Origin of the sequence: Maribacter antarcticus DSM 21422 (assembly GCF_000621125.1) — a bacterium.
Classification (GTDB): Bacteria; Bacteroidota; Bacteroidia; order Flavobacteriales; family Flavobacteriaceae; genus Maribacter; species Maribacter antarcticus.
This window is the reverse complement of the sequence record NZ_JHZC01000012.1, coordinates 1-57,671: the sequence shown is the minus strand read 5'-3', so window position 1 is coordinate 57,671 and position 57,671 is coordinate 1. Positions and strand designations below refer to the sequence as shown.

Annotated in this window: 45 protein-coding genes and 1 riboswitch (1 of these 46 running past the window's edge); of the genes, 38 read left to right on the top strand and 7 right to left on the bottom strand. The window is 38.5% G+C overall.

The genetic code is table 11. The features are described 5' to 3' along the window. Nucleotides 1-1,128 carry the end of a bifunctional aspartate kinase/homoserine dehydrogenase I gene (gene thrA, locus Q360_RS0112270; RefSeq protein ID WP_027077377.1) on the top strand. 2,259 nt of this gene lie to the left of the window's left edge, so the window shows 1,128 of its 3,387 coding nt (coding positions 2,260-3,387); its start codon lies beyond the left edge, outside the window; its stop codon occupies nucleotides 1,126-1,128. Nucleotides 1,129-1,174: 46 nt separating this feature from the next. Beyond that, nucleotides 1,175-2,338, top strand: coding sequence for a trans-sulfuration enzyme family protein (locus Q360_RS0112265; RefSeq protein ID WP_027077376.1), 1,164 nt, complete (start codon nucleotides 1,175-1,177; stop codon nucleotides 2,336-2,338). A 91-nt stretch (nucleotides 2,339-2,429) separates the two neighbouring features. Here the strand turns inward: Q360_RS0112265 and Q360_RS0112260 are convergent, their stop codons facing one another. Next, nucleotides 2,430-3,161 (bottom strand): carbonic anhydrase family protein, encoded by a 732-nt coding sequence (locus tag Q360_RS0112260; RefSeq protein ID WP_027077375.1) that lies wholly within the window; start codon nucleotides 3,159-3,161, stop codon nucleotides 2,430-2,432. 375 nt (nucleotides 3,162-3,536) lie between these two features. On the opposite strand from Q360_RS0112260, the gene Q360_RS0112255 reads away from it, so the two are divergent. Then, nucleotides 3,537-5,045 (top strand): sulfatase family protein, encoded by a 1,509-nt coding sequence (locus tag Q360_RS0112255; protein ID WP_245603248.1) that lies wholly within the window; start codon nucleotides 3,537-3,539, stop codon nucleotides 5,043-5,045. Nucleotides 5,046-5,078: 33 nt separating this feature from the next. Continuing rightward, the gene (locus tag Q360_RS0112250) at nucleotides 5,079-7,175 is read left to right on the top strand and encodes an alpha-L-fucosidase (RefSeq protein ID WP_051554689.1); all 2,097 of its coding nucleotides are present in this window, start codon (nucleotides 5,079-5,081) and stop codon (nucleotides 7,173-7,175) included. Between the two features lie 173 nt (nucleotides 7,176-7,348). Here the strand turns inward: Q360_RS0112250 and Q360_RS0112245 are convergent, their stop codons facing one another. Both Q360_RS0112245 and Q360_RS0112240 read right to left on the bottom strand, forming a co-directional pair. Further along, nucleotides 7,349-7,567 (bottom strand): hypothetical protein, encoded by a 219-nt coding sequence (locus Q360_RS0112245; protein WP_027077372.1) that lies wholly within the window; start codon nucleotides 7,565-7,567, stop codon nucleotides 7,349-7,351. Nucleotides 7,568-8,353: 786 nt separating this feature from the next. Then, nucleotides 8,354-9,355 carry an aromatic ring-hydroxylating oxygenase subunit alpha gene (locus Q360_RS0112240; RefSeq protein WP_027077371.1) on the bottom strand — a complete coding sequence of 334 codons (1,002 nt, stop codon included), beginning with the start codon at nucleotides 9,353-9,355 and terminating at the stop codon, nucleotides 8,354-8,356. A 74-nt stretch (nucleotides 9,356-9,429) separates the two neighbouring features. Here Q360_RS0112240 and Q360_RS0112235 point away from each other — a divergent pair, with 74 nt between their 5' ends. From Q360_RS0112235 to Q360_RS0112160, 16 genes are all read left to right on the top strand, one after another. Next, nucleotides 9,430-10,008: a TetR/AcrR family transcriptional regulator gene (locus tag Q360_RS0112235; protein WP_027077370.1), complete on the top strand. Its 579-nt coding sequence runs from the start codon at nucleotides 9,430-9,432 to the stop codon at nucleotides 10,006-10,008. Between the two features lie 54 nt (nucleotides 10,009-10,062). Next, complete coding sequence (locus Q360_RS0112230; RefSeq protein WP_027077369.1) at nucleotides 10,063-10,473, top strand: RrF2 family transcriptional regulator; 411 nt, start codon at nucleotides 10,063-10,065, stop codon at nucleotides 10,471-10,473. Between the two features lie 336 nt (nucleotides 10,474-10,809). Then, nucleotides 10,810-10,941 (top strand): DUF2061 domain-containing protein, encoded by a 132-nt coding sequence (locus tag Q360_RS27190; RefSeq protein ID WP_316931519.1) that lies wholly within the window; start codon nucleotides 10,810-10,812, stop codon nucleotides 10,939-10,941. Between the two features lie 8 nt (nucleotides 10,942-10,949). Then, nucleotides 10,950-11,573, top strand: coding sequence for a phosphoadenosine phosphosulfate reductase domain-containing protein (locus Q360_RS0112220; RefSeq protein WP_027077367.1), 624 nt, complete (start codon nucleotides 10,950-10,952; stop codon nucleotides 11,571-11,573). 22 nt (nucleotides 11,574-11,595) lie between these two features. Beyond that, the gene (gene cysD, locus Q360_RS0112215; RefSeq protein ID WP_051554688.1) at nucleotides 11,596-12,549 is read left to right on the top strand and encodes a sulfate adenylyltransferase subunit CysD; all 954 of its coding nucleotides are present in this window, start codon (nucleotides 11,596-11,598) and stop codon (nucleotides 12,547-12,549) included. A gap of 66 nt (nucleotides 12,550-12,615) precedes the next feature. Continuing rightward, nucleotides 12,616-13,863, top strand: coding sequence for a sulfate adenylyltransferase subunit 1 (locus Q360_RS0112210; protein WP_027077365.1), 1,248 nt, complete (start codon nucleotides 12,616-12,618; stop codon nucleotides 13,861-13,863). Between the two features lie 147 nt (nucleotides 13,864-14,010). Further along, nucleotides 14,011-16,101 (top strand): HEPN domain-containing protein, encoded by a 2,091-nt coding sequence (locus Q360_RS0112205; protein ID WP_027077364.1) that lies wholly within the window; start codon nucleotides 14,011-14,013, stop codon nucleotides 16,099-16,101. After that, nucleotides 16,094-16,864: a uroporphyrinogen-III C-methyltransferase gene (gene cobA, locus Q360_RS0112200; RefSeq protein ID WP_027077363.1), complete on the top strand. Its 771-nt coding sequence runs from the start codon at nucleotides 16,094-16,096 to the stop codon at nucleotides 16,862-16,864. The genes Q360_RS0112205 and cobA overlap by 8 nt, the downstream gene beginning before the upstream one ends. Before the next feature lie 36 nt (nucleotides 16,865-16,900). Next, nucleotides 16,901-17,479, top strand: a complete 579-nt coding sequence (locus Q360_RS0112195) for a precorrin-2 dehydrogenase/sirohydrochlorin ferrochelatase family protein (protein WP_027077362.1) — start codon at nucleotides 16,901-16,903, stop codon at nucleotides 17,477-17,479. Nucleotides 17,480-17,518: 39 nt separating this feature from the next. Continuing rightward, nucleotides 17,519-18,580, top strand: coding sequence for an NAD(P)/FAD-dependent oxidoreductase (locus tag Q360_RS0112190; RefSeq protein ID WP_027077361.1), 1,062 nt, complete (start codon nucleotides 17,519-17,521; stop codon nucleotides 18,578-18,580). A 154-nt stretch (nucleotides 18,581-18,734) separates the two neighbouring features. Next, nucleotides 18,735-18,854, top strand: a riboswitch (SAM riboswitch). Between the two features lie 84 nt (nucleotides 18,855-18,938). Then, a complete protein-coding gene (locus Q360_RS0112185) occupies nucleotides 18,939-19,940 on the top strand; it encodes a homocysteine S-methyltransferase family protein (protein WP_027077360.1) in 1,002 nt (333 codons plus the stop codon). Further along, nucleotides 19,937-22,666, top strand: coding sequence for a methionine synthase (gene metH, locus Q360_RS0112180; RefSeq protein WP_027077359.1), 2,730 nt, complete (start codon nucleotides 19,937-19,939; stop codon nucleotides 22,664-22,666). The genes Q360_RS0112185 and metH overlap by 4 nt, the downstream gene beginning before the upstream one ends. A 211-nt stretch (nucleotides 22,667-22,877) precedes the next feature. After that, nucleotides 22,878-23,831 carry a methylenetetrahydrofolate reductase [NAD(P)H] gene (gene metF / locus Q360_RS0112175; RefSeq protein ID WP_027077358.1) on the top strand — a complete coding sequence of 318 codons (954 nt, stop codon included), beginning with the start codon at nucleotides 22,878-22,880 and terminating at the stop codon, nucleotides 23,829-23,831. 530 nt (nucleotides 23,832-24,361) lie between these two features. Continuing rightward, on the top strand, nucleotides 24,362-25,462 hold the full coding sequence (locus Q360_RS0112170; RefSeq protein WP_027077357.1) for an acyloxyacyl hydrolase: 1,101 nt from the start codon (nucleotides 24,362-24,364) through the stop codon (nucleotides 25,460-25,462). 28 nt (nucleotides 25,463-25,490) lie between these two features. Beyond that, nucleotides 25,491-26,291 (top strand): head GIN domain-containing protein, encoded by an 801-nt coding sequence (locus tag Q360_RS0112165; RefSeq protein ID WP_084273427.1) that lies wholly within the window; start codon nucleotides 25,491-25,493, stop codon nucleotides 26,289-26,291. A gap of 18 nt (nucleotides 26,292-26,309) precedes the next feature. Continuing rightward, nucleotides 26,310-27,434 carry a serine hydrolase domain-containing protein gene (locus Q360_RS0112160; protein ID WP_036195824.1) on the top strand — a complete coding sequence of 375 codons (1,125 nt, stop codon included), beginning with the start codon at nucleotides 26,310-26,312 and terminating at the stop codon, nucleotides 27,432-27,434. Here the strand turns inward: Q360_RS0112160 and Q360_RS0112155 are convergent. After that, nucleotides 27,431-28,390, bottom strand: a complete 960-nt coding sequence (locus tag Q360_RS0112155) for a lipid A deacylase LpxR family protein (RefSeq protein ID WP_027077354.1) — start codon at nucleotides 28,388-28,390, stop codon at nucleotides 27,431-27,433. The two genes, Q360_RS0112160 and Q360_RS0112155, sit on opposite strands and share 4 nt — an antisense overlap. Before the next feature lie 148 nt (nucleotides 28,391-28,538). On the opposite strand from Q360_RS0112155, the gene Q360_RS0112150 reads away from it, so the two are divergent. The 5 genes from Q360_RS0112150 to Q360_RS0112125 all read left to right on the top strand — a co-directional run bounded on the left by Q360_RS0112150 (nucleotide 28,539) and on the right by Q360_RS0112125 (nucleotide 34,791). Then, entirely contained in the window at nucleotides 28,539-30,059 is a 1,521-nt protein-coding gene (locus Q360_RS0112150) for a M20/M25/M40 family metallo-hydrolase (protein ID WP_027077353.1), read from the top strand. Nucleotides 30,060-30,693: 634 nt separating this feature from the next. After that, on the top strand, nucleotides 30,694-31,521 hold the full coding sequence (locus Q360_RS0112140; RefSeq protein ID WP_027077352.1) for a prephenate dehydratase: 828 nt from the start codon (nucleotides 30,694-30,696) through the stop codon (nucleotides 31,519-31,521). Then, on the top strand, nucleotides 31,518-32,666 hold the full coding sequence (locus tag Q360_RS0112135; RefSeq protein WP_027077351.1) for a pyridoxal phosphate-dependent aminotransferase: 1,149 nt from the start codon (nucleotides 31,518-31,520) through the stop codon (nucleotides 32,664-32,666). The genes Q360_RS0112140 and Q360_RS0112135 overlap by 4 nt, the downstream gene beginning before the upstream one ends. A gap of 58 nt (nucleotides 32,667-32,724) precedes the next feature. Beyond that, nucleotides 32,725-33,588 (top strand): prephenate dehydrogenase, encoded by an 864-nt coding sequence (locus Q360_RS0112130; RefSeq protein WP_027077350.1) that lies wholly within the window; start codon nucleotides 32,725-32,727, stop codon nucleotides 33,586-33,588. A 120-nt stretch (nucleotides 33,589-33,708) separates the two neighbouring features. Next, on the top strand, nucleotides 33,709-34,791 hold the full coding sequence (locus Q360_RS0112125) for a bifunctional 3-deoxy-7-phosphoheptulonate synthase/chorismate mutase type II (RefSeq protein WP_027077349.1): 1,083 nt from the start codon (nucleotides 33,709-33,711) through the stop codon (nucleotides 34,789-34,791). A gap of 115 nt (nucleotides 34,792-34,906) precedes the next feature. Here the strand turns inward: Q360_RS0112125 and Q360_RS0112120 are convergent, their stop codons facing one another. Further along, nucleotides 34,907-35,347, bottom strand: a complete 441-nt coding sequence (locus tag Q360_RS0112120) for a hypothetical protein (protein WP_027077348.1) — start codon at nucleotides 35,345-35,347, stop codon at nucleotides 34,907-34,909. A 324-nt stretch (nucleotides 35,348-35,671) separates the two neighbouring features. Here Q360_RS0112120 and rsgA point away from each other — a divergent pair, with 324 nt between their 5' ends. The 12 genes from rsgA (at nucleotide 35,672) to Q360_RS0112060 (ending at nucleotide 49,171) form a co-directional block, all read left to right on the top strand. Beyond that, on the top strand, nucleotides 35,672-36,625 hold the full coding sequence (gene rsgA / locus Q360_RS0112115; protein WP_027077347.1) for a ribosome small subunit-dependent GTPase A: 954 nt from the start codon (nucleotides 35,672-35,674) through the stop codon (nucleotides 36,623-36,625). Beyond that, nucleotides 36,622-37,074, top strand: coding sequence for a D-aminoacyl-tRNA deacylase (gene dtd, locus Q360_RS0112110; RefSeq protein WP_027077346.1), 453 nt, complete (start codon nucleotides 36,622-36,624; stop codon nucleotides 37,072-37,074). Before rsgA ends, dtd begins: the two co-directional genes overlap by 4 nt. Before the next feature lie 78 nt (nucleotides 37,075-37,152). Then, on the top strand, nucleotides 37,153-39,060 hold the full coding sequence (locus Q360_RS0112105; RefSeq protein ID WP_027077345.1) for a DUF3857 domain-containing protein: 1,908 nt from the start codon (nucleotides 37,153-37,155) through the stop codon (nucleotides 39,058-39,060). 21 nt (nucleotides 39,061-39,081) lie between these two features. Further along, entirely contained in the window at nucleotides 39,082-41,091 is a 2,010-nt protein-coding gene (locus Q360_RS0112100) for a DUF3857 domain-containing protein (protein ID WP_051554687.1), read from the top strand. A 59-nt stretch (nucleotides 41,092-41,150) separates the two neighbouring features. Then, entirely contained in the window at nucleotides 41,151-41,477 is a 327-nt protein-coding gene (locus Q360_RS0112095; RefSeq protein ID WP_027077343.1) for a nucleotide pyrophosphohydrolase, read from the top strand. Between the two features lie 36 nt (nucleotides 41,478-41,513). Continuing rightward, a complete protein-coding gene (locus tag Q360_RS0112090) occupies nucleotides 41,514-42,743 on the top strand; it encodes a 3-phosphoshikimate 1-carboxyvinyltransferase (protein WP_027077342.1) in 1,230 nt (409 codons plus the stop codon). Nucleotides 42,744-42,907: 164 nt separating this feature from the next. After that, entirely contained in the window at nucleotides 42,908-43,957 is a 1,050-nt protein-coding gene (queA, locus tag Q360_RS0112085) for a tRNA preQ1(34) S-adenosylmethionine ribosyltransferase-isomerase QueA (protein WP_027077341.1), read from the top strand. Nucleotides 43,958-44,061: 104 nt separating this feature from the next. Continuing rightward, nucleotides 44,062-45,102 carry a 23S rRNA (adenine(2503)-C(2))-methyltransferase RlmN gene (gene rlmN, locus Q360_RS0112080; protein ID WP_027077340.1) on the top strand — a complete coding sequence of 347 codons (1,041 nt, stop codon included), beginning with the start codon at nucleotides 44,062-44,064 and terminating at the stop codon, nucleotides 45,100-45,102. 369 nt (nucleotides 45,103-45,471) lie between these two features. Continuing rightward, nucleotides 45,472-46,449 carry a polyprenyl synthetase family protein gene (locus Q360_RS0112075; protein ID WP_027077339.1) on the top strand — a complete coding sequence of 326 codons (978 nt, stop codon included), beginning with the start codon at nucleotides 45,472-45,474 and terminating at the stop codon, nucleotides 46,447-46,449. 242 nt (nucleotides 46,450-46,691) lie between these two features. Then, nucleotides 46,692-47,255, top strand: coding sequence for an RNA polymerase sigma factor (locus tag Q360_RS0112070; RefSeq protein ID WP_027077338.1), 564 nt, complete (start codon nucleotides 46,692-46,694; stop codon nucleotides 47,253-47,255). Continuing rightward, nucleotides 47,242-48,000: a hypothetical protein gene (locus Q360_RS0112065; RefSeq protein ID WP_027077337.1), complete on the top strand. Its 759-nt coding sequence runs from the start codon at nucleotides 47,242-47,244 to the stop codon at nucleotides 47,998-48,000. The genes Q360_RS0112070 and Q360_RS0112065 overlap by 14 nt, the downstream gene beginning before the upstream one ends. Before the next feature lie 91 nt (nucleotides 48,001-48,091). Next, the gene (locus Q360_RS0112060) at nucleotides 48,092-49,171 is read left to right on the top strand and encodes a porin family protein (RefSeq protein WP_027077336.1); all 1,080 of its coding nucleotides are present in this window, start codon (nucleotides 48,092-48,094) and stop codon (nucleotides 49,169-49,171) included. Between the two features lie 93 nt (nucleotides 49,172-49,264). On the opposite strand, the gene Q360_RS26675 is transcribed toward Q360_RS0112060, so the two are convergent. Then, the gene (locus Q360_RS26675; RefSeq protein ID WP_245603249.1) at nucleotides 49,265-49,402 is read right to left on the bottom strand and encodes an SRPBCC family protein; all 138 of its coding nucleotides are present in this window, start codon (nucleotides 49,400-49,402) and stop codon (nucleotides 49,265-49,267) included. 115 nt (nucleotides 49,403-49,517) lie between these two features. After that, nucleotides 49,518-49,721 carry a hypothetical protein gene (locus Q360_RS26670; protein WP_027077335.1) on the bottom strand — a complete coding sequence of 68 codons (204 nt, stop codon included), beginning with the start codon at nucleotides 49,719-49,721 and terminating at the stop codon, nucleotides 49,518-49,520. Nucleotides 49,722-50,745: 1,024 nt separating this feature from the next. Between Q360_RS26670 and Q360_RS23085 the strand changes: the two genes are divergently transcribed. After that, on the top strand, nucleotides 50,746-57,671 hold a 6,926-nt coding region (locus Q360_RS23085), incomplete at its 3' end, for a malectin domain-containing carbohydrate-binding protein (protein WP_169734646.1).

The following is a 57,671-nucleotide window of genomic DNA, read 5'->3' as shown; positions in this document are numbered from 1 at the left end:
GATTTAATAAAAGCTTTGAACGTCATGCACGGACAAATCTTTGGATTTAGTAAAAAAGTAAATCTCGCTATTTTTGGCCACGGTAATGTGGGTGGCACGCTGATAGACCAAATTTTAAAATCGACAAAAACCATAGCCAAAAGAAAGCATATAGACCTACGGGTCTTTGCTATTGCTAATTCCAAAGAGGTGGTCTTGAATGCCGATGGCGTTTCTAAGAATTGGAAGTCGGAGCTTAAAAAAAAAGGAGAGCCTTATGGTCAACAGGATATTTTTGATTTTGCCAAAACACATCATTTAGAAAACCTGATTGCCATTGATAATACAGCAAGTGAAGATTTTGTGGCCTGTTATTTCGATTTTATAGAGAACGGTTTTGATATGGTGTCTTCCAATAAGATTGCCAACACGTTGGGCTTTGATTACTATCAACTGTTACGGGAAGAATTAGCCAAACACCAAAAGCTATACCTGTACGAAACAAATGTGGGCGCAGGACTCCCCCTAATAGATACGATAAAATTACTGCATTTATCTGGAGAGAATATTACCCGAATTAATGGAGTATTTTCTGGTTCTTTGAGTTATATTTTTAATACGTTTTCTGAGGTCGATGCGCCTTTTTCCTCCATTCTTAAAGATGCCATGCAACGCGGCTACACGGAACCTGACCCAAGGGAAGATTTATCTGGGAACGATGTAGGTCGCAAACTATTGATTTTGGCTCGTGAGCTCGACTTGAGTAATGAGTTTTCTGAAATTAACATCGATAATCTGATACCTGAAAGTTTGCAAACGGTGGAGACCGATTTCTTTATGAATAACTTGGCCATTTTGGACGAGAAATTCAATCAAATCAAAAATAATCAGAAACCGAATCATGTACTGCGTTATGTGGGTGATTTACATGGAAATTTGCAAAAAGAAAAAGGAGTGCTAGATGTAAAATTGGTTTCCGTACCAAAGACAAGCGCACTGGGCCAAGTAAAAGGTTCCGATTCCATCATCGAAATATACACGGAATCCTATGGCAAAAACCCACTGGTAATTCAAGGTGCCGGTGCCGGTGCCGCAGTTACGGCAAGGGGTGTTTTTGGAGATATCTTGAGGATTGCGGAGAAAATGTAGTTGGAAGTTTGAAATAGGAACTTAGAACTATGAAGTTTGAAAAAATATGAAAAAACGATTCGAAACCAACGCCATACGCACTCAGTTAAAACGAACAGAGCATTTGGAACATTCCGTGCCTTTGTATCTTACTTCAAGCTTTGTATTTGAGGATGCAGAGGATATGCGCGCTTCCTTTGCAGAGGAAAAGGAGCGGAATATTTATTCACGCTACTCCAATCCCAATTCGTCCGAATTTATAGAAAAGGTCTGTCAAATGGAGGGTGCTGAGGCTGGTTTTGCTTTTGCAAGTGGTATGGCAGCTGTATTTTCTACGTTGGCGTCCTTATTAGATAGTGGCGATCACATGATTTCCGCTCGTAATATTTTTGGGTCAACACACTCACTTTTAAATAATTTTTTCCCCAAGTGGAACATTAACCATAGCTGTTTTAAAATTGAGGATTTAGATACCATAGAAGCATTGATTACGCCCAAGACAAAACTCATTTATGCAGAAACGCCTACGAATCCTGGTGTAGATGTACTCGATTTGGAGGCCTTGGGGAAAATTACCAAAAAACACAAACTCATTTTGGTTATTGATAATTGTTTTGCATCTCCCTATTTGCAGCAACCCATAAAATTTGGAGCCGATTTGGTTATTCATTCCGGAACAAAATTGATGGATGGGCAGGGTAGAGTGCTGGCTGGAATTACAGTTGGTACTACAGAATTGATTGATAAAGTATATCGATTTTCCCGTATTACGGGTCCGGCATTATCGCCTTTTAATGCTTGGGTGCTTTCCAAAAGTTTGGAGACCTTGGCCATTCGTGTAGATCGCCATTGTGAAAATGCCTTGAAGTTGGCAAACTATTTAGAGCGCCATAAGGAGGTGAATTGGGTCAAATATCCTTTCCTTAAATCACATCCAAAATATGAAGTGGCCAAAAAGCAGATGAAGGCTGGCGGTTGCGTAGTGGCTTTCGAAGTTAAGGGCGGATTGCAGGCTGGTCAGAAATTCTTTGATGCTATAAAACTGTTATCCCTATCTGCAAATCTTGGCGATAGTAGGAGTATTGTAACCCATCCTGCATCTACTACGCATAGCAAGTTATCTAAAGAAGAACGAGTGGAAACAGGTATCACCGATGGTATGGTTCGGGTTTCTGTGGGTTTGGAGCATATTGATGATATTATTGAAGATGTTGGGCAGGCTTTAAAATAAAATATAAAGTTTGAATTTTTTAAAACTACTACGATTACAATAGCCCCTTCAGTAATATACTGAAAGGGCTAGCTACTTAATTATCCAAATATTATAAAAAATTTACTACACCTGTATCCATATCATAAACTGCACCTTTAATGCTTATTTCGCCATTTTGAAGCATAGTTTTTAAAATAGAACTGTCTTTGGTTATTTTTTCTATAGCCAATCGTACATTGTTCTCACTCACTTCATGAACTAATAACCTATTTTTTGAAGTTCTTGGCCCTTCGGATAGTGTTGATATTTTTACCGCAGGTTGTATGTTTTTTAGCATTTTGGTAATATGTCCAAGCTTTGCACCATCTATAGCTGCATGTATGGCTCCACAATTTTCATGTCCTAATACCAGTATAAGTTTAGCGCCAGCAACTTTTGTTGCAAATTCCATACTTCCCAGAATATCATCGTTTATGAAGTTTCCTGCAACACGAGCTACAAAAATGTCACCAATACCTTTATCAAAAACATCCTCAACGGGCACTCTACTGTCTATGCATGAAAGAACTATTGCTTTTGGATATTGAGATGCGGCACTTTCCCTTATTTGCATAGAATGGTCCCGAGCGGTAATATCGTTACTTACGAATCTTTCGTTTCCTGCAGCCAGGGTGTTGAAAACATCAAGTGGCGTCAAAGCCTCTTGTTCTTCAGCTGATAATATGGATTCAATTAGGATTCTACTCCTCTCAATTTCAATGGTACCTTCTCTTGAGGCTTGTGAATTTATGGCATTCGAAAACAGCATTAATCCAACTACTATCATAATATTTTCTCTCATGGTGCTTAATTTTAACTTCTAGGCAAAAATAGCTTCTAAATCTTATTATGAAATCATTACTATTCATAAACAATAGTTAATGTATTATAATATAATAGTATTACACCTTTTTTGGTGTAACGATAATTAGTTTTTATTTTTAGCATATTGATAATAGAATAAGTTGTGTGCAGCAGACTTTGAGACACTGGTTGTAGAATTTAGTACAAATACTTTTTGAATTTTACAGTCCAAAGGACTGAATGGACCTAATTGCTTATTTTAGCTAATGACTATATAATCGATGTTATTATGCCAAAAAATTCTCATTTTCTAGTTATACTCATTCTTTTCCTTTGCACATTAAGTTCCTGTAGGAAGGAAAAAGTCTCTGCGATGTTGCAGGAAAAAGCACCCAATATTATTTATATCTTGGCAGATGATTTAGGCTATGGCGATATATCAAGTTATAATCCATCGGGAAAAATCAATACCCCTCATATCGATAAACTAGCTGCTCAAGGTATGCGGTTTACGGATGCCCATAGTCCGTCCTCGGTATGCACGCCTACGCGCTACGGAATTCTTACAGGGCGCTACAGTTGGCGAAGTCCTTTGAAAAGTGGGGTGCTAACAGGAAAATCAAAAGCATTGATTCCGGAAAGTAGGACTACGGTAGCTTCTCTGCTCAAAAAATCGGGCTATCATACCGCATTTATAGGGAAATGGCATCTGGGTTGGAACTGGGCCGAAAAGGACACGGCTAATTTTGGTGGCGAAGGATGGAATTATGAAGATTTTGACAACCTCGATTTCACTCAAAATATCAGCCATTCCCCCAACGATTTAGGTTTTGACTATACCTATGGACATTCAGGCTCCTTGGATATGGCACCTTATGTTTATGTGGAAAACGGACGTATTACTGCTAATGTAGATAAGGTAACCGAAGACACCGGAAAATATACCTGGTGGCGCAAGGGCCCAACAGCTTCCGATTTTGTGCACGAAGACGTTACACCCAACTTTTTCAGAAGGTCGATAGCACATATTAAGGAGCGGTCGGAGCAAGATGCCCCTTTCTTTTTGTATTTGGCCTTGCCATCGCCGCATACGCCAATTCAGCCGACACCGCAATGGCAAGGGAAAAGTGGTATAAATCCTTATGCGGATTTTATGATGCAGATAGATGATTACGTAGGGCAAGTGATGGATACCGTAAGAGCACAGGGAATTGAAGAAAACACTATTATTGTTTTTACTAGTGATAATGGCTGTTCCCCACAGGCTGATTTTGAAATTTTAGCGGAATATGGTCACCACCCTGGGGCAGGATTTCGGGGTCATAAGGCAGATATTTATGAAGGCGGGCACCGTGTTCCTTTTATTATAAAATGGCCTTTGAAAATTGCAGCTAGTAGCGTCTCTAACACCACTATTTCGCTGACAGACCTTATGGCTACTTGTGCCGATTTGCTCAATGTTCCATTAAAGGACAACGAAGCCGAGGATAGCTTTTCTTTAGTACCGTTGTTTGATGCTAATGAAACTACCTCCTATTTGCGCGAAGCTACGATTCATCATTCCATAAACGGGAGTTTTGCCATCAGAAAAGGCAATTACAAACTCATTTTTGCTCCAGATTCTGGCGGATGGAGCTACCCTATACCGGGGAAGGATGATGTGAGGGGTTTGCCTAAATACCAATTGTATAATTTAGTTGCTGACCCATCAGAAAGTGAAAATATAGTAGCACTTTATCCGGATATCGTAATCGAATTAAGTAAGCAGATGGTTTCGTATATTGAAAACGGAAGAAGCAATCCAGGTCTTCTGCAACAAAATTCACCGCTGCAATTAAACGGGAAGGAATGGCATCAAGTGGAAAATCTGATGGCTCAATAACCGTATTTTAAAATTAAACGCTCACATATCTATATGAAATCTTATTTCAAATTCTTATTAGTTTTGGTCTTACCATTTCTCAGTATATCTTGTTCTCAAGTAGCTATACCAGAAGCTGTGGGGCCAGTACCTTCAGAACGTCAATTGGCATGGCAAGAATTGGGGTATTACGCCTTTATTCACTATAACATGAACACCTTTACCAACATGGAATGGGGTACGGGTGGGGAACGCCCGGAGCAGTTTAACCCTTCCGAAATGGATGTGCGCCAGTGGGCAAAAGTCATCAAAAATGCAGGTATGAAGGGCGTCATCATTACCGCCAAACATCATGACGGATTTTGTTTGTGGCCAACGAAAACGACATCGCACTCGGTCAAAAATTCTCCATGGAAAAATGGGAATGGTGATGTGCTTAAAGAGTTGTCTGAAGCCTGTAAGGAGCTCGGCTTAAAATTCGGGGTGTATCTTTCACCTTGGGATCGGAATGCGGCTAATTACGGAACACCGGAATATGTTGCCGATTTTCATGAACAACTACGGGAACTGTTGACCAATTACGGGGAGGTGTTTGAAGTTTGGTTTGATGGTGCCAATGGCGGTTCCGGCTACTATGGCGGTGCCAACGAAACTAGAAAAATTGATAGTAAAAGCTATTACGAATGGGATACTGTCACGGAAATTGTTCGTCAACTGCAGCCCAATGCCGTTATTTTTAGTGATGGCGGACCAGATATTCGCTGGGTAGGGACGGAAGAAGGATTCGCCAATGAGACCAATTGGAGTAGCATGAGACGTGACGAAATCTACCCTGGATGGCCTAGGTATGTAGAGTTACGCTCCGGACATGAAGATGGAACTCATTGGCTACCGGCTGAGGTAAACACATCCATAAGGCCTGGTTGGTACTATCATCCGGGCGAAGATCATCAGGTGAAATCCTTGACACGTTTGGTCGATACGTATTACGAATCTGTAGGTAGAAACGGTAATTTCTTATTGAACCTGCCTGTTGATTCCAGAGGTTTAGTACATGAAACCGATGCCCGCCAATTGATGCTGTTGAAAGAACAAATAGATGCTGATTTTGCCCAAGAACTCGCTATTGGAGTCAAGACTTCGGCGACCAATGTTCGGGGAAATAATGATACCTATGCTGCTAAAAATGCAACGGATGGGAACAACACAAGCTATTGGACTACAGATGATGGTGTTACTAGTGGTTCGCTAACCATAGATTTTTACGAACCTACGGAAATCAATCGGATGGTATTGCAGGAACATATTCCCCTTGGGCAAAGGGTCAAAGAGTTTTCCATAGCTGCAAAAATAGGGGAGGAGTGGATTCAAATCGACACCCAAACCACTATCGGATACAAACGGATACTTCGTTTTAATACGGTTAAAGCAACAGCCTTTCGTTTGGATATTGCCGATGCCAAAGCATCGCCTCTTATTTCCAATCTAGCATTGTATCGTGCGCCTAATTTGTTAGTACCACCGACTATACAAAGAAACAGGGAAGGGATGGTAAGTCTTTTGGTTCCAGAAGCTACGGTTTCGGTTTATTATACGCTGGATGGCAGCGAACCTACCAAGGAATCCCAAAAATATGAACGACCTTTTATGGTAGCAACACCAAGGATGTTAAAAGTAATCGCCTTTGATACTGAAACGGGTATGGTTACAGCATCTGTAAGTAAGCATATAGATATTCCTAAGGCAGTTTGGAAAGTGGTTTCGGTGTCTTCTGGAACACCTGAAAATATTCAAAATATAATGGACGAAAACCCTGAAACGGTATGGGCAACGGACAATATGACGGTAAGTCCACAGGAAATTGTAATCGATTTGGGAGCCTCGTATTCGGTAAACGGATTTACCTATGTACCCAGTCAAGAGCGTTATCCTTTCGGTATTATGACCGAGTATGCGGTTTATCTAAGCAGGGACGGACAGAAATGGAATTTGGCAGCAGCCGGAGAATTTTCCAATGTAGTTAATAGTAGATTGAAACAAGAAGTACGGTTTACGCTAAAAAAGGCGCGCTACATGAAGTTAAAGGCTATAAAAACTGACGGTGAAGACCCAAGGGCTTCTTTTGCGGAAATCGGGGTGTTGACGGAGTAGTACTCTAGCTTTACAAGTTCATGGGTTATTTTCCATTTTAAACCGTCAAAACAACTAGTTTTAATCAATCATAATTAAATCTAATTTTGACACAGCCATTCTAAATAGCCTACTACTCAGCGATAAGGTTTTTACAGATAACCCCAATTTTATATAATTAGTTTCAGTGTTTTTTATGGCTGGGCTATTACCTCTATATTTTCCAACGGATTGCCTTCGTAAAGCAGTAGATCTGCGTAGGTCCCTTCGACTATGACTCCAAGTTTACCTTCTGTGTAGGGATTTATTTTTTCTAATAGGGAGAGTAATTGAGCATTGCTTGATGTAGCCTGTTTTAAGATTTCCAAAAGGGCTGTACTATGTGGTACGTGAAGTAAATTCCAATAAGGCATAGGACTCGTATCCCAGTGCCCCTATGCATTGGAACCAAAGCCCACATTGATACCGTGTTTTTTAGCTAGTTTAAAAACATTGTCCGTACCCTCTAAAACGGGTTTTACTTTTTGTTAAGGGCTTCTGCAATCGTATCCTTACCGGGTACCCAAAAACTGGCTTGGAATTTGGCTAAAAGGACTGTGGAACTAGCCACGTATCTTTTTCTTTTATAAGCGTTATGGTTTGCTAGTTAATACGATGACCATGTTCCAAGCATTTTACACCTGTATGTAGGACACGTATGGCACCTTTGGATTCATAAATATGTACGGCTATATAGATACCCCAATCTGCAGCTGCTTGCACAGCGGTCTCAAGTTATGCAGGAGTGGACTGAACTGAATGAATAGGGTCGAAGTTTGAAGCTATTCCACCTTCGGCCATTACTTTAAGTTTGAACACTAAATTGAAGCACTATAAATATTAACAAGGAGAGTGATTTTTCATAAACTAGATTATGGATTGGTCTATACCCATTTGGAAGATATAAAATTTATTAGAAGCGGTTTTAACTACACCTTGGCTTTAACTTCAATTAAGTTTTGGACCCTATTGTTTTCTTAAAATACTATTTTTTATTCTGAGCCTAGTTAAATATAATAGCTATCTAGTTCTTTTACAATATTATACATGCAAACTGATTTTAGTTTTTCATAAAACGTTTACTATTTTAAGTACCTATGAATAAGACAAGATATCCTTTCGTACGTAGCTTTGTAAATAATTACGCTTCCGTTGGTATTTTAATAATCCAACAGCTGTTTTTTCATAGCCCTACGGTAATTCATGGCTACCGCATCAAACTTTAGGTGAAGCTCCTCAGTAAAGTCAAAAGGAACCTGCTCGGGACGTTGCGATTCTACAACGCGCTTATCCTGATTAAAAATAATCTTTTCAAAATCCTGTAAAACGGAGTCTGGTTCTTCTAAATTATAATTACGGCCAATGATACAATAGCCGCGACATTTATTATGTGATATAGGCTGAGAAACGAAAAAATAGACCATTCCTTTCTCACCGCCCCAACCCAATCGCAGAACTATAGTGTAGGGAAGGTGAAGTTCATAACGGCTGTGACGCTCAGGCTTCACTACCTTGTCATTCGCGAAAATGGGGAAATCATCGGTATTGGCCGCTTCCGGTCGCACTACAGAATAGTGTAAAACGGAGTCTTTTACTGTTACTTTGCATTCAGGTACCTTGGGTCTTTCGGGATCGCCCAAAAGACCAGGATGCACCCAGGGAAAATGACCGAAATCCGTAAAATTTTCTACCTGTCTAGAGCTATCGCTCTTCCAATCAAAAGGTCCTGTTTTTACTAATTTCCAGGCGGTGTTTTCATACTCGGGAACAGTCGGTAGGTCATAGACGGGATTTTCTAACGCAACCCAAACCAAACCAAATTTTTCTTGACAGTGGTAGGTAGGTGTTTTGGCTTTGCTAGGAATTTCAGCTTCAGGGGCTTGCGGAATAAGCACACAATCCCCTTTTTTGTCAAATTGCCAAGCGTGGTACGGACAAACTAAACAATCGTCTTTTATCCAGCCAAGGGAAAGAGCCGTTCCTCGGTGTATGCAAATATCCCGCATGGCGTGTACGTTGCCATCAGCGGTTCTCCAGACTACCACTGGCTCATCTAGCAGAAAAGTACCGTAAGGTTTAGATGACTTAATTTCATAGCTGTAGCCTACTGGATGCCAACATCCAAAGAGTTTTTTAGGAAATATTTTGTGCTTTTTTATCATCTGATTAAAAGTTTACATGAACAAGTGTTCATGTAAATATATACATTTGTTGAGCAACGATTATATTTAAACCTATGACAAATAATACCAAGAGAGATAGATTTTTTAATTTGACCTTAGTACTCATTCACGAGAAGGGATTTAAAGCTACAACCATGCGCGCTATAGCGCAAAATTTACAATTTGAAGTGGCCAATGTTTACAATTATATAGCGTCAAAAGAGTCGTTCTTGGAGGAATCACTTTTTGGAATACAACAGGAATTCCTTTTGGCTATGGATACTATTGAGCATTCAGAATATGATGCCAGAAAAAAATTGGAGCTTGTTATAGGTTCATACATCCAAATTACATCTGAGAGACCTTACGAACAAGCGCTGCTTGTGAACGAATGGCGTAATCTAAAAACACCTAAATTAGAGGAATTTGTGAAACGCCGAAGAGAATACGAAAGGCAATTGGAAACTATAATACAGCAAGGGATTGAAATGGGGCAGTTAAGGGATATGGATTCAGAATTAGCCACCAAAATGATTCTATCTACCTTACGATGGTCTTATCAGAAATTTCTAAGTAATAAAGCTCAAAGTAATCCCTTGATTCTAGAGAAACAATTGATTGATTTTATATTTCACGGCATCCTAATGAAGTGAAGCTGGGTTTCTGGTTTCACAAAATATTCTACCCCTTTTTCCTATCTTAGCCGCATGCTTTCCAAAAAAACGAAATACGGTCTTAAGGCATTGGCTTATCTTGGTGTACAGAATGATAAAAAGCCGATACAAATAGCAGAAATAGCAGAGCAGGAGAACATCTCCCAGAAATTTCTGGAAAGCATTTTACTCTCCCTAAGGAAATCCGGTTTTTTGGGTTCCAAAAAGGGAAAGGGTGGGGGGTACTATCTGCTTAAAACTCCAACGGAAATCTTAATGACCGATGTCATGCGGGTGCTGGAAGGTCCTATTTCTATGGTGCCCTGCGTAAGTCTTAATTTTTATGAGAAATGTGATGACTGTCCGGACGAGGCAGCTTGCTCTGTCCATAAATTGATGCTGATGGTACGAGATGCCAATTTATCAGTCTATCGCAATACTACATTGGCCGATATCATACAGTAGAATGTCAATTTTCAAACACTCTAGAACCAAGTAGTTTCCAAAGTTTTAGAATCCATAATTATCAAAATTCACTGCGATTAATTATTAATCTAGTAAATCTATGGGGTAATTATAAAATAATAATATTATATGCCTGTAAAGTCAATATAAATTCTACTTTTGTTATCCTACTAAACAAGTAGGGTATTAATAATTGTATAACATATGATTGTAAATCAGTTTATTCTTGATAAGAAATCCTCAGAAAGTAAGTATGATGCTGATAAAAAATCTGAACGGCCTATTCGGAGTATTGCTAAAGCTATAAGCTGGCGGGTGATTGGAACCTTAGACACGTTGTTAATTTCCTTTCTATTAACTGGAAAAGTTGCTTTAGCAGCTTCAATAGCATCTATAGATTTCATAACAAAAATGTTTTTATACTTTTTTCATGAGCGCATATGGAATAATATTAATTGGGGTAAATAAAAGGTGCTATGAGATTTAAACAAGATGAAATCAATCGATTAAATGTTCAATTTAAAGGAATACCTCCAGAAGAAATAATTTCTTGGGCGGTGGAGTATTCCTTAAAGGCATTGGTAACAACCAACTTCCGACCATACGAAGTTGCGATTTTACACGCAGTCTCTCAAGTGAAAAGCGATATACCTGTAGTTTGGTGTGATACAGGATATAATACACCTAATACCTATAAACACGCGGAAGAGCTTATTGAACGATTGGACTTGAATATAGACCTATACGTACCTAAACAAACAACAGCACATAGGGATGCGGTTATGGGAATACCGCCAATTGATGATGCTAAGCATATCTTGTTTACAGAACAAGTAAAATTGGAGCCTTTTAGAAGGGCAATGACTACTCATCAACCAGATGTTTGGTTTACGAACCTGAGAAAAGGGCAGACTGCTCACAGAGACAGTTTGAATATTCTGAGTTTAAGTATAGATGGGGTGCTCAAAGTAAGTCCTTTTTATCATTGGAACGAAACGCATTTGGATGCCTATCTGAAAGAACGAAATTTACCAAACGAACATACTTATTTTGACCCAACAAAGGTCTTAGAGAATAGAGAATGTGGTTTACATACTTAAATAGAATTTAGAAATAGTATATATGGAAATTAGCAGTATAGAATTAGAGTTGTCTCAGGTAACTGAGGTAGCGCTGTTAAATGACACTTCGCAAATTAATACGCTCGAGAATGAAGCTATTTATATTTTTCGTGAAGTTGCAGCACAGTTTGAAAAGCCAGTGTTATTGTTTTCTGGAGGTAAAGATTCGATTACCCTAGTGCGATTGGCTCAAAAGGCATTTTGGCCGGCAAAAATACCATTTCCTTTGATGCATATTGATACGGGACACAATTTTCCAGAGACTATAGTATTTCGCGATAAGTTGGTTGCCGAATTAGGGCTGGAATTAATCGTTAGAAATGTTCAGGACTCTATAGACCAAGGAAAGGTAAAAGAGGAGTCGGGTAAATATGCTAGCAGAAATTCTTTGCAAACCACAACACTATTGGATGCGATAGCTGAGTTTAAATTCGATGCCTGTATTGGTGGTGCGCGTAGAGATGAAGAAAAAGCACGAGCTAAAGAACGTATTTTTTCTGTTCGGGATGATTTTGGGCAGTGGGATGAACGTAATCAGCGTCCGGAGTTGTTTGACATGCTGAACGGACAGATAGAACTGGGACAGAACGTGCGCGTATTTCCTATTTCTAATTGGACAGAATTAGATGTTTGGTCCTATATAAAGGAAGAGGCGATGGAAATTCCATCTATCTATTTTGCACATAAAAGAAAGATATTCTTACGTGACGGATTAATATGGTCACATTCAGATTACGTCTATCAGGAAGAAGATGAGGAAGTATTGGAGAAAATGGTGCGGTTTAGAACGGTTGGTGATATGAGCTGCACAGCTGCTGAATATTCAGAAGCATTTGATATTGATGCTGTTGTACAGGAAATTAGGAATTCAACTATTTCTGAAAGAGGCGCACGTATAGATGATAAGCGTTCAGATGCGGCCATGGAAAAAAGAAAACAACAAGGATATTTCTAGAAAACAAAGGGTAGATACAATACGAGTCGTAACTCTTACTAATTACTTTTCACTTATTATTAAAATATGGAAGTACTAAAAATAGCAACAGCAGGAAGTGTAGACGATGGTAAAAGTACCTTAATCGGTCGGTTATTATACGATACTAACTCCCTAACAACAGATAAGCTGGAGGCCATAGAAAAAACAAGCAAGCAAAAGGGGTATGATTACCTTGATTTTTCTTTAGCTACCGATGGTTTAGTAGCAGAAAGAGAACAGGGAATTACGATTGATGTCGCCCATATCTATTTTTCAACTCAGAAAAAAAGCTATATCATAGCAGATACACCAGGGCATGTGGAATATACACGTAATATGGTAACTGGGGCTTCTACGTCTCAAGCTGCTATTATTTTGATTGATGCTAGAAAAGGAGTGATAGCGCAAACGAACCGTCACTTTTTCATCAATAATTTACTTAGAGTCAAGGAAGTAGTTGTAGCCATCAATAAGATGGATCTCGTGGATTTTTCTGAAGAGCGATACAATGAGATAAAATCAGATTTTGAAGAATTGATGCGTAAACGCGATTATGAGGACCAGCGTATTACTTTTATTCCCGTAAGTGCCCTTAAAGGGGACAACGTAGTGAACAAATCTAAAAATACTGCTTGGTACAAAGGAGATACGCTATTGGAGCATTTGGAAGGGCTGGATTTAGTAGCGGTGTCCAATACGGGAACACCAAGGTTTCCTGTTCAGTACGTTATAAGACCTAAAACTGATGAATTTCACGATTTTAGAGGATTTGCAGGAAAGGTGTACGGTGGAGAATTAAGTGTGGGAGATGCTGTAGTGGCTTTGCCTTCCCAAACTACATCTAAAATCAAGGCCATTTATTTTCACGATAAGCAGTATAAAACAGCTTCAAGAAGATCATCGGTTACGATTACTTTAGAAGATGAAATTAATGTAAGTAGGGGAGATATGTTGGTTAAGACTAATGATTTACCAACCATAGACAAGCAATTTACGGCAACCCTGTCATGGATGGATTCTCAAAAACTCACCGCAGGTAATAAATATATCGTACAACACGGGGTCAATAAAGTGTTAGCGAAGGTAGCCACTGTGGAGCACAAAATAGCACCCGATTACTCAGGTATAGACACAGAAACGGAGTCGTTAGGAATGAATGATATTGCCCAGGTAAGTTTTAGATTGAACAAGCCTATTTTTTACGATAAATTCAAAAATCATAGAACCAATGGGTCGTTTATTTTAATTGATACCCAAACAAATAGTACGGTAGGAGCTGGGTTCATCAGTTAAGGTGGATTAAAGATATCCTCGGGCAGATTTAAACATTAAAAGAAATACGTTTTAAATGTCTATTTAATCTATAGGACAAATAGATAAAATAAAATCTGATGAGATAACTCATTAATTAAAAACGTACTACACATTACAAGTAGCCATATGCAAAGCTTTAGAACAGAAATAGAAAATTCGGTTGTTGAAAAAGATATCTTGGAACTGGAACGAAAGATTCATGAGTTTCATGATGGAAAACTTGATGAGGAAAAATTCAGAAGTCTTCGTTTAGCTCGTGGGGTGTATGGTCAGCGACAGCAGGGTGTTCAGATGATACGTATAAAACTGCCCTATGGGAAAGTTTCGTCAAAGCAGTTAAAGCGTATATGTGATGTTTCCGATGAGTATTCAACGGGACGTTTGCATATTACTACCCGTCAGGATATTCAAATTCATTATGTAGATTTAAATCGTACTCCTGCCTTATGGGCAGCATTAGAAAAGGACGAGATAACATTGAGAGAAGCTTGTGGTAATACTGTTCGTAATGTTACCGCCAGTGAAACTGCGGGTATAGATATAGATGAACCATTTGATGTTTCTCCTTATGCAGATGCTTTATTCAGCTATTTTTTAAGAAACCCAATTAGCCAGGAAATGGGACGAAAGTTCAAGGTTTCCTTCTCTTCTAGTGATGCGGATACAGGTCTGTCTTATATGCATGATTTAGGCTTTATAGCTAAAATAAAAGATGAGGCCAAAGGTTTTAAAGTAATGCTTGGCGGGGGATTAGGTTCACAACCGAGACATGCCGACGTACTTTTTAATTTTTTACCTGCGGACAAGATTATTCCATTAATGGATGGCGTTATCCGTGTTTTTGATAGATATGGTGAACGGAAAAGTAGGGCCAAGGCTAGACTAAAATTTTTATTGAAGGATGTAGGACTAGACGGATTTAAAAAACTATTAGAAGAAGAACAAAAAGCCGTTCCCATCAGCACATTTCATATTGACGCGCTTGCCTTTCCTAAGATAGTTTTAGCTCAGGTAAGCGTTCCAAACGTAAGGATAGAGAATAGCAACGCTTTTGAAAAATGGAAGTCGACCAATATTGTTCCTCAAAAGCAGCACGGTTTTGTTGCCATTGGTATTAAGGTGCTTCTTGGAGATTTTTATACGGATAAGGCACGTTTATTGGCAGACTTAGTTCAGAATTATGCGGCTGGGGAATTCCGATTATCACTTCGGCAAAATATTTTAATTCCGTATGTGAAGGAAGAACATGTTCCGTTTTTCTATACCGAATTAGAAAAGTTAGGCTTTGTAGAAAGTGGTTATAATAAAGCGTTGGATATAACAGCTTGCCCCGGCACGGATACCTGTAATTTAGGCATTGCAAGTAGCACTGGAATTGCGGTGGAGTTAGAACGAATTATAAAGGAGGAATACCCACAGTATAGTAGTAATTCAGATATCGTGATTAAAATAAGTGGTTGTATGAATGCGTGCGGCCAGCATAATATGGCCAATATAGGGTTTCAAGGAATGTCCGTGAGAACAAAAGGTAAATTGGTAGCCCCAGCCTTACAAGTATTATTAGGTGGCGGAAATATAGGGAATGGCGAAGGACGTTTTGCAGATAAGGTCGTAAAAGTGCCTAGTAAAAGAGGCCCAGATGCATTGCGCCTTATTTTAGACGATTTTGATACTAATGGAACTGACTTGTCCTATGCGGATTATTATCTAAAAAAAGGTCAGATGTATTTTTATGATTTTCTTAAACCCTTAACGAATATAGAAAATCTTACGCAACAAGATTTTATCGATTGGGGAAATTCAGATCGATATGAGAAAGCAATTGGAATAGGAGAATGTGCAGGTGTTGTTATTGATTTAATAGCCACATTACTTTTTGAAAGCGAGGAAAAAATTCAAAAGGCAGAAGAAACTTTTGAAGAAGGGAAATGGGCGGCAAGTATTTATCATGGCTATTCCAGTATGGTAAATTCTGCTAAAGCATTACTTACTGCAGAAAAAACCAAAGTAAATACCCACAACAGTATCATTGCTGATTTTGACGAAAAGTTCGTGGCAACAGGCAGGTTTACTATAGAAGGAGGTTTTGAGGCTTTGGTACTTCAATTAAATAAAAACGAACCATCAGAAGGCTTTGCTAAAAGGTATTTAGCGGATGCAAAATCATTTTTAAATCAAGTTGAAAAATTTAGAAAATTAGAATTGACAAATGCTTAGGAAAGGAAAATTAACCGTTGTAGGCGCTGGTCCAGGAGATGCAGAACTAATAACATTGAAAGCAATAAAAACCTTGCAAGGGGCAGCTGTTGTTTTGTATGATGCTTTGGTAAATATTGATCTTTTAGAGTATGCCCCAAATGCAGAACAAATTTTTGTGGGTAAACGAAAAGGATGCTATGCCTATCAGCAAGAACAGATAAATGATTTAATAGTGAGCAGGGCTAAATCTCATGGTCATGTTGTTAGACTGAAAGGTGGTGACCCTTTTGTTTTTGGTAGAGGAGCTGAAGAAATGGAATTTGCTGCCCAACAAGGTATCGATGTTGCAATTGTACCAGGTATTTCTTCTTCCTTATCAGTGCCTGCAAATCAAAATATACCCGTAACCAAAAGAGGCTTGTCCGAGAGTTTTTGGGTAATAACAGGAACTACAAAAGAGCATGAATTGTCTAAGGATATAGCCCTCGCGGCAAAGTCGAGTGCTACGGTCATTATTCTTATGGGAATGTCAAAATTAAAAGAGGTCATAGCTTTGTTTATGGCAGAGGGAAAATCAGAAATTGCAGTAGCTATTATTCAAGATGGTACAACGAAACGAGAGAAAATTGGAATAGGCACTGTAAGCACAATAGAGGCTAAAGTACTGGAGCTACAATTGACGAACCCCGCCATTATCATCATAGGTGAAGTGGTAAGACATAGAGAGAAAATTAATGAATTGATTGTTCAGTCTCATGAGTTGGAGACCTTAGAAATTTAATTTCTCTTTTACGTATTTAAAAGTAAAAGCATACTGATGGAAAGAAATAATCTGTATCCTGTTTTTTTAAAGACCTCCAATCTCCATGTACTTATAATTGGTGGAGGTAATGTAGCTGAGGAAAAACTTACCTTTTTAACGAAGTCCAGTCCAGATGCGACAGTTACTATGGTTTCGCCCATGTTTAGAGAAGCAACGGTAGCTCTGGCCGCTACGTATCAAGTGGAGTTGATAACGGATGTCTATAATGAAACCTATTTAAAAGGAAAACATATCGTAATTGCTACTACAGATATGCCAGAAGTCAATGTACAGGTATATGAGGATTGCAGAAGACTCGATAAGTTAGTTAATGTTGCCGATAACCCACCGTATTGCGATTTTTATATGGGTGGCATCGTAACTAAAGGGAATGTGAAAATAGCTATTTCTACGAATGGTAAATCGCCTACTACGGCAAAACGTTTGCGTCAATTTTTTGAAGAAGTCATCCCAGAAGATATTAGTAAAATGGTTCAAAACCTTAATGATTATCGGAAAACTATAAAGGGCGATTTTGAAGTAAAAGTGGATAAGATGAATGAAATAACTCAAAAGCTGGTTGAAAAAATATAAAAACAGTAAAAAACTTGAATACTCAATATGCTTAACATTATGATAAAAACGGATATACTCATTATCGGAGCTGGACCAACAGGATTGTTTACCGTCTTTGAAGCAGGCTTATTAAAATTAAAATGCCATTTAATAGATGCCTTACCACAACCTGGAGGACAATGCTCAGAAATCTATCCTAAAAAACCCATTTATGATATCCCTGCATTTCCAGAGATTTTAGCTGGAGATCTGGTGGACAATCTAATGGAGCAAATAAAACCATTTGAACCGGGGTTTACATTTGGAGAGCGAGCAGAAACTTTAGAGAAACAAGAAGATGGTTCCTACATAGTAACTACCAACAAGGGAACCGAACATCATGCACCGGTAGTGGTTATAGCTGGTGGTTTGGGTTCTTTTGAGCCACGCAAACCTCCAATAGAAAATATTGCTGATTTTGAAGAGAAGGGCGTAGCTTATATAGTGAAAGACCCAGAGGTGTACCGCAATAAAAAAGTAGTTATTGCTGGGGGTGGAGATTCGGCATTGGATTGGGCTATCTTCTTAGCTGATGTTGCCTCAGAAGTTTCTTTAGTACATCGCCGAAACGAATTTCGTGGCGCTTTAGATTCGGTAGAAAAAGCATCAGAATTGGCCAAGTTGGGTAAAATTAAATTATTTGCAGAAGCCCAAGTCAAAAAATTATATGGTGACACCCACTTAGAAGCAGTTGTTATTAAACACAATGATGACAAAAAGGGCGAAACGTATCTGGAAGTAGATAATTTTATTCCATTATTCGGACTTTCACCAAAACTAGGTCCGATTGGTAACTGGGGCTTAGAGATACATAAAAATGCGATTAAAGTAAATAATGCAAAAGATTATCAAACGAATATTCCTGGCGTTTTTGCCATTGGAGATGTGAACACCTATGAAGGGAAACTAAAGTTGATTCTTTCTGGTTTTCACGAAGCTGCGGTAATGTGTCAATATGCATATCAGCTCATCAATCCCGGAAAACGATATATCATGAAATATACAACTGTTGGAGGTGTAGAAGGTTTCGATGGTACTAAAAAAGAAGGAAAGAAAGAGGTGATTCAAAGTATTTCTTAAAACATTGCCTCTATTTGTGTTAGCTATTAACCCGCTAATCTTAAAGCATAACAGAGGGTTTTTGAGCTAAAACTACGGTAAGAAATAGCTGTTTTAATTTGGTTAAGAGGCAACTGTGGTGTTTCTTTGTTATGAGTTCATTAATAAACTGAAATTGTTATCAAGAAAGGCAGAGGGATTAGACCCATTGAAGCCTTAGCAACCCTTTTGCTAAATTAATTTAGATAAAGAAGGTGCTACATTCTACCCCTGCTAAAACGGGAATAGATAACCAGCTAAAAGAGGATACTTCGTCCTACCTTTTCCTTACTTGATACATACGATTTTATGAATACGCCAAAGGCGTAAAAATTGGTATATGATAAAGGATTTGCTACAAACAAGAATATTAGTGCTAGACGGTGCTATGGGCACGATGCTGCAGCGCCATAAGTTTACCGAGGAAGATTTTAGAGGGGAACGTTTTAAGGATTGGGAACATCCCTTACAAGGGAATAATGATTTATTATCAGTAACCCAACCAGAAGCCATTGCAGAAGTCCATCGGAAGTATTTTGCTGCTGGAGCCGATATTGTCGAGACCAATACTTTTTCAGGCACTTCCATTGCTATGGCAGATTATCACATGGAAAAACTGGTGTATGAGCTTAACTTTGAATCAGCCCGTATCGCCAAGGAGGTAGCCCAGGAATTCACGTTAAAAGAACCTCATAAACCACGCTTTGTAGCAGGTAGCATAGGCCCTACCAACAAAACAGCGAGCATGTCCCCAGACGTAAATGATCCTGGCTTTAGGGCAATCTCTTTTGATGAGCTTCGTATTGCTTACAAACAACAAGTAGAAGCTTTGTTGGATGGTGGTGCCGATTTGCTTTTAGTTGAAACTATTTTTGACACCTTAAATGCCAAGGCTGCCTTATTTGCCATTGAAGAAATAAAGGAGGAGCGGAATATTGATGTTCCCATTATGGTAAGTGGCACCATTACAGATGCCTCTGGAAGAACCCTTTCCGGACAAACAGCTGAAGCTTTCCTTATATCCATTTCCCACATTCCTATTTTAACCGTAGGATTTAACTGCGCCTTGGGTGCCAGTCAACTTGTACCACATTTAGAAGTATTAGCGAGCAGAACCTCTTTTGGAGTTTCTGCACACCCTAATGCTGGTCTGCCCAATGCATTTGGAGCGTATGATGAAACACCGGAACAGATGGCGGAACAAATAAAGGAATATGTTGAAAAAGGTTTGGTGAATATTGTTGGTGGATGTTGTGGAACTACGCCGGAACATATTGCTGCAATTACCAAGTTAGTTGAGAAATATGAGCCTAGAAATTTTAAGGCTGAAAAGGTATCATGATAGCATCAAAACCAAAATACTTAAAGTTAAGTGGTCTTGAACCACTTGTGGTAACCCCAGAAACAAATTTTGTTAATGTTGGGGAACGTACCAATGTGGCGGGTTCTAAAAAGTTTTTAAGGCTTATTAAGGAAGAAAAATTTGAGGAGGCTTTAACTGTCGCTAGAGATCAAGTAGAAGGAGGGGCACAAATCATCGATATTAATATGGATGACGGTCTTATTGATGGTAAAGAGGCCATGGTCAAATTTTTAAACCTTGTCATTGCAGAGCCAGATATTTCGCGAGTTCCTATCATGATTGATAGCTCTAAATGGGAAATAATAGAAGCTGGTTTACAGGTAGTACAAGGTAAATGCGTGGTCAACTCCATTAGTTTAAAAGAAGGGGAAACCGAGTTTATACATCATGCAAAATTAGTTAAGCGCTACGGTGCAGCGGTTATTGTGATGGCTTTTGACGAAGTAGGACAGGCAGATAATTACGACAGACGAACAGAAATAGCCAAGCGTTCCTATGACGTGCTGGTACAAAAAGTAGGCTTTGCTCCAGAGGATATTATTTTTGACCTTAATATTTTTCCTGTTGCTACAGGTATGGATGAACACAAGTTAAATGCGCTCGATTTTATACGTGCCACCAAATGGGTGCGGAATAATCTTCCCTATTGTAGTGTAAGTGGTGGCGTGAGTAATGTTTCCTTTTCGTTTCGAGGCAATAACCCCGTACGCGAGGCAATGCATTCTGTCTTTTTGTATCATGCTATTAAAGCTGGTATGAATATGGGTATCGTGAATCCGACTATGTTGGAGATTTATGATGATATACCCAAAGATTTGTTAGATCATGTAGAAGATGTAATGCTCAATCGCCGTGATGATGCTACTGAAAGACTACTGGATTTTGCAGAATCTGTTATTGGTAAAACTAAAGAAAATAAGAAAGACCTATCCTGGAGGGAAGAACCGCTTCAAAGCAGGATTACAAGGGCCTTAGTTAAAGGAATAGACCAGTATATTGTTGAAGATGTAGAGGAAGCAAGACAAGCCGCAAAGAAGCCCATTGAGGTTATTGAAGTGAATTTGATGACAGGAATGAATGTAGTGGGAGATCTTTTTGGAAGTGGAAAAATGTTTTTACCGCAAGTGGTGAAATCTGCTCGCGTGATGAAAAAGGCGGTTGCATATCTGTTGCCTTATATCGAAGAAGAGAAATTACGTAATCCTCAAGAAGGAGATGCCGACGGTGCCGGAAAAATTTTGATGGCTACTGTAAAGGGTGATGTGCACGATATAGGAAAAAATATTGTGAGTGTGGTCTTAGCTTGTAATAACTATGAGATAGTGGACTTAGGCGTTATGGTACCACCAGAAAAAATCATAGATGCCGCTATAAAACATAACGTTGATATCATTGGGTTAAGTGGTTTGATTACACCTTCCTTGGACGAAATGGTGCATTTAGCAAAGGAGATGGAACGTAAAAATTTCAAGGTACCATTGTTAATAGGTGGAGCAACCACAAGTAAAGCGCATACTGCTGTGAAAATAGACCCACAATATAGTCAGGCTGTAGTGCATGTCAATGATGCTTCTCGAGCGGTTACCGTCGTTGGTGACTTACTCAAAAAAGAGACTTCCGATGGATATAAAAAAGCCATAAAGGAGGATTATGATATTTTTCGAGATAAATTTTTGAAACGTTCTGTCAAGAGAGTATATAAATCCATTGATAAAGCTAGGGAAAACAAGTTTAAAGTAGATTGGGATACTTCAGAAATAGCAAAACCAAATAAGCTTGGAATCCAAGTCATAGAAGATATGGATTTAGAAAAATTGGTCCCATTTATAGACTGGACACCCTTTTTTCGAAGCTGGGAACTCCATGGTAAATATCCCGATATTTTAACGGATAATGTGGTTGGGGAACAGGCAACAGATTTGTTTGCGGATGCCCAGAAAATGTTAATGGAAATAATAACTGAGAAAAAATTGAATGCGAAAGCTGTTTTTGGACTGTTCCCTGCGAATACAATTGATTCTGATGATATTACACTCAGCATATCCGAGAATTCCGAAGAAAGAGGTACTGCTAAAAAAGGTGAATTTAAAACCTACACCTTCCGAACCCTCCGTCAACAATTACAAAGGCGTGAAGGTGTTCCCGACTACGCCTTGGCAGATTTTATTGCCCCTAAGGAAAGCGGTAAACAAGATTACATGGGATGTTTTTGTGTATCCACCGGTTTCGGAACTGCAGAAGCAGCAGCGCAATACGAGAAGGATTTGGATGATTATAATTCTATAATGATTAAAGCCTTGGCTGACCGTTTGGCAGAAGCTTTCGCGGAGTATTTACACAAAGAAGTGCGAACCAAACATTGGGGTTATGCTTGCAACGAAGAATTAGCTAACGAAGAATTAATTAACGAAAAGTATAAAGGTATTCGCCCCGCACCCGGTTATCCTGCTTGTCCGGACCATTTGGAGAAATTAACCATTTGGGAAATATTAGAAGTAGAAGAAAATATTGGCGTAACCCTTACGGAAAGTTTGGCGATGTGGCCAGCGGCATCTGTTAGTGGATATTATTTTGGAAACCCTGAGGCCAAATATTTTGGTCTGGGTAAGATTAAGGGTGATCAAGTAGAAGATTTTGCTAATAGAAAGGAAATAGAATTGGAGAAAGCGAAAAAATGGCTAGCACCTAATATTGCAGAGGAATAAGGATTCTTTGTTTTAAAAGCAATAGTGCTGGAAGTGTGGAAAAGGTGAATAGAAATTAACCCGTACTAACCTATTCAATCCCTAACGCCATTAGGCGGAAACGCCCAATCAAAGTGAGTAATCAAGTATTAATTAAAAGGGCCCGAGAAAGAGTTGCCGCTATCAAAAAGAGGTCGGTAGTAAATAGGATCTTGAAACAAGTTCAGCATAAATGAAAGTAACAGACCACATTAAAGAAGCGAAAGGGAAAACATTATTTTCGTTCGAAATTATTCCACCGGTAAAAGGACGTAATATTCAAGAGTTATATGGCAATATTGACCCGTTAATGGAGTTTAAGCCACCCTTTATTGATGTGACGACTTCTCGTGAGGAATTCATCTACATTGACAGGGACGGACTTTTGGATAAGAAACTCACGCGCATGCGTCCGGGTACTGTAGGGATATGCGCATCCATCAAGCATAAGTATGATGTAGATACTGTGCCACATGTGCTTTGTGGTGGATTTACCAAGGAGGAAACGGAGTACTTATTGGTAGATTGTCATTACTTGGGTATAGATAATGTAATGGCGCTCCGTGGCGATGCTATGCGAGAGGAAAAGTATTTTGAGGCAACAAAAGGGGGACACCCTTACGCTACAGGTTTGGTAAAACAGATTCAGGATTTGAACTATGGAAAGTACCTACACGAGGTTATTGAAACGGATGACTGTGCGGATTTTTGCATTGGTGTTGCCGGGTATCCCGAAAAGCATTTGGAAGCTCCTTCTTTAACATCAGATTTAAAACGTTTAAAAGAAAAGGTGGAAGCCGGTGCCAATTATGTGGTTACCCAAATGTTTTTTGATAATCAAAAGTATTTTGAGTTTGTAGAAGCTGCCAAAGCCATGGGAATAAATGTACCTATTGTTCCTGGGATTAAACCGATTGCCGTAAAACGACATTTGCAATTATTGCCACAGGTGTTTCGAATAGATTTACCACAAGATTTGATTGAGGCGGTGGATGATTGTAAAAACAATAAGGAAGTTAGACAAGTAGGGATTGAATGGGCTATTCAACAATCCATGGAACTCAAAGAAGCTGGCGTCCCAGTTTTACATTACTACTCGATGGGAAAATCGGATAATATTAAATCAATTGCGAAGGCTATTTTTTAGAAGGTCTTCGTTGGCAGTTTGTAGACGGTTGACGCTAATTGTTATCAAAGTAAAAGTGAATAATGAAATAGTGATAAAATATACGAGTTTTTACTAGGAGCTAATGGAAGGTTGAATGGGTAAACGATAGTTGACAAAAGGTAGTAATCTGTTGAATAAGGAGGCCATTTTTATAGTTTTATTGTCTTAGGTTTTATTAGTTGGTGTTTAGTAGAGGGAACCAAATTTTGTTATTTTATATGGGTAGCATCTAATTTTATAAAACGTATAACGGTATTTGATTATGATTTTTTAACATAGGTTAGTTTGCTTTTTAAGCAGAAGTATAGGCCTACATATCGTATTTTGAGCTTCGCGCGCATAGCATGCGGTTATCCCATAACTTGTATTTGAGTTTGAGCTTATATTTGTCTTTGAAACATCGTGCATACAGCGAATATTTTTCCCATTTAAAATTTCCCGCCTTGTAGGTCCAACTTCGTACTTCCCATTTCCCACTTGCATTACAGAACTCCTTACCTTTGCGCCCCATGAGGCAGATTTTTCTTTTTTGTGCTTTATTATCCTTATCTATTTGTGTAGCTCAACATGGCGAGGAAATAAAAAAATATACCATAGATGTAAGTCAGTTTTATGGTTCCGTGTTGCTGCATAATCCGGATATATCGCATTTGGTTTCCAATCATCCTGCTGGTTTTATTCTAAGCTATAACAGAAAAACCTATGGTTCACGCGAATGGGAAGCCCTGTACAAGTATCCTGATTATGGCGCATCGTTCATCTATCAAAACATGAATAATGAGACATTAGGGAATAATTTTGGGGTGTACGCCCACTATAATTTTTATTTTTTTAAGCGAAACATACAGTTTAGAATAGGGCAAGGACTTGCCTATAATACCAATCCATACGACAAGAACACCAATTTTAGGAACAATGCCTATGGCTCGGATTTTATGAGTTCTACCTATTTAATGCTTAACTATCATAAAGAGAACATCTTTAAAGGTTTGGGGTTTAAAGCAGGTGTGTCGGTGATACATTACTCTAATGCTAATGTTCGCGCACCAAATACCTCTACCAATACCTTTGCGTTCAATGCTGGATTGGTCTATGACCTGGACGGCGGAACTGAGGTGGCTTATATTCCTGCGGGGCCTAAAGAAAAAGTCACCGAGCCGGTACGTTACAATTTAGCCTTGCGGAGTGGTATTAATGAGAGTGACATTATAGGTTCAGGACAGTATGGCTTTGTTGTTTTATCAGGATATGCGGACAAACGCTTGGGTAGAAAAAGTGCCATTCAGCTAGGGGCTGACGTGTTTTTCTCAAATTTTTTAAAGGAATTGATACGTTTTCAAGGCACCTCTTTTCCTGAAATGGATGTAAATATTGATGATGATTACAGAAGGGTAGGTCTTTTTGTGGGTCATGAATTGTTCATTAATAGAACGAGTATTGTAACGCAGTTAGGCTATTATGTGTATTATCCTTTTGATTTTGAAGGTAGAGTGTATAATCGTGTAGGAATGAAACGCTATTTTGGCGATACGGTTTTTGGTGCTGTAACCCTTAAATCGCATGGAGCTGCGGCCGAAGGGGTTGAGTTTGGAATAGGAATTAGATTTTAAAAAATAGAGTTTAGATATAAGAATTTAGATGTTAGACCTTGGAGTAATAATACAGAGAAAATTATTTAGTTTTGGGATGCAGTGGTATACTGTAGGGCTTCTCATTAGCTGCTTCTTATTTTCCTGTAATTCTGAAAATGCTCCAGATTGTCTTCAGAATGAGGGTGAACTGGTGAGACAGGAAGTTGCGTTACCTAGTTTTGATAAGATTACCGTTTTTGAGAAAGTAGCTCTTGTTCTAAAAGAGGGGCCTGTTCAAAAAGTAGAAATTGAGACTGGAGAATTTTTAATGAACGAAGTAACTGCAACTATAGATGGAGATAAATTGATAGTAAGAAATGAGAACGGCTGTAATCTTTTTAGGGACTACGGGCTTACCACGGTTTATGTTACTTCGCCAAATATAACCACCATTCGCAGTAGTACGGGCTTGTTGATTAGTAGTGATGGTGTATTGACTTATCCAAATCTCAGTTTGATATCTGAAAGTTTTATTAATCCGGAGACAGAAACTACCGATGGTTCATTTGACCTAACTTTGGCTACCGATACCGTATCTATAGTAGGAAACGGTATTGCTTATTTTAAGTTGTCGGGAACCACTACGGATTTTAATGTGACCATTGCAGCAGGCGATTCTAGAATTGAAGCTAAAAATTTAATGGCCCAGAATGTGGTGCTGAACCATAGGGGAACCAACGATATTTTAATAAATCCACAAGAATCGGTACGGGGTGTTATTCGAGGCACTGGGGATGTGATTTCTTTCAATCGCCCACCAACCGTTGAGGTCGAGGAAATATTTAATGGCCGCCTTTTGTTTAATTAATTTTCTGATGTATTCTTGATGGCGAACCCTATCCTAAAATATCTAAAAAATATAGTTACTTCTAAAAGGATTTTAGGGAATGACAACAACTTGAATGCTTTAGTAAAGGCAGATAGTTTATTGCAAGGCTTGGTGAATGAAAAGCGTGTACCAGGACTTTCTACAACGGTGCTAAAAGACGGAAGCCCTATACTACAAAAAGGATATGGATATGCTGATTTGGAGGAAAAACGTAGGGTTAATCCCCAAAAAACCATCTTCCGTACCGCTAGTGTCTCTAAACCTATTGCTGCCACAGCCTTAGCCTATGCGGTTGCTAAAGGGGATATTACTTTGGATACATCATTCCATTACTATGTCCCTTACTTCCCTAAAAAGAAATGGGATTTTACGATTCGGCAATTGGCTAGCCATACTGCTGGAATCCGAAGCTATAGGGGGAAGGAATTCGCATTAAATGAACCATATTCCATCAAAGAAAGTATTGATATGTTCAAGGAAGATGCCTTACTTTTTGAACCGGGGAATGGATATGAATACAATAGTTTTGACTGGGTATTGATTTCCTTGGCCATACAGGAGGCCACCGGTATACCATTCCAGGATTATGTAACCGAACAGGTGTTGATACCTTTGGGATTGCAACAAACCATAGCGCCACAACAGTTTCCAAGAGATGGGCCATTAGTTGGTGCTATTTCACCTAGTGTGGAAAGTACATTGGAATACGCGACATGGTATACCAAAACTAGATTAGGTTTTCGTGAAGCGATTCCGGTAAATAATTTTTATAAATTGGCTGGTGGTGGTTTTTTGAGCACATCGGACGATATTGCCAAATTTGGTCAGGCCTACTTGGATAGGATAATTTTAAATAAGAACATTGTTTCCGAGTTTTTAACTTCTGTTTCTATTAATGGTAAGCCAACCTACTATGGATTGGGTTGGCAAGTAAGTGAAGATAAAAAGGGTAGACCCTATTTTGGGCATGTTGGGAGCAGCGTTGGGGCCTATTCCAATCTTTTTGTGTATCCGGAGGAGCGAATGGTATTTTCAATTTTAATTAATAGTACAGATTCTAAGGTGCAAGAAGAGTTGGACGAAGTAATTAATTTACTGATCGATAATTTCGAAATTTCCTAAAAAGTAAACCCCACTTTTATCCCGCCCCAATTCGCACTATTTCCAGATTCAAACTCCCGTGTAATTGTAGTTTTAGCATATTCAAAATATAGTATGCTTGTCTTAAGAATAAGTCCATAGTTAAATTCGGCGGTAAAACGCTCTACTTTTGATGCTTCTATGGTATAAGGACTATCCTTTTTGAAAAAGCCGCCTTGCAATGTTGCATCATACCCTATAAGGGATACAACTGGTTGCGAATACAAGTATAACTGAAATTTACGCTTATTTTTTTTGAGTGAAAAAGACGATTTTAACAGCCCTAATGAAACATTTACGCCTGCCGAAATATTTGTGAACAAGGTGCCAACTTGCGCGGTAGCTTGGCTATTTATAGCGAAAATAGAATTATACCGATAAAGTAGTTTTTCAAAATCGATGCGGTAGTTGAATACAATATCATTTTTAATCTGATTGTCCCACCCACCAGGAATTTTATTGCCTGTTGCCTCATGGATTTTTACTTGCATCTCTTTCCCAAAAGAACCTGGCCCAATGAGTCCAAGACTTAAGGATTGTGATATTCTGTTTGATTTGGAAGTATCAGTTGCAACGGTAAAACTTTTTAGCATAATGGCCGATGCGAAAGGACGGTCACCAAATTGAATAGCTGGACTCACAAAATCACTAGGTGTAAATCCTATATGTTCTATGGAAATACCATATCGAGTATTGTAATTTTTAGTTTTTAAAAAAAGACGATTTATAGGATTTTTTTTTAAGCTTGGATGTGCTAATTCTAAGTTGTAGCCTTGGGTGTAATTTTTGTCGGTAGCTGAGAAAAAATCGTTCTCATAATTAAATCTGAGATAAGACGCGCTTTCAATATCCCTAAAGGAAACCAAATTATTAATTTTTTGACTATAAACGTGATAGCCAAGAAAGAGTAGAAATAATAGAATGTAGGTTGTCTTCATTTGTTTATCTACGACACTTTAAACGTGATAGTTTCATCCACTACCCTTTCTTTAATAAATAGGTAATAATGTTAAGGTTTAAACTAAATAGTTCCATGTCAAAGATTATGTCCACATATGTGTTATTTTTAGTTTTAAATCTTTTTTCATGAGAAAACCAATCCGTACTTTATTTATTCTTTTCCTTCTTTCTTTGATTTCTTTTTACTGTCCGGCCCAGAGAGACGGGGATTTTGATGCGTTAGCGAAGACCTATGCCGATGCTAGTTTGCCTTTGTTAAAGGAGCTTTTGAGTATTCCCAATGATGCTTTTTACCCAGAGGATATTGAGCAAAACGTATTGTGGTGCGAAAAAGAGTTCGGTAGTCGGGGCTTTTCTACACAACGCATTAACACAACCCATGCGCCACTATTGTTAGCTGAAAGAAAACATCCTAAAGCTAAGAAGACGGTTTTGATTTACCTTCAATTAGACGGTCAGCCTGTAGATAGCACCCAGTGGTTTCAGGAGAGTCCCTATAAACCGGTTGTAAAAAGGAAAAATAAAAATAATGAATGGGAGGAAGCAATTTGGGATTCAGCCAGCAGTATGAATGATGAATGGCGTATTTTTGCCAGGTCAGCAAGTGATGCGAAAGGTCCTGTGGTTATGTTTTTGGCAGCCCTGGACGCCGCAGCCTCAAAAAATATAGTCCCTAATTATAATATCAAGGTCGTAATGGATTTTGAAGAGGAATTAGGCTCACCAAGACTGCCAGATGCAGTTACACAAAACGCTCAATTGTTAAGCGCGGATATGTTGATTATTTTTGATGGTCCACGTCATATAAGTAATAAACCAACCTTGACTTTTGGGGCGAGAGGTATCGCCACCGTCACTTTGACGACCTATGGTCCTGTTGTTTCCCAACATAGCGGTCATTTTGGAAATTATGCGCCTAACCCTGCTTTACGCCTCTCCAAACTTTTGGCCTCCATGAAAGATGATGATAGCCGTGTAACAATATCAGGGTTTTATGATGGTATAAACATCGACACTGAAACAGCACAAATTTTAAGAAATGTCCCTGATAATGAGGAAGAAATTAAAAAGCGACTTCAAATTGTAACGCCTGATAAGGTGGGTGATTCTTATCAAGAAGCCATTCAGTATCCGTCTTTGAATATTCGGGGAATGCAGTCGGGTTGGATAAACGAAAAAGTACGCACGATTATACCAGGTTGGGCTAGAGCCGAGCTTGATGTTCGGTTGGTCTTAGAATCAAATCCGGAACGATTAATTCAGTTAATTAAAGGCCACATAGTAGACCAAGGCTATTACGTAACAGCTTTGGAACCGACGGAAGAAGAGCGACTAACCCATGATAAGATTGCGACTTTCACTTCAGAAATTTCGTATCAATCCTTTCGAACAGATTTCGATTCCGAAGTTGGTAAGTGGCTTACGAGTGCCTTAAAAAATGGGTTTGGGGAAGATCCTATACGGATACGTATGAGTGGTGGTTCTATTCCTATATCCCCTTTTGTGTCCACTTTGGGTATTCCGGCCGTTACGGTACCCACGGTCAATAGGGACAATAATCAGCACAGTCCTAATGAAAATTTAAGAATAGGAAATTATAGGGATGGGGTAAAGACAATGATTGCAATTTTGAAGGAGAAGTTGTGACTATATGTTTTATCAATTCAAGAATTAACTTAGCTGCAGTGAAGTAACTACAATCTGTAAAAGCGTATCAATTACAACACCATGCTTTTTTCTGTCGTTCTATTATTCTTTTTTATTGTAATTACACAAGAGATAACTTCCTCTCTGGGATTTTGGAAAACGGGATAGTATAAAGATGATAAACAGATAGCTTAATATTTTAACGGAGAAGAACGTGGATATAAACAAACACTAGGAAAAGTCTAAACGAAAAGAAGCGTTAGCTGGAGGTGCTTTATTGGCGAAGTTAGGACTCGCTTTATATTTTTAACTAATTCACATTAAACACGTCATTTTTAAATCATATTCTTCATAAAATTATTCTAAAACTCGAAATTCAAAAAAAAATTAGTATAAATTATAGGTATTAAATATAATTAGTACATTAGCAACAGTTAAGAAAAAAATGACAAAGCAATATTTTTGGAACAGTTTCTACTTCTACTTCTTTTTTAAAAGAGGAACGGGACTGTTGTAGTATATTTTAAACATATGAACAATAGAAGTCCCGTTACCAACGGGGCTTTTTTTTTGTTTAAAACTTTTAATTTTGGAATAACCTGAAGGTGTTTTAGTTTTTACATTAAATTTAAAAATGGGTTTAAAGATAGCCATACAGGGAATTAAGGGGTCTAATCATCATCAAGTGGCATTGGATTACTTTGGTGAAGAAATAGATTTGGCAGAGTGCCTTTCATTTGATGCCTTGGTTCAAAATCTCTTGGAGAAAGATGCCGATAAAGGGGTTATGGCGATTGAAAACTCCATTGCTGGATCTATTATCCCGAATTACGCTTTGTTATTTCACAACGACTTACACATAATAGGGGAGTACTACCTAAACATTCATCACCATTTAATGGTGATGGAAGGGCAACAACTTTCCGATATTACTGAGGTTAGTTCGCATCCCATGGCTTTGCTACAATGCAAGGAGTTTTTTAAAGGTTTCCCTCATATACGTTTGGTGGAAGATGTGGATACTGCGGAAACAGCTAAACGTATCCAAGCGCAAAATTTAAAGCATGTGGCAGCGATTGCACCTAAAGTAGCAGCCCAATTATATGGGTTGGACATCGTAGCGGACAATATACAGACCATTAAGAATAACTCCACACGATTTATCATTGTAAAGACAAGAAATAAAGAGCTTCCCGAGATTGAAATAAATAAGGCTTCTGTAAGGTTCATTGCTAACCACAAACGCGGTAGTTTGGCGGCTGTGCTTAATGTGATGAGCGATTGCAGAATGAACCTAACTAAAATACAGTCGCTCCCTGTGATAGAGACACCTTGGAAATATGCCTTCTTTGTGGATATTACGTTTAACGATTATGAAGATTTTAGTAAGTTAAAAGCCTTATTGGATATCATGACAGAAGAATTTAAAGTTTTAGGAGAATATAAAAAAGCCATGGTATGATACAAACGGCAAAACGTTTAGAAACGATACAAGAATACTACTTTTCCAAAAAGTTACGAGAGGTTCGGGTACTCATGGGAGAAGGTAAAGACATTATTAATATGGGTATCGGTAGTCCAGACTTGGCACCATCAATGGAAGTCATTGCTAGTATGCAACAGGCTATTTTGGAGCCTGGTGCACATCAATATCAAAGCTATCAAGGTTTGCCAGAACTCAGGTCTGCCTTTGCCTCTTTTTATAAAAAAAAGTTTAATGTGTTGTTAGAAGCACAATCTGAGATTTTGCCCTTAATGGGCTCAAAGGAAGGCATAATGCATATAAGCATGGCCTTTTTGAATGCTGGCGATCAGGTACTCATTCCAAATCCTGGTTATCCTACCTATACATCGGTAACCAATTTGGTAGGGGCAGAACCGGTCATGTATGATCTTACCGAGGAAAACAACTGGTTGCCAGATATGGATAAGTTGGGCCAAATGAATCTCAGTAAGGTGAAATTAATGTGGATTAGTTATCCTAATATGCCTACAGGAGCGCGTATTACCATTGAAAAAATGGATGAGCTCGTCACTTTTGCAAAAAGGCATCAAATATTATTGGTAAATGATAATCCCTACAGTTTTGTGTTGAACGATACCCCTACCAGTATTTTGCAGGTACCTGGTGCCAAAGAGGTTGCACTTGAATTAAATTCCTTGAGTAAGACGTTTAATATGGCTGGTTGGCGCGTTGGGATGGTCTCTGGGAATGCCGAGCATATTACCGCTGTACTAAAGATAAAGAGCAATATGGACTCCGGTATGTTTTACGGCGTGCAGAAGGGAGCAATTACCGCTTTGAAAAGTGGGGATGGATGGTTCCAAGAGTTGAACCGTACATACAGTAAAAGAAGGGCACTTATGTTCCAATTGGTAGATTCAATTGGCGCCACATATGACCTTAATGCAGCAGGTATGTTCATCTGGGCTAAGCTACCCATAGCATCAAAGTCCTCAGAGGAATTTATAGATGAGTTATTATATGAAAAGGATATTTTTATTGCACCAGGTACTATTTTTGGAAGTAATGGAGAAGGGTTTATTAGGTTTTCACTCTGTGTTACCGAAGAAAAAATAAAGGAAGCGATAAAGAGATTTGAGTAGTGAGATAAAATAATTACGTCTAAAATCTCAATTCTAGATTTAATATCTAAAAGTACATATGAACGTTTTTGTAGTAGGTGTAGGTTTAATTGGAGGCTCTTTTGTAAAGGACCTTAAGGCAAAAATGCCGAAGGCTACCGTATACGGAATAGATGCAAACGCTAAGCATCTAGAAGAAGCACTTTCTTTGGGTTTGATTGACGTAATTGCAACCTACGACGAGTTACCCTTAGCAGATTTTGTCATGGTAAGTATCCCGGTAGATGTAATCGTGCAAGAGCTACCTAAAATCTTGGATAGAGTACATGAGGGTTGTGTGGTTTGCGACGCGGGTTCTACTAAAGAACTGCTATGTAAGGTGCTGGAGAGCCACCCTAAAAGACGTAATTTTTTAGCATGCCATCCTATCGCAGGAACCGAATTTTCCGGACCCTCGTCAGCTATAAACGGACTCTATGACGGGAAGACAAATATTATTTGCGAAGTAGAGAAAACCGCCTTTACGTTGCAAGAGAAAGCCTTGGAGATTTTTAAATTGCTAGGAATGCGTATACGGTATATGAACCCTAAAGCACATGATAAGCATATAGCTTATGTATCTCATTTGTCCCATATCAGTTCTTTTATGTTAGGAAAAACGGTCATAGAAAAGGAAAGGAACGAACGTGATATTTTTGATATGGCCGGCAGTGGTTTTGAAAGTACCGTGCGTTTGGCTAAAAGTTCGCCAGCGATGTGGACCCCAATTTTTAGGCAAAACAAAGAGAATGTAATAGAGACCTTGGCGGAGTATATTCAAAATTTGACGGAATTTAAGGAACTACTTTTGAAAGATGATTATGAGGGGATTTACAATGAAATGAATAATACCAATAAGATAAAAACTATTCTAAAAGGATTGCCAGCTAAAAAAGGTAATTGAACTAATTGAGAACAAAAATTAATATTAATAAATACTATTAAATACACGAAGACCTAAGGCAGTAGAAAAATGAACACCTTTACCCCTTTTGCTGCTTAAGCCTTCACCAAAAACAAAGTAATGGAGAATACAAAAGAAATGAGAACATGGTTGGACGATATGGGTTTAGATCATCCACTAGTAATAGCAGGGCCATGTAGTGCTGAAACCGAGGAACAGGTATTGCGAATAGCGCACGAATTAAAAGATACCGATGTTAATTATTACCGAGCAGGTATTTGGAAACCAAGAACGCGTCCTGGGAATTTTGAAGGCGTTGGTGCCCTAGGCCTTAAATGGCTTCAGAAAGTGAAGGCAGAAACTGGACTAAAAACGGCTACGGAAGTTGCGAACCGTGCGCACGTAGAATTGGCTTTGGAGCATGATGTAGATTTATTATGGATAGGTGCGCGGTCTACTGTGAGCCCTTTTATAATGCAAGAGTTAGCAGATGCTTTGAAAGGAACAGACAAGATTGTTTTGGTTAAGAACCCTGTAAATCCAGATTTAGCTTTGTGGTTAGGAGGTATCGAAAGATTACACACAGCGGGTATTAAAAAGTTAGGTGCTATTCACAGAGGTTTTTCAACCTATGAAAAAACGAAGTATAGAAATATTCCAGAGTGGCAATTGGCTATTGAATTCCAGAACAAGTTTCCGGATTTGCCATTGATTAATGACCCTTCTCATATTACGGGTAAACGCGATATGATTTTTGATGTTTCGCAAACAGCATTGGACTTGAATTTTGATGGCTTGATGATTGAAACTCACTTTGACCCTGATAATGCTTGGAGTGATGCTGCACAGCAAGTGACGCCTGATACTTTAGTGCAAATTATGAGGGATTTGAAAATCAGAAAGGAATCTGATCCAGAAGCAGAATATAACAAGCAATTGAGCAACCTTAGGGCACAGATAGATGTACTTGATAATCAATTGATTGAAACGCTCGGGAGACGAATGAAAGTTTCTGACGGAATCGGTGGTTTAAAAAAGTCTAGGAATGTTGCTGTACTTCAATCTAATCGCTGGAACGAAATTTTGGGTAAGATGATTTTAGAAGGAGAATCGAAAGGGCTTAGCGAGGAGTTTGTCTTGCGCATGTTTAAGGCCATTCACCAAGAATCTATTAATCACCAAGAGAAAATTGTAAAGGCTTAAATAAAAAATCCCGACTTAAAAAGTCGGGATTTTTTTTAATTTTGTTTAGTACTGAAATAGCCTTCGCTAGTACAGCTGCTATCAAAATCAGTAGTAAGGATAACGCTAGTTCAGGTTACTTTTTGAAAATATATCTGGTAATAAAAATACCAGAGCCATCTCCTTTACCACTATCACTTTCAACAGCACTAGTTACAAAAGCCAGCTCCCAGCCTTCGGCAACCATGGCATTAATTTTAGAGCTAATTATAGCATCATTTGCGGCAATATTTTGAAAACGAATACCAGCAATATTAAAGAAGTTCAATAACTTGGTTTCGTCAAAATCTTTTACTCGAATCTCACTTCTTTTTGATTTATTACGGGTATTGTCTTCTTCTGTTTGAGTTGAAGTAAACGCTGTAAAATCTTTTTCTTCATTACCAGATATAATTCTTGAACGGCCTAGACCACTGGAAACAATAGATTCCACACTTGTAATTACTTTAAACTGTTGCGCGTTCATTTCAAACGTACATACAAATGTTACGAATGCGATAAAAATAATTTTCTTCATAATAATGGTTGATTTATTTATAAATATGATTAAAAAGATACAAATTGACAGGAATCTTTCAGAAATACTATGTTGAAATTTGTATTTCAGTGGTATAACGGTAAAATTTAAGGGTAAGTATGCGTTTAGTGAATTCAAACTTATGTAACGCGTATTTTAACGCTTTAGCTTCTTTAGTTAGATTTTAGTTTATCGGAAGTGCAGTCTGTTTTTGTTTCATAGATAATATCTTGATATATAGGAATAGGAGTCCCCGAATTGGTTGGTTTATAAAAGAAAATCGTTACTTTGTACTATGAGGATGTATTATTTAGGAGGAGGCACATGCTAGGTATCGTTTATAAATCCACCGGAAGTTGGTACACCGTAAAATCAGATAATGGTGATTTTTACAACTGCAGGATTAAGGGAAAATTCAGGATAAAAGGAATAAAAAGTACCAATCCGATAGCGGTAGGGGATAAGGTACATTTTGATGTAGAAACTATAGGTGACGATACCATAGGAATTATACATAAGATAGAAGAGCGTAAGAACTACATCATTCGAAAATCTGTAAACCTTTCCAAGCAAACTCACATTATAGCTTCAAATCTAGACCAAGTATTTCTACTTATAACCCTTAATAATCCTCCTACCCATTCTATTTTTATAGATCGATTTTTAGTAACTGCCGAAGCCTATCATATTCCGGCGATTTTGGTGTTTAATAAAATTGACACCTATACGGATGAAGAACGTGACGAGGTGAAGTACTTAGCGGCTATGTACAGAGAGGTCGGGTACACGTGTATTGGAATTTCTGCCGTTACTGGTAAAAACGTAGATACTATAAAAGAATGGATGGTAGGAAAAACTTCGATGTTTTCGGGACATTCGGGCGTAGGAAAATCAACCTTGATTAATGCTATAGATTCAAACCTAAATCTTAAAACTGCTCAAATTTCAGAACAACATCTGCAAGGACAACATACTACTACTTTTGCGGAAATGTATGATATGGATTTTGATGCACGTATTATAGATACGCCTGGGATTAAGGGATTTGGTATTGTAGATATGGAAAAAGTAGAAATTGGCGATTATTTCCCTGAGCTTTTTAAATTAAAACAAGAGTGTAAGTTTAATAATTGCTTGCATTTAGATGAACCTAAATGCGCTATAAAAGATGCCTTAGAGGAAGGAACGATACCTTGGAGCCGCTACCGCAGCTATGTGCAAATGGTTGCTGGGGAAGATGAGCATTACAGAGTGGATACTTATGGTGAAAAGAAATGAGAGCAGTAGTACAAAGAGTTTCTAGCGCTAGTGTAACCGCTGAGGGAGAAGTGATTTCAGCTATAGAAACCGGATTATTGGTTTTGTTGGGTGTTACCGACCAAGATGGTATGGAGGACATACAATGGTTAATACGAAAAATAGCCAACCTCCGTATTTTTAATGATGCTGAAGGTGTCATGAACCTTTCGCTATCGAATATAAACGGGGAGGCCATAGTGGTAAGTCAGTTTACACTTTATGCAGCCACTAAAAAGGGAAATCGACCCTCCTATATAAAGGCTGCCAAGCCGGATATTGCTGTTCCGCTATACCAAGCTTTTGTCTTGGAACTAGAAAAGGAACTGGGCAAAAAAGTAGGAACGGGTGTTTTTGGCGCAGACATGAAAGTGGAATTAGTTAACGATGGGCCTGTTACGATTAGTATGGACTCAAAAAATAAGGAATAGGATATTTCGGCTATTTTCAAGCTTAGTTTTTTGTTTCTTGTAGGAGAATTCTTTAGCTTTCTTCCATAAATCAAGCTTATGCGTTTATTTTCACTCTATTGTGCCTTTTTATTCAGCGTGTTATCTTCTTCACAAAACTTAGATTATTCTATTTTAACCATGGATAAAGCCTTGACCAAGGATGCCAATGCGGTGGTGAGATTGGACGAAATGAAAATTGAGATTTTGGGACATGATCACCTGAGGTACAAGGTTGACGAGGTTATTACGGTGTTAAATAAATTTGGTAATTACCACAGTACCAAAAGTATTTCTTTTGATAAGGAACTTAAAATAAAGGATTTAGAGGTCTTTATTTACGATCAGTTGGGCAACGAGATAGATCATTTCAATAAGAAGAATTTTACTGATGTTAGTGCTGCTGATGGATTTTCTTTATTCAATGATGACAGGGTGTTACGGCATAAATACACACCAATTAGCTATCCCTACACTATACACACCTCTTACGAAGTAGAGACCTCGGATACTGGATTTTTTCCGCCATGGTACTTTCTTTCTAATTATCGGGAAAGTGTGCAAAAGAGTTATTATGAAATAACCTATGCTAGGTCGGAATTAAAACCAGAAATCAAGGAGCATCAGTTAGATGGTTTAAACATCTCCAAAATAGATGACCCAGGAAAATTGGTGTATTCCGCAGCTATGATACCAGCTATTAAATATGAAGAATTAAGTCCATCTTTTAGAAATATTGTGCCCCGATTGTCTGTGCGAATGATAAAATTTAATCTTAAAGGGGAGGAGGGGCAAGTAGAAAGTTGGTCCGACTTTGGAAAATGGATGGATGATAAGTTGCTGAGCGGAGCAGACGAATTGGCTCCTGAAACTATAACAAGGGTTAAGGAATTGGTGGAGGGAATTGAGGATGATTTGGAAAAAGCCAAGATTATTTACAAGTATGTTCAGGATAATACACGATATATAAGTGTACAGATTGGTATTGGAGGTTGGAAACCTATTAGCGCTATTAATGTAGATGAGGTAAAGTATGGTGATTGCAAGGGGCTCTCCAACTACACCTATGCCTTGTTCAAAGCAGTTGGCGTCACCTCTCATTACACCGTAATCTATGCAGGGAAAGACAAAATAGATTTTGAGGAGGATTTTGCTGTATTACAGGGCAATCATGCTATTTTGGCTGTTCCTTATAACGGCACCTATTATTGGATAGATTGCACTTCACAAGTACATCCTTTTGGTTTTGTCGGAGGTTTCACCGATGATAGAAAGGCATTAATTGTAACTCCAAATGGCGGGAAAATTATAAAAACCGTTTCTTATATAAATGAGGATAACAGTAAAAAAACAGTAGCTCAGTATACGCTAGGAAAAAAAGGCGATATCAAGGCAATGGTTTATATAACATCAGAGGGTATTCCTTATGATAATCGTTTTTATTTAGAAAATGAAACCAATGATAACGTGGTAAAAGCTTATAAAGAGTACTGGAGTACAATAAATAATATTGAAATTAAAAATATTGATATTAGTAACAATCGCGATAAGATTATTTTTAAAGAAGAAGTTTTACTAGAGGCAGCAAATTATGGAACCATAAGTGGCAATAGAATGTTTTTTACTCCAAATGCCTTTGATAGAAATACATACATTCCAAACAGATATAGGAATAGAACAAGATCCTTGGTTATTGACAGGGGCTATTCCCATGATAATGATTTTTTGATAAACCTTCCTGAAGGCTATGCGGTTGAGGCTATACCAGATAATATTAGTATTGCAAATGAATTTGGAGAGTATCTATTTAGCATAGAGTATATAGCAAAAGACAACACAATAAAATATAAAAGAAAACTGTTTATTAAAAAAGGTGTTTTCAAGAAGGATAAATACAAAGCCTACAGAGATTTTAGAAAAGAAACAGCTACTGCAGACAATTCTATGGTTGTGCTTATTAAGAAATAAAAAAATTACTAAACCGTAACTATGATAAAAGACACACTACTAATTATCTTCCTTTTATTTGCTGTCTTCTCGGTAAAATCCCAAGATTATAAATTTGGAAAAGTTTCTAAGGAGGAACTTACAGAGAAAGTATATGCAAAGGATTCTAGTGCTCCAGCAGCTGTATTGTATAGATCTCACAAAACTCGTTTTAATTACCTGCAGTCAAATGGGTTTCAAATAATTACATTTATTTATGAGCGTGTTAAAATATACAATGCTGACGGATTTAAGTACGCAACGGTAAAAGAAAACTTGTTCTACAATAAAGGCCAAAATGAGCATTTAACGGGGCTAAAGGCTTACACCTATAATTTAGTAGATGGTAAGATTGTCAAAGACAAGCTTAAATCTTCTGCTGAGTTTAAAACTAAATTAAATGATTTTTATAATCAGGAAAAGTTTACTATGCCTAATGTTAATGATGGTAGTGTAATAGAATACCAATACTCTATTAGTTCTCCATTTTACTGGTCTATAGATGAATTGGTATTGCAATATGATATTCCTATAAAGAAACAAGAAGTCTCTATATCAACTCCAGAGTATTTTGTTTTTAAACCTAATATAAAGGGGTATTTAAAATTAAACCCTCGCGTAGGAAGCGGAAACGGAAAAATGAATTTCATTAATTCCAATAAACAAAGAAGAGGTAATGCGCGTTATAACTATGACCAGACTGAACTGGATTATTCAACCAGTGTAAACACATACGAAATGATTGATGTGCCGGCTTTGGAAGCTGAGCCTTTTATTAATAATATTAATAATTATAGGTCTGTCGTTAAATACGAGTTGGAGTCTGTGAAAATGCCAGATTCACCTGTTAAAAACTATACCACTACTTGGGAGGACGTTATTGATGAAATTTATCAAAGTCAGAGATTTGGAGGTCAATTAACTCAAGGTAATTTTTTTAAAGATGACTTGAGTGTGATTTTAGCAGATAAGAATAGTGACATAGAAAAAACAGGAGCGATTTTTCATTTTATTCAAGACCGTATGAATTGGGACGGTTATTATGGTTATTATGTAAATCAGGGCGTCAGAAAGGCCTACAAAGAAAAAAAGGGAAATACAGCAGATATTAATTTGATGCTTATTGCAATGTTGAACGATGCTGGAGTAAAAAGTTATCCTGTGCTCATTAGTACACGGGAAAACGGGGTGCCTATGTTCCCGACTAGGGAAGGGTTTAATTATGTGGCAGTGTATGTAGAGTTGGATAAAGGAAGTATTTTATTGGATGCTTCAAATAAATACACGGAGCCTAACCTTTTACCCGCAAGAGCTATTAATTGGTTTGGACAAGTAGTAAAGAAAGACGGTACCCGTAAAAGTATATCATTAATACCTAAGACTGTTTCAAAGGAAACTTTGACCTGTAGTCTTTTCCTAACTGAAGACGGCGAGATCACAGGAAAGCAACGAACAGTTTATTCAGATTATTTAGCTTACAATCACAGGAACGACTTCAATGGTGTGAGTGATGAGTCTTATATCAAAAATTTGGAGAGCAAAACAGGTGGTATAGAGATTTCTGAATTTTCTGTTAAGAATCAGCTAATAATAGGAAAACCCATCACGGAGAGTTATGCGTTTTTAATGGAAAATCAAGCCAGTTCTATTGGGGATAAGATTTATTTTAATCCTTTGTTTCATTTTGCTACCAAGGAAAACCCTTTTAAATTAGAAGAAAGATATTTCCCTATTGATTTTAAGTATCCTTGGGAAGAAAAATATAATATAAGTATTAATATTCCAGAAGGGTATGTGATAGAGTCAATACCAGAGAGTTTAAAATTAGAATTACCAGATAAAATGGGTTCTTTTTTATATACTCTAAAGGTTAATTCAACAGGTTTACAGGTTTTAGTGGATATAAAGTTCAATAATTCGATTATCCCTTCCAAGCAATACCAATTCATTAAAGAGTTTTTTAATCAAATCGTTCAAAAAGAAACAGAACAGGTGGTTTTATCTAAATCATAATTGTTCTTTAGAAAAGATGAACAATGCTCTTCTTTACATATTTTTACTAAAACCTTTAGATGAACATACAAAACGCACAAACCGCGGTAGATGATTGGATTAAGGAGCACGGTGTTCGCTACTTTAACGAATTGACCAATATGGCCCAACTCACGGAGGAGGTGGGAGAAGTAGCTCGTATTATTGCCAGACGCTATGGGGAGCAAAGCGAAAAAGAAAGCGATAAATCTAAAGATTTGGGGGAAGAACTTGCAGATGTGCTTTTTGTGGTACTCTGTTTGGCCAATCAAACAGGGATAGATTTACAACAATCTTTCGATGATAAGTTAGATCTAAAAACCAAGCGCGATCATGACCGCCATCACAATAATAAAAAGCTGAAATAATACTATATTTGCCCTTCGTTTTTAACCTATTCTATTTTGAAAATTCACCTTACCGGTCCCAGAGAACAGCAATTTAACGCAAACATTAAAATAACAGGTTCCAAAAGCGAATCTAATCGGTCCTTGTTGTTGGCTGCGCATTATAAAGGGGTTACCATCGAAAATTTATCCAATTCAGACGATGCACAGGTGATGGAGCAGGGATTGCAAAAAAATTCGGGTACCGTAGATATTCATCATGCGGGTACGGCAATGCGTTTTTTGACAGGATATTTTTCCGGGCAAGAAGGAAAAAATGTGCTCTTAACGGGCTCCAAACGTATGACGGAAAGGCCCATCAAAATATTGGTAGATGCCCTACGCGACTTGGGTGCGGATATTTCTTATGTTAAGGAAGAAGGATATCCCCCGATTAAAATTAACGGAAAAGCACTAACAAAGGATAAAGTAAGTCTTCCAGCGAATGTGAGTAGTCAGTATATATCATCACTATTATTACTCGCACCAAGCCTCAAAAACGGATTGGAATTGGAATTAGTGGGTAAAATCACATCAGTTCCATATATAAAAATGACCTTGGGCCTTTTGGATGAATTAGGCATACCCAATTCTTTTGAAGGTAATCTCATCAAGGTAAGTCCTAAAACTTCCGTTGCCCCTGCACGATTAATTGTAGAATCTGATTGGAGTTCCGCTTCCTACTATTACAGTATGGTTGCCTTGGCAGCCGTTGGTTCGGAAATTAGCTTATCGGCCTATAAAAAAAACAGCCTGCAAGGCGACAGTGTTTTGGCTGAGCTATATAGAGGTTTTGGAGTGGAAACGCTATTTAGCGAACACAGCATAACCTTAAAAAAGTTAAACACCCCAAAAGAAAAAACGGTGGCGTTTGACCTCGCAAATGCACCTGATATTGCGCAGACTATCGCCGTTACTACTTTTGGTTTAGGTATGGGATGTCATTTGGTGGGTCTACATACCTTAAAAATAAAGGAGACCGATAGATTGGAAGCCCTGCATACGGAACTGACCAAATTGGGAGCCGATATCTCGGTAACGGACAAAACGCTAACGATAAAACCATCAAATATCCTAAATAAGGAGGTTGCCATAGATACCTATAATGATCATAGAATGGCAATGGCTTTTGCGCCACTGGCACTAAAAATACCCCTGTTTATAAATGATGCAGAGGTAGTCTCCAAATCCTATCCAGATTTTTGGGAGGACCTAAGAGGACTTCAATTTACTACCATAGAATTATAATCCCTTATTTACTTGACAACCCCCCTTTCCAGATTGTATATTTGCAGCCGCAATTCCATCCAAAAGCATTAGTTCATGGATAAGGCAAGCGTTATACGATCGCTTTTATTATGGATTTTTTATTAGAATCGCTATTCACTAAAACATAAACAAACATACAAGAAATGAAATTATCACACTTTGGTTTTGAACTTCCGGACGAATTATTGGCAGAGCATCCGTCTGAAAATAGAGATGAATCTAAATTAATGGTCGTCCATAGGGAAACTGGAAAAATTGAGCATAAAATGTTCAAGGACATGATTGATTATTTTGATGAAGGTGATGTTATGGTGTTGAACAATACCAAAGTTTTTCCAGCTCGACTTTATGGAAACAAAGAAAAAACTGGAGCGCGTATTGAAGTGTTTCTTTTACGTGAACTTAATGAAGAGCAACGCTTGTGGGATGTTTTAGTTGATCCGGCGCGTAAAATTCGTATTGGTAACAAACTTTATTTTGGGGAGGACGAAACCTTGGTAGCGGAGGTTATAGATAATACTACTTCTAGAGGACGTACCCTACGTTTCTTATATGATGGTGCGTATGTAGATTTTAGAAGAAAGCTGAAAGAATTGGGAGAAACTCCATTGCCAAAGTATATAAAAAGAGACGTAGAGCCAGAGGATGCAGAGCGTTACCAGACTATTTATGCTAAGCATGAAGGTGCTGTGGCAGCACCAACAGCCGGGATGCATTTTTCAAAACACTTGTTAAAGCGCTTGGAGATAAAAGGAATTGATTTTGCAGAATTGACCCTACACGTTGGATTGGGTACTTTTAATCCTGTAGAAGTAGAAGATTTGTCCAAACACAAAATGGATAGCGAAGAGTTGTTTATTGATGAAAAAGCTACTGAAATTGTTAATAATGCCAAAACACAGAAGCGAAGAGTTTGTGCTATTGGAACCACGGCAATGAGAGGTTTGGAAAGTGCTGTTTCTTCCAATGGTACCTTGAATACCTATGAGGGATGGACGAACAAGTTTATTTTTCCACCCTACGAGTTTAGTATTGCTAATGCAATGATTACCAATTTTCATTTACCTAAATCTACCTTATTGATGATGATTTCAGCATTTATGGGCCATGATTTAATGAATAAATGTTACAAGGAAGCTATTTTGGAGCAGTACAAGTTCTATTCCTATGGTGATGCCATGTTAATTATTTAATAGACTGATTTGCATTTCCGCGTAAGCGGAAATCCATATAATTTTAAAAACTAAATCCCTCTTATACCAAAGTTGATACAAGAGGGATTTTTTATTGCGTACTTGTGGAGATAAAAAAGAAAGACGTTAGAGCACTGACCAAGGAGCAACTCCGAGACTTTTTTGAGGGTCAGGGAGACAAGCCTTTTCGTGGCAATCAAGTGTACGAATGGCTGTGGCAAAAAGGGGCACATTCCTTTGACATTATGACCAATCTTTCCAAGATTACACGCGATATGTTGGAGGCCAACTTTGTAATCAATCACATAAAGGTAGATTTGATGCAGCGAAGTTCGGATGGTACCATAAAAAATGCAGTACGCTTGCATGACGACCTCGTTGTAGAATCTGTTTTGATTCCAACAAAAACCAGAACAACAGCTTGTGTTTCTAGTCAAGTAGGTTGTAGTTTAGATTGTAGGTTCTGTGCGACCTCTCGTTTAAAGCGTATGCGTAATCTGAACCCTGACGAAATCTATGATCAAGTAGTGGCAATAGATAATGAAAGCCGTTTGTATTTTGATAGGCCCTTGAGTAACATTGTATTTATGGGCATGGGAGAACCGCTCATGAATTACAAAAATGTAATTAAAGCGATAGATATGATCACCTCGCCAGAGGGCTTGGGCATGTCTCCTAAACGTATTATTGTTTCTACCTCAGGAGTGCCTAAACTGATAAAACGCATGGCAGATGAGGAAGTCCGTTTTAAACTAGCCGTATCTTTACATTCGGCCATAGATGAGATACGTACTTCGATTATGCCCTTTAATGCCACGTTTACTTTGTCAGATTTACGAGAATCGTTGATATATTGGTACGAAAAAACCAAAAGCCGGATTACATACGAGTATGTGGTTTGGAAAGGCATCAACGATAAGAAAAAAGATGTAGATGCACTTGTCGATTTTTGCAGGTTTGCTCCGTCAAAAGTAAATCTTATCGAATACAACCCCATAGACGACGGAGAGTTTCAACAAGCCTCTAACGCTACGATAGATATGTATGTGGAGACTTTAGAGAAAAACGGTATTACAGTTACGGTAAGGCGATCGAGAGGAAAAGATATTGATGCTGCTTGCGGACAATTGGCGAATAAGTCTTAAAGTGAGGAGCAATAGGTGATTATCCTGATTTAGAAAAAAACTGAAAGCACTTGATACGAAAGGATGAATTAACGCATGAGTTTTCCTTCTAAAAAGGCGACGCTGCGAGCGCAGTGGGTGGGTTGATGCTGTTTGTAGAGGAGGTGTAGAATTAGGGTTGCTAGGTTGACAGGATTCTTCATAAGAGAAGTAAGAAACGACTATCCGAGACTAAGTGGGATGCACTATCGTTAAGGTTAGAAGACTCCTTTGATTGCAAAGACAATAGATTGTAATTTGTCTTTCCTCGATATCCCTTAAACTGATTACCGCTTAGAGAATACCGTTTACTGCTCGCTTTTCATTAATTTTGATGTAAATAAAAACAGGCTGAAAATAGTAGCGCAAATAAAGGAACCCGTTGCCAAAGAAATGGAACTTTTCGAGTCCAAATTTCGGGAATCCATGACTTCAAAAGTAGCCTTACTCAACCGTATTACCCATTATATTGTTAACAGAAAAGGCAAGCAAATGCGGCCAATGTTTGTATTCTTAACAGCCAAGCTCTTAAATGATGGAGAGGTGAACGAGCGTACCTATCGTGGTGCCGCCGTAATCGAATTGATTCATACAGCTACTTTAGTCCATGATGATGTGGTGGACGAAAGTAATAAACGACGAGGCTTCTTTTCTATAAATGCCTTATGGAAAAATAAGATTGCAGTCCTTGTTGGTGATTATCTATTATCAAAAGGGCTGCTGCTTTCAATTGATAACAGCGATTTTGATTTGCTTCGTATTATTTCCGTTGCTGTGCGTGAAATGAGTGAGGGAGAGCTCTTGCAGATTGAAAAAGCACGACGCTTGGATATTACCGAAGCGGTTTACTATGAAATAATCCGCCAGAAAACCGCAACCTTGATAGCTGCCTGTTGTAGCTTGGGCGCCTGTTCCGTAAAGCCGGAAACTGAAGACGTAGAAACCTTCCGAAAATTTGGGGAGCTTTGTGGTATGGCCTTTCAAATAAAGGATGATTTGTTCGATTATGGGAACCAACGCATTGGGAAACCAACGGGAATCGATATTAAGGAGCAGAAAATGACACTTCCCCTCATTTATGTATTAAACCACTGTTCCAAAAAGGAAAAAAGTTGGGTGATCAATTCCATTAAAAACCACAACAAGGACAAAATTAGGGTGAAGGAGGTTATTTCTTTTGTAAAGGACAAAGGCGGCTTGGAGTATGCCGTTGCTAAAATGTTATCCTATAGGGATGAGGCTTTGGGCCTTTTGAAAAGCTATCCGGAGTCTGAATATAGGAGCGCCTTGGAACTCATGGTCAACTACGTCGTGGAGCGTGACAAGTAAACTGATATTTTAGTTTTACTGATGATAAAAATGAACCAAAAAGCCGATTCAGTCATGGTTATACAAGGTTTTGACGTGAGTTATGTGTAAACAATTTTATGTTAGGGCCATAGTACGAAAGTATTTTTTGTTTTAACTACATTGAAATCAGCACTTTAAAAAATAATTGAATTTTTTAATTTTTCTTAGGCAACTATCTTTCCAAGTTCAGCGTCTATACCAATAGAAGACCATTAAAGATTGTGAAAACCATACCTTTTTATAAAAACGAAAAACAGCTCATAAAAAAAGCGATAGCTGGCAATGCGGATGCGCAGCACCGTTTGTACGGAACACATTCGTCAAAAATGCTGGGTGTTTGTAGGCAGTATATAACCGATATCTATTTTGCAGAGGATGTAATGGTACAGGGGTTTTTAAAGGTTTTTATTCACCTGCACACCTTTAAATTTCAGGGTAGTTTTGAAGGTTGGATACGTCGTATTATGATACGGGAGAGTATTTCCTACCTAAGAAAACAACAATTTGTGGTCTATGACGACACCATCTACGAAAAGCACGAGCATCAAACGAATGTTCAAACTACGGCTTTAGATACCGAACATATACAGCGATTGATAGACGCTCTTCCACAGGGGTATAAAATGGTATTTGTGTTGTACACGGTTGAGGGGTATAAACATCAGGAAATAGCAAAAATGCTAGATATTACCGAGAGTACCTCTAAAACACAATTACTAAAGGGGCGGAGACTTTTACAAGAACAATTAAAGAAACAAAATATTATAGGGTATGGAACCAGATAAGTTCGAAACATATATAAAATCTAAATTAGATGCACGAGAGATAGCGCCCACACAAGGGGCTTGGGACAAAATAGCCAAGGAATTGAAATCGGAGCCAATTGCTAATACACCCCATTATTTTTGGTTAGGCATCGCTGCCAGTGTAACAGTATTACTAGGTGTGACCATCTTTTATTTGAATACCGGGGAGAAGGAGCTATCGACACAGGAACTGGTAGAAACACCGTCCAAAACAAGCGTTGAAAAAGTAAAAGAAGTTATGGGAACAACAGCTTTAGAAAATTCCAATGGCCTTGTACTGGAACAAGCGGACGTGCAGGGGACGAAAGGAATAAAGCCAGTAATTGTACCTTCGGATACTGTTTTAGAGCCGGATTTTATAAGGCAAAAGCAAGCAGATGCCATATTCGTTGAGGTAAATCAACAAGAACGGCAAGATGTTCAAATGCCCACTCAACTTTTCGAAGCAATATTAAAAGAAAAAATAACAGAGGTAGTAGCTCAAGTAAGGTTATTGGAAAGCACTTCAAAAGTAACCGATGCGGAAGTAGATTCGTTGTTGCGTAATGCGCAGCGTACGATTTTAAAGGAACGGCTTTTTAAACCAGACCAAAGCGTTGACGCCATGGCGCTGTTAGCACAGGTTGAGGAGGAACTTGATCAATCCTTTCGAGACCAAATATTCCAGTCGCTCAAGACCGGATTTCTTAAAGTGAGGACTGCGGTTGCAGACCGTAATAATTAATTTACCAGCAATTTCACGCATCTCTAAATACCATCTCAGACAGATGGAGCAGTGAGGAGTTTATTCATCAATCAATCAAAAATCAAACAACATGAGAACAATTAGTATTTATCTATTGGTATTGGCTACCATATTTATTCTACAGCAAACGGCAGCACAGGAAGATTATAAGCAGATAGTAACAGAGTTGCAGCAGCAGAAGGATAAAATTATTAAACAAGAAAAAGAAGCTTTGAAGTTTGAAGTGGAAGCAATCAACAAAAGATTGACCAAAAGCCAAATAACTGCTGAAGAGGCCGATAATTTAAAAAAGCGAGCAGCAGAAAAGCGAGCCTTGAACATTGCTGATAGAGCGGCTATTCTTGATAATAAAATCGGACTCTTGGAGCGAAACGAAGGTGTTCTTATGCCGGATATTAAAACAGACTCTGCAAGAGCAACACAAATCCGTATTGGTATTGATATTGACGGCAAACCGGCCAAGCAGTTTATTTTTAATAGGAAGATTAGGAGTAAAGAGCTCAAGTATGATCGTCGTACACATTCGGATTTTGTTTTGGCGGTAGGATTGAATAACGCTATCATAGATGGACAATCTCTAGAAGATTCTCCATATAAAGTAGGCGGTAGCCGATTTTTTGAAATGGGGTGGCAATGGCGTACTAGAGTTTTTCAAAATTCCAATTTTCTTAGGTTTAATTATGGGGTTTCTTTCCAGTTCAATGGTTTAAAGCCTAAGGATAACCAGTACTTTGTGTCTGATGGTACTGGGCAGGTGCAATTAGAGGAATTCGAATTTGACCTTGATAAGTCAAAACTTAGAATGGATAATCTTGTATTTCCACTGCATTTAGAATTTGGACCTTCAAAATTCAAGAAAACCGAAAATACCATTAGGTACTCTTTGCGAAATCAATTTAGGATAGGAATTGGTGGCTATGGTGGTTTCAATCTTGGAACTCGTCAAAAGTTAAAATATGAACGTAATGGTGAGAAGGTCAAAGACAAGCTAAAAAGGGGATACAATACAAGTGATTTTATTTATGGATTAAGTGCTTATGCGGGATTTGATGGGGTGCTTTTTTATGTAAAGTATGACCTAAACCCTATTTTTCAAGATGCTTTGGTAGAGCAGCGAAATATTTCCTTTGGCCTTCGCTTTGACCTATAAAAATTAAGTTAGCTTATTATATGATTAAGAAAGGGTATGCAACGCTGATTGTATATCCTTTTTAGTTTTTATTGCTTCCTACTGCTAGTTTTATTAAAGCTGTTTTGCTAAAAACGAGTGGAAATGGTGCACCCCTTTTTCTCGTGTAGGCGAAAATCTACCGTTAGAGTAAAATTGCGCCTTTAATCTGTTATGAACGCCTTCTACTACAAATTCATCCTCCCGTTCCACTTTACCCAAAAGTGCTCTAGCTCAAGTATTCAATTTCGATAAGCAAGACATAGGTCAGAAACTGAACCTTTGTCTTGCTTATCGAAATTGGATTAAAAACATTTATAGAAAGTACTCACGCATAAAAATCAAACATCATATTAGGGAAAATCCAATAGTAATATGCAGCTACTGATTTCCCATAATCGGGATGTCTTTTTGGAAGATTGAAGAATTCTTGCCCACTGCTGGAATTACTGTTAAAACCCATAATTGGTCCGCTTGTTATATTAAAATACTTTTGCATGATGCTTGGTTCTGGAACTAAACTAGTAATCATGGACGTGAGTTAGATTTGACATGTTTAGAAAGATAAAGTGTTGCGAGGTTGTATCGTCTATTTAGTTTGTTCAAAAAAGTATCTTTAATTGTTACCTTTTCAATGATTAAGATGGTATTTGGCCGTTCAATTCTGGATATCTAATACAGATATAAAACCTGTCTTTTAGAAATAATATTACACGAAAATCATTTATATTTTTTGATTCGGAATTTTCCAGAATACTGACCATTCGATAATTCAATTTGGCAACTAAAAAGGTTTGTTTAAATACTATACAGAATAAATGAAACAAGGAGTATAAAGTTCCACATATAGATGGTATGAAATTATCTCAAAAATAGGAATGTATTAAAAGCTTGCTCTGTGATGGGATAGTATGATTTGGTATATTAACCTAAAAAATGAGCGCTTTATCGAAAGTATTACCAGTTATATGCAGTTTGTCGGATTTAAAAGCAATATTTAAAATGTTAAGTGAAATGAAATACACACAAGAAAAAATGATATAATATTTTTGTTCTAAATTTCCTACAGATTAGTTTCAAAGTATAAATATTGTATGTTTTTTGCCCCCATTGTTTTATTTTTTTCAATAGTGATTTTACCCAAATTTCTATGAGCAATTGCTTAGTTATGGTTGTAACCAAACTGAGTTTATATGATTGAAAATTACTTTAAGCATCATTTAGAATTGTTTTCTAATTTGTCTCACATGTTTTATAAACCGTGGGCATATCTTGCATTTTTACTTCTACAGGTCAGTTTAGGTACACTTAGGAAAAAAGAATCTTCCCCTCTAGGTGTCATGAGTATTTTAACTACCAAAAAAAAATAATAGCTACACTAATATCCCACAATTATGCAGATTTTTACTACCAAGTATAGTACCAGGTCAATACCATTATTGATAGGCCTTATTCGAAATCTAAAGGACTTAATTTCATTTATTAACTTTGGCAATCATCCAGGTGTCCTACGCGAATCACTTATGTTTGTATCAGGAAAGAGAACTCTTTTCTTGATGATAATTAGTGTATTCATGGGCTTTACAGGTTCTGTTTTGGCACAAGGGGTCGATTTAGTCTCCAGCCCAACATCAGTAGCAGTAACGCAGGGTGATACTTTTAAAGTAACTATCGAGATACCGCAATCTAATTCCCAGGCATTTAATGCTGCGGCCTTAAATTTAAATTTTGATTCCTCCGTTTTACAGGTAGTAAGTGTGGTGGCTGCATCTGGGAACCAATTTAATTTACCAATTGGACCTTCATCTGATAATACTACTGGAACTGTAAATTATGGTGGTACCGTTATCGGAACTTCTTTTACGGTTGGTTTCCCAATATTGGATGTTACGTTTGAGGTTATTGGTGCCATTTCAACTAATATTGATTTTAATGTCAACGTAGGTGGCTCTAGAAATACAAACATCGCTTTAAATGGTACGCCTGTATTTGGAACAGCGGTGAGTATTCCTGTAACTATTGCTAGCGCCAACGATGACCCAATAGCGGACTTCACGATTAATCCCAGTCCAGCATCTACCAATGAAGTAGTGACTTTTGATGGTTCATTTTCCACGGATGATGGGACAGTAGATTCATACGCATGGGATTTTGGAGATGGCAATACACAAGTTGCTAGTGCAAATTCCATTACAACACATAGTTATACGGCAATTGATACATATATAGTTGCATTATCAGTGACCGACAATTTGGGAGCTATCAATACTACTACGAAAACCATTATGGTAAGTGCACCATCGGTTACCCAATATAACATTAATGCCAGTTCAAACGGTAACGGAACCATAGCCCCTTCAGGAGCTGTTTCGGTTAATGCGGGTAGTGGTCAGACATTTAGTTTTAGTCCAAATGCTGGTTTTGAGGTCTCCGAAGTTTTGGTTGATGGCGTTCCTCAATACCCTCTGCCAACAACTTCTTTTACAATCCAAAATGTATCTGCTCCTGCAAACATTAGCGTGAGTTTTAGTGCAACCCCAACAGGACCTTTCCAATTATGTATCTCATCCGGATCGGGGGACCTTATAGCTTTTGGTAGAAATTTTGTGGGCGATCCCGCAACAGTTCCCCCTACAGGTTTAGGATTCACTAGGACTAATGGAAATGTTTACGCAGGCTATACTGGGGCAGTTGCCGGGGTAAGTACAGACGATGAACTAACCCTCTTTCAAAAAGAAATCTATGGTGGAAAAACCGGGACAAATCCTGCCTATAACTATAACATACCGGTTGCCAATGGGTTATACCAGGTGGATTTATATTTTGCAGAAGTATTTCATTCGATAACCAACAAACGTATTTTTGATGTTTTATTGGAAGGCAATGTTATTTTAGATGAGTATGAGATGGTTGATCCTATAAAAGATGGGATTTCTACCTTTAAAACTGCTATTACCCGCACCTATTATGTAAGTGTTACCGATGGTTCTCTCCAAGTAGGTATAGGTCCTGCTGCAATTGATAATGGTAAATTATCTGGCTTGTGTATTACTGCGGTAACGAGTGCTAACCTGCATCCAGTAAGCACTATTGGTAATCTTACTTATGATGCGTCGGTAGCCGTTGCAGACCCTTTAAATATTGTGGATCCTGAAAATGATGTGCTAAGTGTCGTATTCAATGGCTTGCCTGCTTCTTTGTCTTATGACCCAAGTACAAATCAAATCCAGGGGACACCATTGGCTACAGATGTCAATACCTATACCATCAATGCCATCATTTCTGATGGTAACAGTGATCCGGTTACGGAAGAATTTATATTAGTTATAAATCCGGTGTTAGGAAATGATTCTCCAACTATAGATGCCATTGTAGACTTGCAAGTAAATGAAGGAGAACTGATATCTCAAGCCATTATGGTGACAGACGATAATCTTCCAGCCGCAACCATAGAAATATTTGACGTAAGTGAAGGGGGTACAAATAATCCTTTTACTCCTACTTCGGCAGTAGTGGTAGGTACGTTAGTAGATAATACGGGTGGTAGCTATACCTTTAACTGGAGCCCTGTAGCAGGAACAGGTCGTTCCTACTTGGCCCGAGTAACCGCAGATGACGGGGTGAACCCTGTCGTAATTGAAGAATTTAGAATAGATGTAGCCCAACAGCTGCCAGGATTAATTCTGGCACGGACCTTTAATAATCCAGTTCCTTGGTACGGTTCTTCTGCCCCCGGTAATGGATTCTCTGTAGCCATTGAAACGTCAGCGGCCAAGAATATTGGCTATATAAACAATGAAGATTTTGTAGAGTACTTAATAAATGTACCTGCTGCGGGTACTTTCGATGTTGAGATATTTGCAGGTAAGGGTAATGAAGGTGCTACTATAGTTACATTATCCGAAGAAGATGGGGGAGGAGGGTTTTCTGCCATCGGATCTGTAAATGTGCTCAAATCTGGCTGGCAGACGTTTGTTTCCTATGAGACCCAAGTAACTTTCACCAATGCAGGCGTGCAAACTTTACGTTTTGATTTTAATGGAGGTGCCAATATTCGGGATTTTAATTTTACTTCTCCAAACGATACTAGTCCAACTATAGATGCAATTGCAGACTTACAAGTAAATGAAGGGGAATTGATAACTCAAGCCATTTTGGTGACAGACGACAATCTTCCAACTGCAACCATAGAAATATTTGACGTAAGTGAAGGAGGTACAAATAATCCTTTTACTCCTACTACGGCAGTAGCGGTAGGTACGTTAGTAGACAATACGGGTGGTAGTTATATTTTTAACTGGACCCCTGCAGCAGGAACAGGCCGTTCCTACCTGGCCAAGGTAACCGCAGATGATGGGGTGAATTCTATTGTAATAGAAGAATTTAGAATAGATGTAGCCCAACAGCTGCCAGGATTAATTCTGGCACGGACCTTTAATAATCCAGTTCCTTGGTACGGAGTTAAACCAAAAGCAGGATTTACAGTTGCAATTGAAAATGCAGGAAATATTGGATGGACTGGTGTTGGAGAATTTGTAGAATATCTAATTAATGTGCCCACTGTTGGTGATTATAATATGCGACTTAATTCTTCAAATGGAAGTAATTCAGCTACCAATATTACCATTCTAGAAGAAGGAAATGCAACACCAATAGGAATAGTTAATGTGCCTAACGCAGGTTGGGGCAACCCTCTAGATTTTACTACCACTGTAACATTTACAGATACTGGGTTGCAAACACTTCGCTTGGCCTTTGATGGTGGTGTAAACACCAATGAATTTGAGTTTACATCTTCTACCGGTAACACGGCTCCAGATGTAACAATCACATCTCCTGAAGACAACATGGTTGCAGAAAGTGACTTCTCTATCAATTTTACAGGAACGGCTACTGATACGCAGGATGGCAATCTGTCAACCAGTATTGTTTGGAGTTCAAATCTAGACGGAGCTTTGGGTGCCGGTGCGAATATAAACGCAACCTTAACTGAAGGGACACATGTTATAACCGCCGAGGCTACCGATTTGGATGGCACACCTCTAATTGGTTCCACTACCGTATCCCTAATTATTGTCTCGCAATCACCGTTTTGTGATACAAGATTTAGAGTGAATGCCGGAGGCCCAATGGTAAACTCTGCTACAGGCGACTTTAAGGAAGACCAGGCACTTTCTGCGGCAGGAGGAATCGCTCAGACTGGAACACCTTCCATTTATGTGAATACGGTATTACCTGCGGTTGATAAGACATTTGCTGCAATTGGAACATTGACAAATACAACAGGCTATCCAGATTATTTATTCCAAACGGAACGCTTTAGTGATGCGGCTAATCCTAATAATATGAATTGGAGCTTCCCAACAGGAGATGGTATTTATGATGTAAAGATTCTGTTTAACGAAAATTGGAGTAATGAAAACGCCAATGCCAATACCCACCGTATTTTTGATGTTAAAATTGAAGGAGATATTGCACTGGACGACTATCGACCTTCGGTAGATGGCACCGAAATCAATGTAGCAAAAGTAGAGGTATTTCGGGCTACGGTTACCGATGGTGTATTAAATATCAACTTTATAAAGGGTAATGAAAATCCTTCTGTAAAAGGATTTGATATTTGTTTTGTGTCAGACTTACCAACAGATACACCTCCTGTGGTTACCATCAGTTCACCAACGGACAATATAACTCCCGTGAGCATTGACCGTCTGGTTTCAACCACTTTTACTGCCACAGCAGAAGATGCTGAGGATGATAATACCACACTAACAAATGCCCTGGTATGGAGCATCAACCCTATCGAAGCAAATTTTGCGGGAACTGGCGGTACTTTTGACGATACCTTACTTGTGCCTGGTGTATATACGATTCGGGCAACTAGCACGGATAGCGATACCAATGCAGCTTTCGATGAAATTGAAGTAATAGTGCTTGGGCCGGATGTGAACTTTACATCCCCGGCAGAGAATGCAGATTTGGTCACCAAAAATATACAGGTAACATGGTCGGCCACCAACATGAATTTTGGTGGTACTACACCAGAACATTTTCACCTTTGGGTTAATCCCGCAGACGAAAATAATCTGGTTTCCTCAGACCGAATTTCTACAGCCAGTTTCGCTGGACAATTATTTTGGGACCTTACCGCTATAGATGGTATCGTTGAAGGAGCAAATAAAGTAGTTATTATTGCGGCTGACAGTGGGCATTTAGAGTTCTTAAATTCTGAAGCAAGGGATGAAGTAAACTTTAATGTTTTAGGGGACACCACAAATCCAATAGCTGTTTGTCAGAATATTATCGTAGAACTTGATGAAACTGGAAATGTAGCAATTACCGCTGCAGACGTCGATGGTGGTTCTTCCGACGACGAAGGTATTGCAAGTCTGACTATTGATGTAGATAGTTTTTTTGGAGCCAATCTAGGCCCCAATACGGTCACGCTTATGGTCACGGATACAAATAATAACACTACAACTTGTACGGCGATTGTTACTGTAGAGGATAATTTGGCCCCTACAGCTATTTGTCAGGATATTACCGTAGAACTTGATGCGAATGGAAATGTAGCAATTACCGCTGCAGATGTAGATGGCGGGTCTACTGACAATGGCGGTATTGATACTATTTCCATAGACACCAGTGATTTTAATGCCAAGAATGTTGGTGCCAATACGGTTACCTTAACAATCACCGATACCAGTGGTAACCATTCAACGTGTACCGCCACAGTTACGGTAGAGGACAATGAAGCGCCTACGGCAATATGTCAAAACTTTACCGTTGCCTTGGATGCTAACGGACAGGCTACCATTACTGCGACAGATATGGATAACGGCTCAAATGATGCTGCAGGAATTGCCAGTTTATCGGTAAATCTAAGCAGTTTCGATTGCGCTGATGTGGGGGATAATACGGTGATGTTGATTGTTGAAGATAACAATGGCAACACAGCTTCTTGTATGGCAACAGTAACCGTCATTGATGAGACACCTCCTGTACTAGTGGATTGTCCTGGAAACAGATTTATTACAAGCCCAACTGCTCAGGTACTTGAGCTAAATCCTCCTACGGCTAGTGATGCTTGTGGCGTAAATACAATTACAATTGTAGGTTCACGTAGTGACGGTCTAGAACTCACTGATTCCTACTTAGTAGGGACTGTTACAATGGTTACCTGGATTGCAACGGACAACAATGGTGCAGTAGGAACATGCCAGACACAAGTAACTATCACAGCTCCTATTTCCAGTGGGAAACAGATTACTGGGTTTGATGTTACAGAACAGGTTGGGAACGAAATTATTGATTCAGGTACAGGTACTATAGCGCTAACGGTAAGCACCGGAACTTCTCTTGCCGCCCTGGCGCCAACAATTGTAATTTCCAATGCTGCGGAAATAAGCCCTAGTTCAGGTACACCGAGGGATTTCACAACGCCTCAAACGTATACAGTAACTGCACAGAATGATACTACAAAAGAATGGACGGTTACTATTAGTGTGGCTCCGGATATGGAAGACCCAGTAATTACATCATGTCCTGATGATATGATAGTAGCCAATGATACTGGAGTTTGTGGCGCGTTAGTCACCTTCAATGCAATTGCCACGGACAATCTGCCCGGGGTAACGCTTAGCTATTCTGTGGCTAGTGAATCTGTGTTTGATGTAGGAACTACAACGGTGACCGTTACAGCAACAGATGCAATAGGTTTAACGGCATCATGTAGTTTTGATGTTACCGTGAATGATACGCAAGCACCAACACTTAGTTGTCTTATTGATACAACTGTGCAGGGGGACATTGCCGGAAATGCAATTCTGCCAGATTTTACTGGAATGGCTGTAGCAAGTGATAATTGTAACCAAAGTATTGTGGTTACACAATCACCAGCACCTGGTACTATGGTATCCGGAACGGTTCTTGTAACATTTACCGCAATAGCTGCCGGACTTACATCAGCGCCGTGTACATTCAATGCCATCATAAAACCAGCGATACTTGCTTCCTTGACTATTGCACCTTCCGCGATAACAGTGAATCTTATTCAGGGAGAAACTGCTATGCGAGATTATGTGGTGGCTTCAGATGATGCAAGTACCTTACCAACACCAGCCGCAATGTCTATTATTGATAATGCAACAAATAATCCGGCGACCTGGGCATCAACCACAAGTGCTGCTAATCAAGGAACTTCTTATGAAGTGAATTTGGATGCCACGGGATTAACACCCGGTACATACACGGCAATACTAACTGCAGGTCCGGTTAGTGGATATACAAATGCAGGTATTCCAGTTACTTTAATTGTAGCGCCTGAAGTAGGAAATACCGCATTGATAGTGTTGGATGCCACAACAGACACACCTTTATTTGATTTAACCGATGGCTTACAGATAAATAAAGCTACTATTGGCAATATGCCATTGGGTATTATTTTTAATTCAAGCTTTAATCCAGGCGCTGTCCAGTTTAC

Bases quoted from the DNA above. Each gene is read 5' to 3' on its own strand.
- Q360_RS0112060 (WP_027077336.1), top strand. From the start codon at position 48,092: ATGAGAACAATTAGTATTTATCTATTGGTATTGGCTACCATATTTATT.
- Q360_RS0112100 (WP_051554687.1), top strand. From the start codon at position 39,082: ATGATAAAAGACACACTACTAATTATCTTCCTTTTATTTGCTGTCTTC.
- Q360_RS0112265 (WP_027077376.1), top strand. From the start codon at position 1,175: ATGAAAAAACGATTCGAAACCAACGCCATACGCACTCAGTTAAAACGA.
- metH (WP_027077359.1), top strand. From the start codon at position 19,937: ATGATAGCATCAAAACCAAAATACTTAAAGTTAAGTGGTCTTGAACCA.
- Q360_RS0112210 (WP_027077365.1), top strand. From the start codon at position 12,616: ATGGAAGTACTAAAAATAGCAACAGCAGGAAGTGTAGACGATGGTAAA.
- Q360_RS0112095 (WP_027077343.1), top strand. From the start codon at position 41,151: ATGAACATACAAAACGCACAAACCGCGGTAGATGATTGGATTAAGGAG.
- Q360_RS0112235 (WP_027077370.1), top strand. From the start codon at position 9,430: ATGACAAATAATACCAAGAGAGATAGATTTTTTAATTTGACCTTAGTA.
- Q360_RS0112105 (WP_027077345.1), top strand. From the start codon at position 37,153: ATGCGTTTATTTTCACTCTATTGTGCCTTTTTATTCAGCGTGTTATCT.
- Q360_RS0112155 (WP_027077354.1), bottom strand. From the start codon at position 28,390: ATGAAGACAACCTACATTCTATTATTTCTACTCTTTCTTGGCTATCAC.
- Q360_RS0112165 (WP_084273427.1), top strand. From the start codon at position 25,491: ATGTTAGACCTTGGAGTAATAATACAGAGAAAATTATTTAGTTTTGGG.
- Q360_RS0112160 (WP_036195824.1), top strand. From the start codon at position 26,310: ATGGCGAACCCTATCCTAAAATATCTAAAAAATATAGTTACTTCTAAA.
- Q360_RS0112245 (WP_027077372.1), bottom strand. From the start codon at position 7,567: ATGCCTTATTGGAATTTACTTCACGTACCACATAGTACAGCCCTTTTG.
- Q360_RS0112125 (WP_027077349.1), top strand. From the start codon at position 33,709: ATGGAGAATACAAAAGAAATGAGAACATGGTTGGACGATATGGGTTTA.
- dtd (WP_027077346.1), top strand. From the start codon at position 36,622: ATGAGAGCAGTAGTACAAAGAGTTTCTAGCGCTAGTGTAACCGCTGAG.
- rsgA (WP_027077347.1), top strand. From the start codon at position 35,672: ATGCTAGGTATCGTTTATAAATCCACCGGAAGTTGGTACACCGTAAAA.
- Q360_RS0112195 (WP_027077362.1), top strand. From the start codon at position 16,901: ATGGAAAGAAATAATCTGTATCCTGTTTTTTTAAAGACCTCCAATCTC.
- Q360_RS0112260 (WP_027077375.1), bottom strand. From the start codon at position 3,161: ATGAGAGAAAATATTATGATAGTAGTTGGATTAATGCTGTTTTCGAAT.
- Q360_RS0112230 (WP_027077369.1), top strand. From the start codon at position 10,063: ATGCTTTCCAAAAAAACGAAATACGGTCTTAAGGCATTGGCTTATCTT.
- Q360_RS26670 (WP_027077335.1), bottom strand. From the start codon at position 49,721: ATGATTACTAGTTTAGTTCCAGAACCAAGCATCATGCAAAAGTATTTT.
- Q360_RS0112170 (WP_027077357.1), top strand. From the start codon at position 24,362: ATGAGGCAGATTTTTCTTTTTTGTGCTTTATTATCCTTATCTATTTGT.
- Q360_RS0112140 (WP_027077352.1), top strand. From the start codon at position 30,694: ATGGGTTTAAAGATAGCCATACAGGGAATTAAGGGGTCTAATCATCAT.
- Q360_RS0112135 (WP_027077351.1), top strand. From the start codon at position 31,518: ATGATACAAACGGCAAAACGTTTAGAAACGATACAAGAATACTACTTT.
- Q360_RS0112065 (WP_027077337.1), top strand. From the start codon at position 47,242: ATGGAACCAGATAAGTTCGAAACATATATAAAATCTAAATTAGATGCA.
- Q360_RS0112185 (WP_027077360.1), top strand. From the start codon at position 18,939: ATGATAAAGGATTTGCTACAAACAAGAATATTAGTGCTAGACGGTGCT.
- cobA (WP_027077363.1), top strand. From the start codon at position 16,094: ATGCTTAGGAAAGGAAAATTAACCGTTGTAGGCGCTGGTCCAGGAGAT.
- Q360_RS0112150 (WP_027077353.1), top strand. From the start codon at position 28,539: ATGAGAAAACCAATCCGTACTTTATTTATTCTTTTCCTTCTTTCTTTG.
- metF (WP_027077358.1), top strand. From the start codon at position 22,878: ATGAAAGTAACAGACCACATTAAAGAAGCGAAAGGGAAAACATTATTT.
- Q360_RS0112190 (WP_027077361.1), top strand. From the start codon at position 17,519: ATGATAAAAACGGATATACTCATTATCGGAGCTGGACCAACAGGATTG.
- cysD (WP_051554688.1), top strand. From the start codon at position 11,596: ATGGAAATTAGCAGTATAGAATTAGAGTTGTCTCAGGTAACTGAGGTA.
- Q360_RS0112130 (WP_027077350.1), top strand. From the start codon at position 32,725: ATGAACGTTTTTGTAGTAGGTGTAGGTTTAATTGGAGGCTCTTTTGTA.
- Q360_RS0112120 (WP_027077348.1), bottom strand. From the start codon at position 35,347: ATGAAGAAAATTATTTTTATCGCATTCGTAACATTTGTATGTACGTTT.
- Q360_RS0112220 (WP_027077367.1), top strand. From the start codon at position 10,950: ATGAGATTTAAACAAGATGAAATCAATCGATTAAATGTTCAATTTAAA.
- Q360_RS0112205 (WP_027077364.1), top strand. From the start codon at position 14,011: ATGCAAAGCTTTAGAACAGAAATAGAAAATTCGGTTGTTGAAAAAGAT.
- queA (WP_027077341.1), top strand. From the start codon at position 42,908: ATGAAATTATCACACTTTGGTTTTGAACTTCCGGACGAATTATTGGCA.
- Q360_RS0112255 (WP_245603248.1), top strand. From the start codon at position 3,537: ATGTTGCAGGAAAAAGCACCCAATATTATTTATATCTTGGCAGATGAT.
- Q360_RS0112240 (WP_027077371.1), bottom strand. From the start codon at position 9,355: ATGATAAAAAAGCACAAAATATTTCCTAAAAAACTCTTTGGATGTTGG.
- Q360_RS0112250 (WP_051554689.1), top strand. From the start codon at position 5,079: ATGAAATCTTATTTCAAATTCTTATTAGTTTTGGTCTTACCATTTCTC.